This window comes from Phycisphaerae bacterium (genome assembly GCA_012729815.1).
Taxonomy (GTDB): domain Bacteria; phylum Planctomycetota; class Phycisphaerae; order JAAYCJ01; family JAAYCJ01; genus JAAYCJ01.
The window spans coordinates 1-51465 of record JAAYCJ010000298.1 but is presented as its reverse complement, the minus strand read 5'-3'; the positions used below and the strand labels follow the sequence as shown (position 1 = coordinate 51465).

Annotated in this window: 37 protein-coding genes and 1 riboswitch; of the genes, 20 read left to right on the top strand and 17 right to left on the bottom strand. The window is 63.8% G+C overall.

The features are described 5' to 3' along the window. Nucleotides 1-1046, bottom strand: a 1046-nt coding sequence (thiC, locus tag GXY33_19290) for a phosphomethylpyrimidine synthase ThiC (protein ID NLX07289.1), incomplete at its 3' end; no start/stop codon positions are given. 83 nt (nucleotides 1047-1129) lie between these two features. Further along, nucleotides 1130-1257: riboswitch (TPP riboswitch) on the bottom strand. Nucleotides 1258-1370: 113 nt separating this feature from the next. On the opposite strand from thiC, the gene GXY33_19285 reads away from it, so the two are divergent. Further along, complete coding sequence (locus GXY33_19285) at nucleotides 1371-1952, top strand: hypothetical protein (GenBank protein ID NLX07288.1); 582 nt, start codon at nucleotides 1371-1373, stop codon at nucleotides 1950-1952. A 174-nt stretch (nucleotides 1953-2126) separates the two neighbouring features. Further along, nucleotides 2127-3134 carry a hypothetical protein gene (locus GXY33_19280; GenBank protein NLX07287.1) on the top strand — a complete coding sequence of 336 codons (1008 nt, stop codon included), beginning with the start codon at nucleotides 2127-2129 and terminating at the stop codon, nucleotides 3132-3134. An 18-nt stretch (nucleotides 3135-3152) separates the two neighbouring features. On the opposite strand, the gene GXY33_19275 is transcribed toward GXY33_19280, so the two are convergent. The 5 genes from GXY33_19275 to GXY33_19255 all read right to left on the bottom strand — a co-directional run bounded on the left by GXY33_19275 (nucleotide 3153) and on the right by GXY33_19255 (nucleotide 10631). Further along, the gene (locus GXY33_19275; GenBank protein ID NLX07286.1) at nucleotides 3153-5624 is read right to left on the bottom strand and encodes a fused MFS/spermidine synthase; all 2472 of its coding nucleotides are present in this window, start codon (nucleotides 5622-5624) and stop codon (nucleotides 3153-3155) included. 135 nt (nucleotides 5625-5759) lie between these two features. Further along, on the bottom strand, nucleotides 5760-8156 hold the full coding sequence (locus tag GXY33_19270) for a hypothetical protein (protein ID NLX07285.1): 2397 nt from the start codon (nucleotides 8154-8156) through the stop codon (nucleotides 5760-5762). A gap of 172 nt (nucleotides 8157-8328) precedes the next feature. Beyond that, the gene (locus GXY33_19265) at nucleotides 8329-9009 is read right to left on the bottom strand and encodes a response regulator transcription factor (protein ID NLX07284.1); all 681 of its coding nucleotides are present in this window, start codon (nucleotides 9007-9009) and stop codon (nucleotides 8329-8331) included. 289 nt (nucleotides 9010-9298) lie between these two features. Then, on the bottom strand, nucleotides 9299-9895 hold the full coding sequence (locus GXY33_19260; GenBank protein NLX07283.1) for a response regulator transcription factor: 597 nt from the start codon (nucleotides 9893-9895) through the stop codon (nucleotides 9299-9301). Further along, nucleotides 9885-10631, bottom strand: a complete 747-nt coding sequence (locus tag GXY33_19255) for a hypothetical protein (GenBank protein NLX07282.1) — start codon at nucleotides 10629-10631, stop codon at nucleotides 9885-9887. The genes GXY33_19260 and GXY33_19255 overlap by 11 nt, the downstream gene beginning before the upstream one ends. Nucleotides 10632-10876: 245 nt before the next feature. Between GXY33_19255 and GXY33_19250 the strand changes: the two genes are divergently transcribed. The 3 genes from GXY33_19250 to GXY33_19240 are packed head-to-tail and all read left to right on the top strand — an operon-like array spanning nucleotide 10877 to nucleotide 17338. Next, entirely contained in the window at nucleotides 10877-13984 is a 3108-nt protein-coding gene (locus tag GXY33_19250; GenBank protein ID NLX07281.1) for a hypothetical protein, read from the top strand. A 23-nt stretch (nucleotides 13985-14007) separates the two neighbouring features. Then, nucleotides 14008-15273 (top strand): hypothetical protein, encoded by a 1266-nt coding sequence (locus tag GXY33_19245; GenBank protein NLX07280.1) that lies wholly within the window; start codon nucleotides 14008-14010, stop codon nucleotides 15271-15273. 10 nt (nucleotides 15274-15283) lie between these two features. Beyond that, nucleotides 15284-17338 (top strand): hypothetical protein, encoded by a 2055-nt coding sequence (locus GXY33_19240; protein NLX07279.1) that lies wholly within the window; start codon nucleotides 15284-15286, stop codon nucleotides 17336-17338. Between the two features lie 55 nt (nucleotides 17339-17393). Here the strand turns inward: GXY33_19240 and GXY33_19235 are convergent, their stop codons facing one another. Then, entirely contained in the window at nucleotides 17394-19562 is a 2169-nt protein-coding gene (locus tag GXY33_19235; GenBank protein NLX07278.1) for a hypothetical protein, read from the bottom strand. A 340-nt stretch (nucleotides 19563-19902) separates the two neighbouring features. On the opposite strand from GXY33_19235, the gene GXY33_19230 reads away from it, so the two are divergent. From GXY33_19230 to GXY33_19190, 9 genes are all read left to right on the top strand, one after another. After that, nucleotides 19903-21189: a sugar ABC transporter substrate-binding protein gene (locus GXY33_19230; GenBank protein ID NLX07277.1), complete on the top strand. Its 1287-nt coding sequence runs from the start codon at nucleotides 19903-19905 to the stop codon at nucleotides 21187-21189. Beyond that, complete coding sequence (locus tag GXY33_19225; GenBank protein ID NLX07276.1) at nucleotides 21186-22091, top strand: sugar ABC transporter permease; 906 nt, start codon at nucleotides 21186-21188, stop codon at nucleotides 22089-22091. Before GXY33_19230 ends, GXY33_19225 begins: the two co-directional genes overlap by 4 nt. Nucleotides 22092-22365: 274 nt before the next feature. Beyond that, complete coding sequence (locus GXY33_19220; GenBank protein ID NLX07275.1) at nucleotides 22366-23337, top strand: carbohydrate ABC transporter permease; 972 nt, start codon at nucleotides 22366-22368, stop codon at nucleotides 23335-23337. Between the two features lie 54 nt (nucleotides 23338-23391). Continuing rightward, nucleotides 23392-24075, top strand: coding sequence for a ThuA domain-containing protein (locus GXY33_19215; GenBank protein NLX07274.1), 684 nt, complete (start codon nucleotides 23392-23394; stop codon nucleotides 24073-24075). Between the two features lie 128 nt (nucleotides 24076-24203). Beyond that, nucleotides 24204-25208 (top strand): LacI family transcriptional regulator, encoded by a 1005-nt coding sequence (locus GXY33_19210; GenBank protein ID NLX07273.1) that lies wholly within the window; start codon nucleotides 24204-24206, stop codon nucleotides 25206-25208. Nucleotides 25209-25469: 261 nt separating this feature from the next. Next, nucleotides 25470-26225 (top strand): PEP-CTERM sorting domain-containing protein, encoded by a 756-nt coding sequence (locus GXY33_19205; GenBank protein NLX07272.1) that lies wholly within the window; start codon nucleotides 25470-25472, stop codon nucleotides 26223-26225. A 359-nt stretch (nucleotides 26226-26584) separates the two neighbouring features. Further along, nucleotides 26585-28786, top strand: coding sequence for a family 10 glycosylhydrolase (locus tag GXY33_19200; GenBank protein ID NLX07271.1), 2202 nt, complete (start codon nucleotides 26585-26587; stop codon nucleotides 28784-28786). Then, nucleotides 28783-30315, top strand: a complete 1533-nt coding sequence (locus GXY33_19195) for a hypothetical protein (GenBank protein NLX07270.1) — start codon at nucleotides 28783-28785, stop codon at nucleotides 30313-30315. Before GXY33_19200 ends, GXY33_19195 begins: the two co-directional genes overlap by 4 nt. 75 nt (nucleotides 30316-30390) lie before the next feature. Continuing rightward, nucleotides 30391-31230, top strand: coding sequence for a prepilin-type N-terminal cleavage/methylation domain-containing protein (locus tag GXY33_19190; protein ID NLX07269.1), 840 nt, complete (start codon nucleotides 30391-30393; stop codon nucleotides 31228-31230). 48 nt (nucleotides 31231-31278) lie between these two features. Here GXY33_19190 and GXY33_19185 read toward each other — a convergent pair whose 3' ends face one another. The 10 genes from GXY33_19185 to GXY33_19140 all read right to left on the bottom strand — a co-directional run bounded on the left by GXY33_19185 (nucleotide 31279) and on the right by GXY33_19140 (nucleotide 44748). Next, nucleotides 31279-32166, bottom strand: coding sequence for a polysaccharide deacetylase family protein (locus GXY33_19185; protein NLX07268.1), 888 nt, complete (start codon nucleotides 32164-32166; stop codon nucleotides 31279-31281). Between the two features lie 10 nt (nucleotides 32167-32176). Continuing rightward, the gene (locus GXY33_19180) at nucleotides 32177-34255 is read right to left on the bottom strand and encodes a family 10 glycosylhydrolase (protein NLX07267.1); all 2079 of its coding nucleotides are present in this window, start codon (nucleotides 34253-34255) and stop codon (nucleotides 32177-32179) included. 13 nt (nucleotides 34256-34268) lie between these two features. Beyond that, nucleotides 34269-36137, bottom strand: coding sequence for a hypothetical protein (locus tag GXY33_19175; GenBank protein ID NLX07266.1), 1869 nt, complete (start codon nucleotides 36135-36137; stop codon nucleotides 34269-34271). Nucleotides 36138-36167: 30 nt separating this feature from the next. Further along, the gene (locus tag GXY33_19170; GenBank protein NLX07265.1) at nucleotides 36168-37208 is read right to left on the bottom strand and encodes a hypothetical protein; all 1041 of its coding nucleotides are present in this window, start codon (nucleotides 37206-37208) and stop codon (nucleotides 36168-36170) included. 4 nt (nucleotides 37209-37212) lie between these two features. Further along, nucleotides 37213-39393 carry a hypothetical protein gene (locus tag GXY33_19165; GenBank protein ID NLX07264.1) on the bottom strand — a complete coding sequence of 727 codons (2181 nt, stop codon included), beginning with the start codon at nucleotides 39391-39393 and terminating at the stop codon, nucleotides 37213-37215. A gap of 32 nt (nucleotides 39394-39425) precedes the next feature. Further along, a complete protein-coding gene (locus GXY33_19160) occupies nucleotides 39426-40592 on the bottom strand; it encodes an aminopeptidase P family protein (GenBank protein NLX07263.1) in 1167 nt (388 codons plus the stop codon). 24 nt (nucleotides 40593-40616) lie between these two features. After that, nucleotides 40617-41681, bottom strand: a complete 1065-nt coding sequence (locus GXY33_19155; protein ID NLX07262.1) for a hypothetical protein — start codon at nucleotides 41679-41681, stop codon at nucleotides 40617-40619. Further along, nucleotides 41678-42739 carry a hypothetical protein gene (locus tag GXY33_19150; protein NLX07261.1) on the bottom strand — a complete coding sequence of 354 codons (1062 nt, stop codon included), beginning with the start codon at nucleotides 42737-42739 and terminating at the stop codon, nucleotides 41678-41680. Before GXY33_19150 ends, GXY33_19155 begins: the two co-directional genes overlap by 4 nt. Before the next feature lie 132 nt (nucleotides 42740-42871). Next, nucleotides 42872-43918 carry a LacI family transcriptional regulator gene (locus GXY33_19145; GenBank protein ID NLX07260.1) on the bottom strand — a complete coding sequence of 349 codons (1047 nt, stop codon included), beginning with the start codon at nucleotides 43916-43918 and terminating at the stop codon, nucleotides 42872-42874. Nucleotides 43919-44055: 137 nt separating this feature from the next. Beyond that, nucleotides 44056-44748 (bottom strand): PEP-CTERM sorting domain-containing protein, encoded by a 693-nt coding sequence (locus GXY33_19140; GenBank protein NLX07259.1) that lies wholly within the window; start codon nucleotides 44746-44748, stop codon nucleotides 44056-44058. Between the two features lie 610 nt (nucleotides 44749-45358). Between GXY33_19140 and GXY33_19135 the strand changes: the two genes are divergently transcribed. The 6 genes from GXY33_19135 to GXY33_19110 form a co-directional block, all read left to right on the top strand. Beyond that, nucleotides 45359-46162 carry a GntR family transcriptional regulator gene (locus tag GXY33_19135; protein NLX07258.1) on the top strand — a complete coding sequence of 268 codons (804 nt, stop codon included), beginning with the start codon at nucleotides 45359-45361 and terminating at the stop codon, nucleotides 46160-46162. Between the two features lie 84 nt (nucleotides 46163-46246). Beyond that, entirely contained in the window at nucleotides 46247-46942 is a 696-nt protein-coding gene (locus GXY33_19130) for a PEP-CTERM sorting domain-containing protein (protein ID NLX07257.1), read from the top strand. A 206-nt stretch (nucleotides 46943-47148) separates the two neighbouring features. Further along, nucleotides 47149-48924 (top strand): hypothetical protein, encoded by a 1776-nt coding sequence (locus GXY33_19125; protein ID NLX07256.1) that lies wholly within the window; start codon nucleotides 47149-47151, stop codon nucleotides 48922-48924. A 178-nt stretch (nucleotides 48925-49102) separates the two neighbouring features. Beyond that, the gene (locus GXY33_19120; GenBank protein ID NLX07255.1) at nucleotides 49103-50152 is read left to right on the top strand and encodes a LacI family transcriptional regulator; all 1050 of its coding nucleotides are present in this window, start codon (nucleotides 49103-49105) and stop codon (nucleotides 50150-50152) included. A 66-nt stretch (nucleotides 50153-50218) separates the two neighbouring features. Continuing rightward, nucleotides 50219-50767, top strand: a complete 549-nt coding sequence (locus GXY33_19115; protein NLX07254.1) for a PEP-CTERM sorting domain-containing protein — start codon at nucleotides 50219-50221, stop codon at nucleotides 50765-50767. Between the two features lie 332 nt (nucleotides 50768-51099). Next, nucleotides 51100-51465, top strand: a 366-nt coding sequence (locus GXY33_19110) for a GntR family transcriptional regulator (GenBank protein NLX07253.1), incomplete at its 3' end; no start/stop codon positions are given.

The following is a 51465-nucleotide window of genomic DNA, read 5'->3' as shown; positions in this document are numbered from 1 at the left end:
TGGGCCGCCAGCTTGAAAACCACCACGCCTTCCCGCACCGCCTCCTCGTCCGGCAGACCCAGATGCTCGCGCGGCGTCAGGTAGCACAGGAAGCTGGCTCCGTAGTATGCGGCCAGCGTCGCCCCGATCGCTCCGGCGATGTGGTCGTAGCCCGCTCCGATATCCGTCACCAGCGGGCCCAGCACGTAGAACGGCGCGCCCGCGCAGACTTCCTGCTGATACCGAATCTGCTCCTCGATCTGGTTCAGCGGCACGTGCCCGGGCCCCTCGATCATCACCTGGCAGCCCGCCTGCCTCGCCCGCTCAGCCAGTTCCGCCAGCGTCCGAAGCTCGCGATACTGCGCCTCGTCGCCCGCATCGGCCAGCGCGCCCGGCCGAAGCCCGTCGCCCAGGCTGAACGCCACGTCGTATTCCCGCATGATCGCACAGATCTCGTCGAAGTGTTCGTACAGCGGGTTCTGCCGGCTGTGATGGACCATCCATTTGGCCAGCAGCGCCCCGCCCCGCGAGACGATCCCGCCCACGCGGTTCACCGCGTGGGGCAGGTGCTCCCGCAGAATGCCGGCGTGAATCGTGAAGAAATCCACCCCCTGCTCGGCGTGCTTGGCGATCACCGCCAGCATGTCGGCCACCTTCAGGTCCTCCACGTCGCGATGGAGCACCATCTCGTACATCGGCACCGTGCCGACCGGGGCTGGGCTCTGGTCCACCACCATCTCGCGGATCGCGTCCAGATCGCCCGCCGTCGAAAGGTCCATTACCGCATCGGCCCCCGCGCGCAGCGCCAGCTCCAGCTTGGCCTTCTCCTGGGCCAGCGACGACTTGACCGCTGAGGCCCCCAGATTCGCGTTGATCTTGGTGCTCACGCACCGCCCGATGGCCAGCGGCGACAGCGACCCCCGGGCATGGACCCGGTTGGCGGGTACCACCGCCCGGCCCGCCGCCACCTCGCGGGCGAGCTCGGTTGCGTCCACGCCTTCCCGCCCGGCTGCGCGGACAATCGACTCCGGAACCTTCCCCCCTTGTGTCTCCTGCAATAGCGTCATGATCGATCCTTTCAACATACTGGTCGTCGGGGGCGGCGAAGGCGGGTGGGACCGGAAGGTAGGTGACGAAAAACTGCAGCAATAAAGCTACAGCGACGCTTTCCTACGCCGGCCTCATCCATCTCGGTCGGACTTATCCGGATCAGGTTCCAAGGGTCCCGCCTGCTGACCAGGCGTATCTCAGGCCGACGGGCCACCCCTAGCGCCGATTTTTCCATTCTGCGGAATATTTTGTATAATTATACACACCGCCAAGGGAGGTGCAATCGTAAATAACTTGTGCGGCGTCGAGTAGATTGTAACGATTCTTTGGGAGGTCTAGATATGAAGGGGAGAGTGTTGTGCGCGGTGGTTCTGCTGTCGGTGGGGCTGATGACTGTGGGGGGATGTGGGGGATTCGTGCTGCCCGGCACGAGCTTCAATGCCAGTGAACTGGCCAAACAGGTGCTCGCCGATACGGTCTGGGGCGACCCGGACGGCCGATTCCGGCTGGTTTTCGATGAGAACGCCAAGCTCGTCGAGTTCGAGGTGGAGGGCCTGCCGGCTGAGTTCGCCGACATCAACGTCAACGGCGACCCGTTCGAGATCATTCTGCCCGAGGATATGCCCGCCGGTCTGGGCGGACAGACCATCACGGCGTGGGTCCGGCCGGTGTCCACCGAGGTCACTCAGAACGACAGTGGCGGCTTCGACGTGACCATGAACTTCACCGGCGACGTCAGTGGCGTGGCCATAGCCGCCCTGGTCAACAGCCTGGGCGTCAGCTTCAACTGCACCGTCAGCCCCGACTGCACCGAGCTGAGCAACCTGAGCGGGGCGATCACCGTCTACGGACCGCTCAACATCGTGGTCTTCGAGCAGGAACTGGAGCTCAACGAGACCATTCCGCTCACGCAGTTGCAGTAAACCGAGCCTAGAAAAGAGGTTAGGATGAGGCCCGGCCGAACGGTCGGGCCTTCTTTGTTGGGTAAATATCCAAATTGAATAAAAATTTCATCCATTTTGGATAATTTACCTTTGGCCTCATTATATCCATTTTGTATAATACAGATCGACACAGGAAACCGCAAGGAGAGAACCATGCGTTTGGTCGATCTGGTGAGGAAAAGCGGCCGTCGGCTTGTGGTCCCGCTGGCCGGGTTCCCCGGCACCGCGTTGACGGGGAGCTCCATCAAGCAGAACGGTTTCAACGCCGAGCTGCAGTACCGTTCGCTCTACAAACTGGCTGAGCTGACCCAGCCGGATGCTCAGTTCGTCATGATGGATCTGTCGGTTGAGGCCAACGCGCTGGGTCTGCCCGTGCGGTTCCCCCTGCACGACAGCGCCACCGTCGAGTGGCACCCGGTTGAGAAGGCTGAAGACCTCGATCAGTATCGGGCCGTCGATCCGCTGGCCGACGGGCGGGTGTGGGTGTTCCTTGAGACCATCCGTCGGCTGGTCGACCGTCTGACGATCCCGGTCGGCGGGTACGCAATCGGCCCGTTCACGCTGGCCGGCCTGATGTTCGGCGCCCAGCGGATCGCTTTGGCCACGCTGGACACTCCGGAGCTGGTCAAGTCGGCTTTGGACTTTTGCGAGCAGATCATCGTCCGCTACGCCAAGGCCCAGGTCGAAGCCGGGGCCAAGATCATCATGATGCTCGAACCGACGGCGGTGCTGTTGGGACCGAACATGTTCTGGGAGTTTTCCGGCCGGTCCGTCCGGCAGATTTTCCGGCACCTCGACTGCATGACCGTCCTGCACATCTGCGGCGACACCACCGCGATGGTCGAGCCGATGTGCAAAACCGAGGTTCACGGTCTGAGCCTCGACAGCATGCTCGACATGCCCGCCGCCGCGGCGCGAATGCCGGGCGACGTCGTCTTGATGGGCAACGTGGATCCCGTCAACGTCCTGTTGCGGGGCGCGCCCGCCGACGTCGAGCGTGCCACGCGCGACCTGCTCGACCGCATGGCCGGCTGCGAGAACTTCATTCTTTCCAGCGGCTGCGACATCCCCGCTGAAGCTCCGCTAGCCAACCTCAAGACCTTCGTCCACACCGGCAAGCAGCACTGCCCCGCCCACAAACCTCTCGCCCAGGCGGGATAAGAGACGAAGGGCCTGAGGTTAGTTTTGCTGGTCGCCCTGCATGATCTGTTGGGCGTTATCGGCGAAGTTTCTGCTGTTTTCCTCTTCGGTGAACGCGATCAGGTTGAGCAGGCCGCCGAGGCTGCCGGCCAGGTCGGAAGGGCGGCGGAAGTCTCTGGCCACACGCTGGGTGAGCAGGAATCGCGGGGTCATGAATTCGACGACCGGGTAGTCATCCGAGTTTTCGGGCAGGTGGTCGGGAAGGCGGCTCAGGAACTGGGCGATGCCGTCTTGGGCGAACTTGAACGTGCGGGCCAGCAGGAGCGGCTCGTCCATGCCGATCCGGGCCAAGTCCTGCTTGATCCGCGGCCGGCCCAGGCGTTCGAGGAACAGCCGGTAGTCCAGTTCCACCTTCTCGTTCGAGCCGATCAGAAACAGGTCGCCGACCACCGAACTGCTCCACATCGACGCGCACGGAAACACGGCCGAGAAGGTCTTGGTGATCACCGCCAGCATTTCCTGCGACATGTGATAGGAGGGGATCCACTGACAGACCACGCCGCCGCGGTTGAGCCGCCGCGACATCGCCTGGTAGTATTCGCGGGTGAAGAGGTTTGATACGCCGGTGATCCACGGGTTCGACGGCTGCGAGATGATCACGTCGTAGCGTCGGCCGGTCCGCTGGAGATGGTGGCGGCCGTCGCCGACGATCAGGTTGACCCGCGGATCGTCCAGAGCGTCGTGATTGTATCGGCGGAAGAGTTCGGATGCCTCGACCACCGCTTCGGAGATCTCGACCACGTCCACCCGCTCGACCCGATGTTGCAGCAGCGATCCGAGGCTGACCCCACTGCCCAAACCGATCAGCAGGGCGTCGCGCGGCCGGTCCACGAACATCACCGGCAGGTGCGACAGGAGGATCTGGGTGGACATATCGGCGTGCTCGCCGGTGGAGGCGTCGGTCTTGCCGTCGATGGCCAGGGACATGGTGCCGCGCGGGTCGTGGAAGACCGAGACGGTGGCGGTGGGGCCTTCGCGGTAGTAGGCGATTCGGTAGGCGTTCATGGCCTGTCTGACGTCGTGCAGGTCGCGGTAGTCGTGGGCGTAGACGTAGGCTCCGCTGTTGAGGTGATGGATCCGCCACGGACGAATGCCCAGCACCGAGAGGAACAGGGCCGTTGCCGCCGCGGCGATCACCGCCGCCCGCCGCCTGGCTGTCAGTTCCGCCCCGATCGCCAGCAGTCCCAGGCCGGCGAACGCGTTGAGTCCCGCGGTCACCACCATGCCCTTCTGGAAGCCCAGATAGACCACGATCACGAAGCCTCCGGCAAACGCCCCGAGCACCGCGCCGATCGTGTTGAAGCTGTAGATCAGTCCGACCTTGCTGCCCGCCTCCTCCACCCGTCGCACCACGGTTCCGACCGCCAGCGGAAAGCAGATTCCGAACAGCGTTCCGGGAACCAGCAGCACGGCCAGCAGCATTAAGAACCGCACGAGTTGGAACAACGGCCAGCTGGACGAGGTCCAGTCGAAGACCCTCAGGAACACGAACGGCAGCTCGTCGAATCGCGGCATGGCCAGCGCCACCCACACCGCGATCAGGATCTGGGCCACACCGAGCCAGAGCACCGACCGGCGAGGCGGCCGCAGCGAGTAGATCAGGCTGCCCAGGACGATGCCGGTCAGGAACGCGGCGAGGATCGTCGTGAACGCGTAGACCGTGGTTCCGATCACCATCGAAAGCACCCGCGTCCAGATGGTCTGATAGACCATGGCGGTAAAACCGCACAGGGCGGTGGCGGCGACCACCGCGGCGATCACCGGCGAAGCCGGCGCGGCGGGCGCCATCGCCGCGCCGCGACCCGCGAGAGGAGTCTCCGGCGGCGAGGCGATCCACCGCCGCTGCAGCAGGATCGCGACCAGACCGATGGCGAGGTTCGTCGCCGCCGCGGTCAGCGTGGTGGCCGGCAGTCCATAGTGCGGTATCAGCAGAAACCCGGCGCACAGACATCCGGCCACGCCGCCCAACGTGTTGAGGGCGTAGAGCGCCGCGGTCCGTTTCGACGGGCAGCCCCGTTCGGCGGCCAGCATCGCGCAGAGGACCGGCAGCGTGCCGCCCATCGCGATGGTCGGCGCCAGCAGGATCGCCACCGAGAGGGCCAGCCGGATCAGGCTGATCGCGTAGAACCCCGGCTCGAAGTGCTGATAGACCAGCACGTAGAGGCCGCCGACCCACTCGAGGATCGTCGGAAACAGCAACGCGTAGATCCCGATCGCGATCTCGAGCAGCCCGTAGATCAGCAGATGCCGCTTGCGGCGGTCGGCCAGCCGGCCGAACAGAAACGCGCCCGCGCTCATCCCGCCCATGAACGCGATCAGCACCGCCGCCACGGCGAAGGTGGACGCGCCGAGCGTCAACGTCAGCCGCCGGGCCCAGACCACCTCGTAGACCAGGCCGGTGAACCCGGACAGCACGAACATCGCGTGGATCAGGGTGTGCCGGTGTCTCATGGCTCTACCTCCGTGTCGGTTGCGCACTCCGTTGTTCCGCGGACAGGGCGAAGAAGGGCGACGGCGGATCGCCCTTCTTCATCCCTCAGCCCTCTATGCGAGCCTGGTGAAAGCCGCACGCCGGCGGCATCGTTGTCAAAACTCCTTGAGGACGACGTCGGTCGCGCCGGCGTTCTGCGCTGCCGACGACGCGGTAAGGGCATTCTTCCGAAGCTTCCTGGGTTTGGCGGAGGCCATCTCGTGGCCCGCCTTGCCCGAAGGGGGGGCGGCGTTCGACGAGCCGCGGAACAAGGCTTCCAGTTCCACGATCATCGAGTTGAGCTCCTCGGCCTGGGCGTTGAGTTCCTCCGCGGTCGCGGCGTTGGACTGCGTCACCTTGTCCATCTCGCTGGTGGCGATATTCACCTGCGAGACACCCTGCGACTGCTGCTGCGAGGCGCTGGCGATCTGGCTGATCGACTCGCTGAGCTTGGTCGAGTTCTCCGCGATTTCTTCGAGGGCCTTGGCGACCTCGTCGTTGATCTGGACGCCGCGTTCAGAGTTCTTGATCGACTCTTCGATCATGTCTCCGGTGTTGCGGGCCGCTTCGGCCGACCGCTGGGCCAGGTTGCGGACCTCCTCAGCGACCACGGCGAAGCCCTTGCCCGCCTCGCCGGCCCGCGCGGCTTCGACCGCGGCGTTGAGGGCCAGCAGGTTGGTCTGGAAGGCGATCTCGTCAATGGTCTTGAGGATTTTGGCCGTCTCGTCGGAGGAGTTCTTGATGTCGGCCATGGCCTTGGACATCTGGCTCATCACGTCCTTTCCCTTCTGGGCGGCGTTGCGGGTGACCAGGGCCATCTCCTTGGCCTGCTCGGCGCCGGCGGCGTTCTGCTTGGTGGTCGCGGCGATCTCTTCCAGCGAGGCGGAGGTCTCTTCGAGGCTGGACGCCTGTTCGCTGGAGCCTTCGGCCAGTTGGGTCGAGGCCATGCTGACCTGGGCTGAGCCGCTGGTCATTCCGTCGATGATCTGATTGATCGCTTGGGCGGCCGATTCGAGCTCCGCGGTGCTGCACGTCCGCAGTCCGGCGAATACCCGTTTGAGCATGCCGACGACGCCCCGGATGATGGCCAGGCCCAAGGCGGCCGCGACCAGGATTCCCACCACGCTGACCGACAGCATCAGGAAGCGGGCGGAGGCGTAGTTGGCGTCACTGGTTTTTTTGTCCGCCTCCATGCCCTCGATGTTCTTGTCCACGAGCGCGGTCAGCACGGCCTCGCTGGCGTCGGCCAGTTCGCGGCCTTTGGTGGTGGCCAGTTCGAAGGCCCTGTTGTTGCCGTTTTCGCGGCTGATCGCCCGGACCTTTCGGCTGATCTCGGTGAATTCGGCCCACACGCCGCGGAACTGGCCGAGCCTGGCCTTGCCCTCAGCGTTTGTGATCTTATCCAGCGATCCGAGTTTTTCCTCGATGGCGGTCTGATACTGCTCGATGGCGTCGGCGTAGCGGTCCATGCCTTCCTGGCTGGTCTCGAGGATCAGGTTCTTCTCGGCCCGGTGCACGGCGAGCATGTCCTGGACGACCCGGGCGGTGGTCAGGGCGGTTTCGGCTGCCTCCTCCGCCGCCTTGGCCGCCTCGGCGTTCTGCTTGACGTTCAGCGCCACGAGCGTCTGGAGCGCCTCCTCCGCCTTGTCGTAGGCGGCCCGGCCATCACCGCAGGAGAGGGTCGTCGCCTCCGCGGACTTGGCCTCCAGCGCCAGTGCGCACACTTGGTCGCTATAGGTCTTGAAGCGCTCGTACTCGGCTGCGAAGGCTTCGAAGGCGGGGCGTCCCTGGTCGGTCACGCATTGGCGCAGTTCCTGCGCCGCCTGGTCGGCCGACGTCACGAGGCGCCGCCGCTCAGCGTCGTATTCCTTCATCCGTTCCGGCGATTGTTCGAGGATGACGTTCTTCTCGGCGCGATGGACGCGAAGCAGGTCCTGGACCAGGGCGTCTCCGAGCTTGACGCGGCCCGCCGACTCGCCGGCCAGGGCGATCTGCTTGGAGACGTTCTCGTCGCTGAGCGTGGCCAGGGCCTTGAGGATAGCCTCGGCGTTATCGTAGGCCTGGCGGCCCTCCTGGCCCGACATCATCCTGGCCCGCACGTTCGAGTTGAGCATGGCGTAAGCTCGCACCTGCTTGTGCGTTTCGAGATAGCCGTTCCAGATCGTGGTGAACTCGTCGAGTTTCGCCTTGCCCTCGGCGTCCGCCAGCGAGCGGAATCTGGTCAGACGGTCGCCCAGTTCCTTCTGCACCTGGTCGATCTCGTCGGCGTAGGCGGTCATCCGCTCCACCGAGTCGGCCAGGATCAGGTTTTTCTCGGCCCGTCCGATCCGCAGCACGTCCTGCTTGATCTGCCCGGCGATCTTGACCTTCTCGGCTGAGAGATCCACGATCGCGTTGAGCCGGTCGTTCATTCCGCCCAGTTTGCTGAGCCCGACGCACGCGACGGCGACCGCCACGCCCGCCAGCAGACCCAGCACCACCAACAGTTTCGCCTGTAGTCCGATGCCCTTCATGTCAGACCTCCCTACCCCCGTATGAGTGTCCGGTGTGAATGGGTGGAAAGGAGCGAAGTGGGGTAGCTTCGCTCCTTCCCGTGTTCAAGAACATGAGACTGGTTGGTAAGGTTGTGTCCCGATTCGTTGCTCATCGCTGCGTTTCGTTGTCGTTCCAGGTGTTCGATCGGTCTTAACTTCCGCTTCGGCCCTTTGCGGCGGCCGCATCATTGCCGTTTGCCTTGGTCGAGCCGGTGCATTCCTGGTGCCGCTGCAGGTCCAGACGGAGTCGCACCAGTTCGGTCACGCCGTCGGCTTCGGTTTTCTCCAGGATGTGCTGCTTGTGGAAGTCGACCGTCTTGGGGCTGATGCCCAGTTCGCGGGCGATCTGCTTGCTCGACCGGCCCTCCACCAGCCGGTCCGCCACCTTCCGCTCGATTGGGCTGAGCCGGCCGAAACGCTCCAGGAGTTCCCGGCGGCGGCGCTCGCGGCGTTGCAGCGCGACCGCCTTTTCCAGTCCGCGCTGGATGGCGTCCAGCAGCGCCTGGTCGCGGGAGGGTTTCTCCAGGAAATCAACCGCTCCCAGTTTCATCGCGTCGACGGCCAACGCCACGTCGGCATGCGCGGTCAGATAGATCACCGGCAGCAGGGCCCCTTGCGAGACGAGCCGCCGGTGCAACTCCAGGCCGCTCATCTCCGGCAGGCGAACGTCCAGCACCAGGCATCCGGGAACGGAGGGATCGTAGGCCTTCAGGAATTCGGTTGGAGCGGTAAAGCCTTCGCCGCGGATTCTCACGGAGGTCAGCAACTCCGCGAGCCTTTCCCTGACACTCGGATCGTCATCAAGCACAAACACCCTCGGCTCATCGACCATGAGGCTGCGTCTCCTGTGGTTCGTCAGAGGTCTCGAGCCCGTTGGCTGTCGAAAGGTTCTGCAACACGACATCGCCGGTATTCGTCGCCGTTTCGCGCTGGTTATAGGTTCGGATGACGGCTTGGCAAGGTTAATCCGGGAACTGGTGGGGGAGAGCAGGGAAATTACTGGGCTGAACCGGCATGTTGCCTGACGTGACTGGCAATCGGATGGCGGGATTGTAAAGATGGGTGCCCCGCCGTCCGGCAAAGTGGTGAGGAATGCCGCGCGGGGCTGGGGCGAAAGCGGCCTAGAGCAGCTCGGCCAGCACGATCAGACGCACCAGTTGGGGCACGGACTCGGCCTGCATCTTGGCCAGGAGGTTGGCGCGGTGAAAGTCCACCGTCTTCTGGCTGATCTTGAGTTCCAGAGCGATGGCTTTGTTGGACTTGCCCTCGGCCAACCGGCAGGCGACCTGGCGCTCCATGGGCGTCAGTTGCTCGAAGTTCTTTCTGATCTCAGCCTTCCGGGCCGCCGCCTGACGGATGGCCTGGTCCCGCTCCAGCGCCCGATACAGGCAGTCCAGCAGGGCCTGGTCGCGAAACGGCTTTTCGAGGAAGTCCACCGCCCCCATCTGCATGGCCTGCACCGCCATCGGCACGTCGGCATAGGCCGTAATGAAGATGATCGGGATCTGGGCTTTCCGGGCGATCAGCTTCCGCTGCAACTCCAGACCGCTCATGCCCAAAAGCCGGCAGCCCGGTTCGGATGGATCGTATTGATCGAGGAACTCGCGGGCCGACGCGAAGGCCCTGACCCGCAGTCCGACCGACTCGATCAGTTCGCGCAGCGCATGCAGCACGTGGCCGTCATCGTCGATCACGAACACCGTGGAGTCAGTGAACATCAGTCGCGCCGCCCTCGTGGGCGGGCAGGACAAAGGCGAACGTGCTGCCGCGGTCGGTATTCCGATGCGTCCATATCCTGCCGCCGTGAGTCTCAATGGTTGATCGACAGACCGCAAGGCCGATTCCCAGACCCTGCGGTTTGGTGGTGTAAAACGGCTGGAAGATCCTCTCCCTCGCCTCCGGATCGATGCCGCTTGCGGTGTCCTGCAACTCGACGTGCGCGCCGCCGTCGCTGGAGCGCCGGGTGGCGATGCGCAGCGTCCTGATCGGCGCCTGCTCCATCGCTTCAATGGCGTTCCTGGCCAGGTTGAACAGGACCCGCCGAATCTGGTCCGGATCGCCGGTTACCGACGGCAGCGGTTCGGTTAGCTCCAATTCAACCCGCACGCCCAGCGCCTCGAAGTCGCCGGCCAGACACGCCATCTCCTCGCGGATCAGACGATTCAGGTCCATCTTCTGCCGGACCGGGTTTTGCTTTCGCGAGAAGGCACGAACCGACTGCAGCATCCGGTCGGCCTGCTCGACCTGTCCGACGATCATCTCCAGGTTGTCCGCCAGCTTCTGATCGCGGACGCCGGCGTTCTCGAGCCGGCGGCGGCACGCCTCGGCCAACGTCCGAATCGCGCAGAGCGGCTGCTTCAGCTCATGGACCGCGGTGGCCGCCAGCTCTTCCAACGCCGCCAGACGCGACAGATGATCCCGATGTGACTGACCATTCGATCTCAGACTGTCCATCCGCTCCCACCCCCGCTTCTTTCTTCTTTCAGCACCGGCCAACAACAATCAGTATATATTCTTCACAGGCCGTAGAGAAGTCTCAATGGAGGATCGTCGGCGCGTTGTCCTCGTGCGGCCTCGGCCGTCCTTGCGGCAAGGGCTCTGCTGTCGCCGATGCGATTGATCGTTGACAGTCCGTCGCACAACGGCTAGAAGAGCGGGGTTCGCGGCGCTGGACCGCATGGCGACCCAGAGGCAAGAGTATGCGTACGCTGGCCGAATGGACGGTTACCGAGTATTTCGGATACGACTGGCCGGAGCAGATGGTCTGGCACGAGGTATCCGGTCTGCCGGAAGGCTTGCCGCTTGAGGTGGTGGACCAGGCAAACCGGAGCCGGCCTGCCCAGTTTGACGCCCGCCGGCAGGCCGTCTGTTACGTTACCGATCTGCCCGCCCGGGCGGCGATGCGGTATGTTCTTGGGCCGGCTGGGAACCCCCCGGAGCCGTCGCTGGGTTGTTGCGAGGAGGGCGGACGGCTGCGGATTGACAACAGCCGGATCGGGATTGAGTTGGCGTGGGGCGAGGCGGCGGGGTCGGCGGCGGGCGAGCCGCCGCTGTTTGGCGTCCGTGGTGTGGATGGGGTCTGGTTCGGCGGCTCAGGTTTGCGGACCGGTTCGGCGGTCGTTTCGCGGCGGACGCGGTTCGACGCCAAAGGGCCCGTGCTGATCGAAGCCGTCCAGAGCTATGTGTTGGGCGATGGTACGACGCTGGAAATCATGTACGCCATCGATGCGGCGAGTCCGGTCGTTCGCGTGACGATCCGACAGGAAGGGCCAGCCGGTGGGGAGTTGGTCTGGCATCTCGGCTGCAAGTTCAGGCCCGATCAGGCCTACTGGCGGCCGTTTCATCCCAGCGAGGGACGCGCCCAGCGTCCGTGGAATCCGGATGGCTTCGAACGCCAGTCATACCCGATGCGGTATCCGGTCGTGCCGGATGTGGTCAATATGCGTCTGCTGTACAACTGGCCGATCGACGGCTCGAATCTCTGGGCCGGCTGGCGGCTTGACGACCGGCGCGACCTGCTGATGATCGGACCGATCCGGCCGTCGCGGAACCATACGCCACCGGAGTATCTCGCCGCCGAGCTGCGGGCTGGGACCGCTGATGGATCGCGTTTTCTCGATTACGCGATCCCGCTGCAGAACGGCGTGAAGGTCTTCGCCCTCGGCGTCCTGGACCGCGACCAGACGGACGTTGCCTGCGAACCGTCAGTCGGCCCAGCCAACGACATCGACCGGACGTACGCGCGGGTCAATATGCCAGGTCTTGACGACTATCACCGCATGGCCCTCGACTGGGAAGGCATTGAAAGCCTCGCCTTCCCGCGGCTGTGGCTCGATCCAGCCGAGTTGCCCGCGATTCACGACAAGGCCAAACGATGGGAGTGGTTTCGCGAGCGGTTCGAGAAGCATGCCGACGACCGCCTGTACAATCCGTACCTGTTGCGGACGATGCACCTGCGCGACGGCGATCCGCCGCTTGGCTCTGACCCGGCTGGGGCGTTTCTGGCCGGCGGCGAGCTTCGCCATGCTCAGCAGGCCAAGTGCGACCTGATGCGAAAACTCGATGCCGAGATCGATCTGCTCCTGAACTACGGCCCAGCGGTCGAGTACGCCATCGGCATCCGGATTTCGCGGCGTTGGCGGACCATGGTCGAGCAGTTCGATTTCGTGCTCGGCAGCGAGGCGTTCACTACGGACGAACGACTCGATGTCCTCCGCAAGCTCGCCTTCATCGCGGAGGTGATGTGCTCAGCCGACGCCTGGCCCGCCAGCGACGCCGGTCTGCATCGGGCCAATCCCAACTTCCATCCCGACGTGATCAGCGCCCGCGGCGTGGCGGCGGCCATGCTCACCGGTCATCCGCGACAGGCGGTTTGGATGGACGAGGCGGTGGCCGAGATGGAGTGGACGCTTCGGCAATCGACCTTCGCCTCCGGCTGCTTTGATGAGGCGCCCACCTACCAGTTCTGTTTCGTCAGTTACGCTCTGCAGATGGACGCCGCCGTCGCCCGTCAGGGCTGTCGCAAGCTGCGGGAGAGCGCGATCTTCACAAAGGCTTTGGATTACCTGGCGTCGATCCTCACGCCCGTCGATCCGCGGGCCGGACACGCGATGATCCCGACGATCGGCCACGTGACGTCGCACGCCCACTGCCAGAGCATGAGCGCGTATTTTGCGTGGGCGGCGTTGGCTGCGGCCAGGAGCGATCCATCGTTCAGCCGCCGGATGATGGCGGCCTGGCGGCGCGGCGGGGGCTACCTGCTGCCGCTGCACGAGTTCTGGAACGGCATGATTTGGGCGTTGCCGCTGTGCCTGGTCGATCCGGAGTTGCCCGCCGACGAAACGGGCGCGACGACGAGTTCGGTGGTGCACGAGGGCCTCGGGCCGGTGCTGCGGACGCGTCATGGCGACGGGAGTGAGGGCTATCTGCTCTATAAGCTCGGCGAGTCGCGCGGCCACTACGACGCGGACGAGGGCAGCCTGATCTGGTATGCGTTCGGCAAGCCGATCCTCACCGACTACGGCACGCAGTACACGCCGCTGATGGATCAGCCGTGGATGAACAACCGCATCTCGGTCGATCACAAGGCCGATCACCGGTTGGGCGGCAAGGTGCTGGCCGCTGCGCTGACCGACGGGGTCGATTACGTGTGCGGGCAGATTCCGATCGAGGGGCTGCACCCGGTCAGTGAATGGCCGCTGCGGTTTACCGAGGAGCACACGGCGGCTGGCCATCCCGCTTTGCCTGATGCGACACATCACCTCTGGCGGCGGCGCGTACTCTACCTGCACGAGTTGGAGGCGATCGTTCTGCTCGACCAGATCGACGGCCCGCTGCCGACCGACTGGAGCATCCACGTGCTGGCCGACGGTGCCCGGGTGCACGGGGCCAGGGCGACCTTGCGCGGGCAGTTCGGTTTGGATATCGCAGTCGACTTCCTGGCCCCGCACAATCCGCGGATCGAGATCAGCGGCTATTCGCATCTGGGTTTCGACGAGCCGGGCCAGCGGCACTTTCATTGGCGCGACATCCGATGGACCGCGCCGCCCGGCTTGACCATCACCGCGATGGCTGAGCGGACCACCATTCTTCGCGCCCGCGCCGAATCCAATCAGCCGTACCTGGCGATCCTGACCGCGTATCCCAACGACGACCCGCGGCCGACCGTCGTCCGTGGCGAGCGCGAATGGTCGGCGACCCTCACCTCCGTCCGCGGCCAGGTCGAAATCGCCACCGAACCGCCGTTCGATACGTGGCGCGTGCGGATCGCGACTCCGCACAGCCGATACGAGCGCATCCTGAGTTAGCCGCTGCAAAGGAAGGTTGCGATATGCCGCGAGAATTGACGATCAAAGGACCGGCTCGGATGCCGCGGGAGACGACGGCGGCGATCCAGGCGGCGGTGGACGCGCTCGGCGGCGAGGGCGGCGGCGTCTGCCGGATCGGAGCCGGCGACTATGAGCTCGATAACGCGATCTATCTGCGCCATCGCGTGACGCTTCGCGGCGACGGCGAGCGAACGGTCCTTCGGCCGATCCCAGCGGTGCGGTCGCCGCTGGTGACGTACGTGGGTTACGGCCACTACGACGTGCGGATCGCCCAGCCGCACCTTTTCCACGTCGGAATGGGCGTTCATATCGGCGACGGCCACTCCGGCGGGTTCTACGACACCACCGCTTCGCTGACCTGGCGGGACGGCGATCGGTTCGGCCTCAGCGAGGACCTCAAGCACGACTATACGCCCGAGCACGGCGCGACGATCACCGCGGCGTTTCCCGTGGTCGCCGGTCTGCTGGTCGCCGACGCAGCCGTCGAAAATCTTCAAATCGCCGGTCCGCGATGCGATCCGTTTCACCTGAACGGCTGTCGCGGCGGCGGGGTGTATCTGCGGCGGGCCGATCGCGTGGCGATCCGCGGCGTCACCGTTCGCGGCTATCCGGGCGAAGGCATCTCGTTCCAGCAGTGCCGCAACACGCTGATCGAGGACTGCCGGTTGATCGAGAACCTCGGCCACGGCTTGCATCCGGGCAGCGGATCCGTCGGTCCGGTCATGCGTCGGCTCGAGTGCCGCGGCAACCGCTGGTGCGGCGTATTCTACTGCCTGCGGGTGAACTACTCTATCCTCGAAGACTGCATCGTCGAGGGCAACGGGCAGGCAGGGCTCTCAATCGGCGCGCACGACACCGACAATCTGATCCGCCGCTGCACCATCGCCAACAACGCGCGGCCGGGCGTGTTCTGGCGGCCGGAAGATCGCATCCGCGCCGGCCATCGAATCACGCTGATCGACAACACCATTCGCGAGAACGTCCGCGACGGCCAAGCCGCCGCGGAGATCGACGTGGACGCCGGCGCGGAGGATATCCGTCTGTGCGGCAACACGATTTGTCCGCGCGACGGCGTCGCCGCCCTGCACGTCGGCGATCGCACGGTCAGCGTCTTCGCCGCCGAAGGCGATGCGCTCGAACCGACGTCTGGCAATACCGCTACGCTCAAGCGGCTGCCGCGAGATGACGCCTCATTTGCACCGGCGTGGCTGGAAGGCATTCCGCCAACCGCGGATCGCCACCTGCCGCCGCCGATCACCGCCGATTAAGGAACCATTCGTGAACGCAGAACAGACTTCGTCCCGACGCATCGCCTATCAGCTTCGCACCCAGATCTACGCCGACAGCTTCGAGCCGCAGAAGCGCGCCCTGCTCGACTACGTCGATCGCGTGCCGATCGATGAGGTGATCGTCTTCGTGCCCGACGTCGGCTATCGCACGTGCGGTTTGGCCACCGTCGACGAGTGCCGCGAGCACGCCCAACTCATCGAAGGCCTCTTCGCCGAACTGCGCCGTCGCGGCGTGGCGGTCAGCGTCAATTTCTTCTGGACGATGGGCTTCAGCAACGTCGGTTGTCAGGAGCGTGACCGGCGCGGATGGTTCGATTTCCGGGCGGCGGTCAACGATCGCGGCGCGGTCAGTTGGAACATCGCGTGCCCGCGCGACCGCCGCTGGCTTGACCACATGGCCGGGCTCTACCGCATCTACGCCGCGTTGGAGCCGCGCGTCTTCTGGCTGGACGACGACGTGCACGTGACGCTGCGCGAGAAAGTCGACTCGGCCTGCTTCTGTGACGACTGCATCGCCGAGATGGGCCGCCGCACCGGCCGAAGCTTCGACCGGGAAGGACTCACCGCGGCGATCATGGCCGATCCGCCAAACGCCGTCCGCAACGCGTGGCTCGACTTGCAGCGGGAAATCATGTTGACGATCGCGCGGACCCTCACCGACGCGGTTCACCAGGTCAGCCCGCGGACTCGCATGGGGCAGATGCTCTCGCCGCCCGAGTTGCACTGGGCTGAGGGCCGCCGGTTCGGCGAGTACCTCGACGCCCTGGCCACGCCCGAAACTCGTCCGGTGGTCCGGCCGCATTTGGGGCCTTATTGCGACGAACCGCCCGGCGGCTTGATCTACGGTTTTAACTGCGCCCGCCTCTGCCAGTTCGCGTTGCCCGACGACGTCGAGCACCATCCCGAGATCGAGAACTGGCCGAGCACCCAGTACAACAAATCGGTGGCCCTGACCGCCCTGCAGATCGAGATGGCGTGTCTTCTCGGCTGGACCGGCATTACGCTGTCGATCCATCCGGGCAGCGGGCGCATCGACCACGACCGGACGGGCATGCCCGCGATGCTCTCACGCATCCGCCCGCGGCTGAGTGCCATCGCGGAATTGGGCCTGCATCGCGACCAGTTCCGCGGCGTCGGATTGCTCTGGCACGAGGACGAACCGCGCGTGGTTCGCGGCTCAGCCGGGGCGACCAATCCCGCCGCCCTCATGCGATCCCGGCCGTGGGACGCCATCTTGCCGCTGCTGGGCTTCGCCACCGTCCATCGCCAAGCCGACGTCAACGCCGTCTCCGGCGAAATGCTCGAACTGCTCGATGAGAATACGCTGCGGGAGTTGTTCTCAGGCGGCGTAATCCTCGAGCGCCGCGCCGCGGAGTCGCTCCTGCGGATCGGCAAGGGCCGATGGGCGGGCCTGATCGAGATTGCCGATCCCGCCCCTTGCGTGATCGAGATCGTCACCGACCCCGCGTTCGGCGGCATCGACGGCGAAGAACTCGGCGCCGGCGGAAGCTTCTTCGCCACCCAGCCGCCCGGCCAGTTCCAGCTCGATCCCGCCTGCCGCGAAATCTCCGAGCTGCGAAGCTACGCGAACGCCCGCACCGGCCACGGCATCATCCTCTTTGAGAACGAACTCGGCGGCCGCGTCGCCGTCCTGCCCTACGACGGTCAGACCGCCATGAGCCCGGTCTACTTCAACTCCTTCGGCCGCGAAGCCCAGTTCGACGCGATCATCCGATGGCTCAGCCGCGGCGCCGGTCCCTGCGCCCGCGTGATCGGCGCCGCCAACGCGGTGCCGCTGCTGGCGTGTCGGGAATACGACATCATCCTGGCGGTGCTGAATCTTGGAAGCGATCCGATCGAGCCGCTGACCGTCGCGCTGAGCGGGAATCTCACCGCCCCGCTCAGTGTCGAGCATCTCGATAACGCCGGCCGATGGCAGCCGCTTGAGATCACGCTCTGCGCCTCCAACGGCGCATTGACGCTGCGGGCTCCGCTTCGCGTCGAACACCTGGGCACCGCGGTCTTTCGCATCAAGCCGCGCTGACTCTCATCGCGGCCTCAGATTCGAAAATGCGCCGCGGCGTCGGACGTCCGCTGGGTTACTCCGCGGTCAGCAGGTACCACATGGTCTTGTATTCGGGCGAAAGCTTGAGGACCAGCGTGTCGCTCTTTTCGCTCTTGACCAGCGGAACCTCCGCAGTGGGCATTCCGTCGGGACCGAGGGCCTGGCACTTCCAGTTGCCGGCGAGGAAGGGCAGGTCGGCGATCGTGGCGGCGACGGGCTCGATCAGCACGGGCGCTGCACCCCAGTTGCCGCCCACCGAGTCCCGCTTCTCGTTGAACTTCATCTCGGTGTTTTCGCACCGCTTGATGGCGGCGACCAGAATCTTCCTGCTCTGGCCGAACGGCTTTTCATCCATCGCGGTCATGGTCACAACGGCGAAGTCGGGTTTTTCGAGGGCCAGATTCGCATCGCCGGTGAGCCGGTCGGCGTGGCCCATCCAGACCATCGCCCCGGCCCCGGTGGCGACGTAGCGGCCGTGACCGTTGTCGGCGACGTCCCAGGTCAACTTCGACGGCGCCGCTGAGCTTGGCGACGAGAACGTCCGGTCCTTCCCGTCAAACGAGGTGACGAGCCGGGTGTTCAGGAAATCCTTCCAGGTCACCTTGGCTTGGTCCTGGAGCATGCGGAAGGTGTCGTAGTTCCAGTTGACCTGATGCTTGATGATGTCGAGGATGGGGTTCTCCTCGCCCACGTAGCTGACCACGCGGGTGGCGGCCAGCGGCTGAACTCCTCCGTTGCGGAAGATGGCGGCGCCGGCGGCCATGAATCCCCACTTGGCGGGATTCGCGTCGAAGTCGAACCAGTGGATCGTGTTGCGGCTGGGGTTGGGGTTGTACATGAAGAACCAGATCCCGTCCCAGTCCTGCAGGGCCGCGAACGACGCCATCAGCGGGACGCACTCAGCCTGGTAGTCGTTGGGGGCGCAGTGATTGTACTCGCTGTTGGTGTAGGGCTTGTCCTTGAACTGCTGGCTCGCCATGTAGAACATCAGGCCCGAGATCTTGTCCAGGTCGGTGGCGGTCTCGTGGGGGCTGTCGGTCATCGCGGCGCAGGGAACGGTCCACCGCTCGCTGTGCCATCGTTCGCCGGCCGCCCAGCGGGGATGTCCCCAGTAGGCGTGGCAGTCGATGTAATCCATGTTCTGCTGGGCCCAGAGATTCGCCGTGCCGAAGATGATCGTCCCGGTCACGTTGCCCTTGTAGCCCAGTTCCTCCTTGACGAGATTGCGCATCTGCTCCCAATAGCTGCGTTCGAGCTCCATCATGCAGCGGAAGCGGTCGATCTTGCGGGCGTCGGCTTCGGTCTTGGTCGCCTTGACCGTGCCCTGCCCCACGTCGTGTGATCCGACGCCGGCGGTGGCGAGGTCGTCGGCGCCGAAGAGCTTGACCGTTCCCTGCTCGAGGTCCTCGCCCTCTTCCAGCACCTCGCCCCAGGCGGCGCGGAACTTTTCGGTGGTCTTGTACTCCCGCTTGAGGAACTCGTTGAAGAATCCCTGGAGGATGTTCAGGTAGAACGGATCGAGATGCGGCAGCCGTTCCTCAGCGTCCCAGAGGAACAGGCTGTCCTCGTTGTTGATCTCGACGAACCCGCAGGCGGCGTCATCGGCGTACCGGACCTTGCGGTAGGGGTTCACGTGGCTCAGGAATTTCCTGGCGAAGTCCTTCTGGGCGTCGATGAGTTGCGGAACGAAGACGTCGAGAATTTTATCGAAGAAGACCTTGGTGTCGGGCAGGCCCAGTTCCTGGCTGTAGGATCGCGAGACGTGGAGGTTCAGGTTCCAGTAGATCCCGTTCTCGGCGAGCTGATGGAGGAAATAGTCGAACTGATCGAGGGTCCTGGTCTGGTCTTCGTCGAGGTTCTCGCGGCCCCAGAGGTTCTGGCCTTCCACCCCGTGGAACCGGATGCTGTTGACCCCAGCCTGCGCCAGCCGCCGGGCGATGATGGCGGCGTCCTCGTGCGATGGCGCGGTGAACCCCATGCTCATGCCCCAGACGCGGAACCGCTGGTCGCCGACGTAGAAACGATCGCCCCGGGCGACGACGCGAGCCCCGTCCGGCGCGATCGGCGGGGACGACAGCGCGATCAGGGAGGCGGGGTTGGCCTCCGCCGGAATATAGAAGGGCACCATCCCTTCCTGGTCCGCCCGCGCCGCTGAGCATGCGACACACAAGATAGCTGCCGTAACTACTTTTCTCATTGTCATTTATGATCTCCATTTTCGGGGTACAACACGCCATTATCGCCAATCTGGACACCGGGTCAATGATTGTACCCTCACGTGCCGCCCGCGATGCAAGTCAACGAAGTTGGCGCCTGGCCGACCTTCACCAGGTCGCGACTGCCGCCCTCCGCCTCAAGGCGAGATGACGGCCACGGCCGCACCGACTTCCCTGAATCTTAATTTATAAATAGTAAAGTATAGTAGCGGGTCTTTCTCCTGCCCAGGTCGCGTAAAGGATCCGGCACCAGAAAACAGACCTTGACGGAAATGCCGAGGTGGCATTATTATCAACTTATTACCCAACTACAGGATCGTTTTTCGCATGCTGCAGTCGGCGATGTGCCAACGATGGCCTAAACTCGGAGCGTGGCTGGTACTCATTCTAGCCGGTGGCGCCGCCCTGGTCTGGACGGCGCGGGCCGCCGGGCCGGCGACGTCGCCGCGTCGGCAGATCGTTCTGGCGGTGCCCGCCGGCGGCCAAAGGATGATGATGCTCCGGCAGGTGGTCGACCAGTTCCACCGCACCTGCCCGGAGGTGGAGGTCAAACTCCGCGGCATTCCCGGCGGCAAATACTACCAGAAGGTGCTGGTCATGCTGGCCAGCCGCACCGGGCCGGACGTGATGTGGATGGGCCAGTCGTTCTCGGAATTCGCCGATCGGGAGGTGTTTCTGGACCTCTCGCCCTACATCGCCCGCGACCTGAACCTCGCTGAGTATCACCCGCAGGCGATGGGCTGGTACCGCTACGGCGACCGGCAGTTTGGGATTCCCACCGGTATCGACATCCGCATCATGGTCTACAACGAGGAACTCTTCGACGAGGAAGGTCTGGACTATCCGAAGAATGACTGGACCTTCGCCGAATTCCTCGAAAAGGCCAAGCGGCTGACCAAAGACCGCGACGGCGACGGGCGGATCGACCAGTACGGCTACATCGGCATCCTCGAGCAATTGCTGTTCGACGCGCAGTTCATCGCGGACGATGGCGCCCGCGCCACCTGTAACACGCCGGAAATGCTGGACTACCTTCAGACGAACGTGGACCTGGCCGAACGCTATCGCGTCTCGCCGACCCCGCGCCAGATGCAGCAGACGGCGGGCATCGACAAGTACGCCCTCTTTCGCCAGGGCCGGGCCGCGATCATGATGATGGCCTCGTGGGACCTGCCGGCCCTCAAAAAACAGTGCGCGGACCTGCGGTGGGACGTGGTGCTCAACCCCCAAGTCCGCCGGCAGGGCCAGTGGGCCTCGAGCCAGTCGTATACGATCTGGGCCCAGACGCCGGAGCCCGACGCCTGCTGGGAACTCTGCAAGCTCCTGTGCGGCCCGTCGTTACAGAAGCAGATGGCGTTTGCCGCCATTCCGACGCACCTGCCAACTCTGGCTCAGGCGGCGGCTGAGCACCGCGGCCGACCGGCCAACGTCGAGGCGTTTGTGCAAGCGACGCGGATGCTCGATCCGACGCCGCGCGTGCCGGACCTCCAGGAACTCCAGCAGTTGTTCCACGACGCCTGCCAGAGTGTCTTTGTCGGCCGGGCCGATGCCGCCGAGGCCATGGACCGTGCCCAACGCCGGATCGATCGGGCAATCAGGAAGGAATCGCGATGAATCAGCGGCAGAACATCGCAGCGGGCCTGTTTCTGGCCCCGAACTTCCTGGGTTTTCTGATCTTTACGCTCCTGCCGGTCGGCGCAGCGATGCTGCTGAGCCTGTTTCGCTGGGACATCTTCCACGCCCCGCAGTTCGTCGGCTTCCAGAACTTCGTAGATCTGCTCGGCGGCCACTGGCGAGACGGCCGGTTCGAGTGGAACGACCCGCACTTCTGGAAGTACCTGGGCAACACGGCGTTTCTGATGATGGCGATCCCGGTCTCGATGGCGTCGTCGCTGTTTCTGGCCATCATGCTCAACCAGCAGATCCGCGGCCGCAGCTTCTTCCGGACGATCTTCTATCTGCCGACGATCTGCGCGGGTGTGGCCCTGCTGATGCTCTGGAAGTACATGCTCAACGAGGAGTTCGGTCTGGTGAACCGATTCCTGGCGGTCATCGGCGTCGATGGGCCGGGCTGGCTGACCAGCTACCACTGGGCCAAGCCGGCGATCATGATGGTGACCATCTGGACGACCATGGGCGGCACCAACATGATCCTCTACCTGGCCGGACTGCAGTGCATCCCGCCCGAGCTCTACGAAGCGGCGGAGATCGACGGGGCCGGCTCGTGGCAGGCCTTCACGCAGGTCACCTGGCCCCTGCTGAGCCCGACCACGTTCTTTATCTTCATCACCTCGGTCATTCACGGTCTTCAAGGCGGCTTCGAGGCGGCCTACATCATGACCGAGGGCGGCCCGGACGGGGCGACGACCACGATGGGCTACTACATCTTCAACCACGCGTTCCAGTGGTTCAACATGGGCTACGCCGCGGCGATCGCGATGGTACTGTTCGTCATCATCCTGACCGTCACGCTGGTCAACTGGCGCTACGGCGGACGGAAGGTGGAATATGCCTGAGCGAACCCGCACAACCCGCCGCCGATGGCGACACGGAGCGACCTACGTGTTGCTCGCCGTGGTCGGCGTGGGCATGGTCGTCCCGTTCCTATGGATGATCCTGACCAGCCTCAAATCGCCCGAGGCCGACGTGATGGACCTGCGGGCCGTCTTCCCCGAACCCGCAGCGGTCCTGGCCGCCCGGCAGATCCGCCAGCCGGACGGGCTGGTTCGGCGCATCACCGATCCGCGGGTCCGCTCGCAGCCGGCGACCCCCGCCGGGCGGCTCTGGTCGATGCTCGAAGAGCCCGACCACCAGGCCCTGCTGAAGCTGGCCGAGACGCCCGGGCCGCTGGACCCCTTCCAGGTCGATCTGCTGGTCGAGGTGCTCAACACGCTCCTGGCCAAGCGCGAGCTCTACGAGCCGACGGTATTTCCCGTCGCCCAACTGCCCGCGGACGTGCCGGCCATCCTGCGCCATACCGACGGCCAAACCGGCCAGCCGCTTAACGGCCTCAAGCACGCCCAGGTCCTGCACCTGAACCGCCGCCTGCTGGAGTGGGCCCTGCCGGACTACATCGAGCCGGGTCGGCGGGTCACCCTGGTCAACTACCAGCGGGTTTTCCAGGAGACCAACTTCGGCCGGGCGCTGTTCAACAGCATCGTCGTCACGCTGATCGTCACGTTCGGCCAGGTATTCACCAGTTCGCTGGCGGCGTTCGCGTTCGCCCGGCTGCGGTTCACCGGGCGCGACAAGCTGTTCTTCGGCTACCTGGCCACGATGATGATTCCAGGCTCCGTGACGATGATCCCGGTGTTCATCCTGCTGCGCCATCTGGGTTGGATCGACAGCTATGCTGCACTGATCCTGCCCGTGATGTTCACCGCCTACGGCACGTTCATGCTCCGGCAGTTCTTCATGGGTCTGCCGACGGCGTTGGAGGAGGCGGCCGTCCTTGACGGCTGCGGCATGCTGCGGATCTACTGGCACGTGGCGCTACCGCTGAGCAAGCCGGCCCTGGCTGCGCTGGGCATCCTGACGTTCATGGGCGCGTGGCGGTCGTTCATGTGGCCGCTGATCGTCGCCCACAGCCCGGAGCACTACACGCTGCCGGTGGCCATCGCCCAGTTCCAGGGCATGTTCGGCACCGAGTGGACGCTGCTGATGGCCGGCGCGATGATCATGATCGTCCCGATGCTGATTGTCTTCGCCTTCGGCCAGCGGTATTTCGTCAGCGGGATCCGCGTCGGCGCGGTCAAGGAGTGAATTGGATGGTGACACTGATATGTCAATGACGGATATGCGAAGGTCTTGTGAATCATGACAAAAAACGCACTGGTGGTTTACGGCGGATTCGAGGGCCATCGGCCCGAACAATGCGCAGCGGTCTTCATTCCCTTTCTGGAGAAACAGGGCTATCGCGTCCATCCGCGAACGACGCTGGAGGTCTATGCGGACAAGGATTTCCTCGCGTCACTGGACCTGATCCTGCAGATCTGGACGCTGGGTGATTTCACCGCTGAGCAGGGCAAGGGGCTTTCCGACGCCGTCCGAAGCGGCGTGGGCCTGGCCGGTTTTCACGGCGGGATCGTCGATTCGTGGCGGTCGAATCCCAAGTACCAGTGGATGACCGGCGGCCAGTTCGTGGCCCATCCCGGCTGCGGCCCGGACACCAAAATCCCCAGCCACGCGGTCAACATCGTCGATCGCGACCATCCGATCACGCGCGGCCTGCCGGATTTCGAGCTGCAGGACACCGAACAGTACTACATGATCGTCGATCCGGGCGTACACGTGCTGGCCACGACGACCTTTTCCGGAGAATACGGCACGCCGGGCCTGTATCCGCCGGGCGTGGTCATGCCCTACGCCTGGACGCGGACGTGGGGCGACGGCCGCGTCTTTGTCGCCGGCTGGGGACATACGGAGAAGGACTTTGACGAGCCGACCGCCCTGGCCATCGTCGAGCGCGGCCTGCTGTGGGCCACGCGAACATCCGGATAAGCGCAGCCGAATGTCGCTGCGATCGCCTTTGCCTTTACCGGGCAAAATCAGATATAATAGTGATAAAATCATGCCCGCATTGTTTGCGATGCGGGCAACGTGACTGATATGAATTATGATGATGTAAAATGAAGACATCGCCCAGCCTCAAAGACATTGCCGATACGGCCAAGGTGTCCATCCGAACGGTGGCCCGGGTCATCAAGAACAACGGGTACGTCAGTCCCGAGACCCGCGACAGCGTCAACGAGGTCATTCGGCGGCTCGGATACCGGCCCAACCGCTACGCCAGGAGCCTCCGCGAGCAGCGGAGCTTCGAGATCACCGTGATCTCGTGGACGCACGACGAGATCCACATGGAGAAGCTTCGCGCCCTCGAGACGCTGGTCCGCAAGCACGACTACTGCATGACCCTTCTGTTCGACCCGATGCGAACGCCCGCGGACGTCGAGCACGTGGTGGAGGAACTGCGGAACCGCCGGCCCGCCGCGGTGGCCGTCATCTCCCGCCCGCCGCTCGATGACGCGTGCTGGGCGCGGCAACTCGAAGAGGCCCAGCTCCCGTTCCTGTTCATCGATTCGGAAGACCCGCGGATGGACTCGCCGCGGACCGACCGCGAGAGCGGGGTCTTCGACGCCGTCGAGTACCTGGTCTCCACGGGCCGACGGCGCGTGGCCTACGTCGGCCGCGTCGAGAGCTATCGGGGTGCCTCAGCCAGGCTTCGAGGCTATCAGCGGGCTGTGCGAAAGCATGAGTTGCCCGAGATGGTTGTCCCCATCGAAAGCGATCTGGACAAGTGGGAGGCGGGCCGGATGGCGGTTGAGAGCCTGGCCCGGCTGTGGCCTCTTCCCGACGCCGTCCAGGCCTATTCGGATGAATTGGCGATGTCGTTCATGTACTTCCTGCAGAAACAGGGCATCCGGGTTCCCGATGACATCGCGGTGATGGGCTTCGACGACCGCCGCGCCGCCCGGTTTGCCTCGCCGCCGCTCTCGACCGTCAAGCAGCCCAACGAGGAACTGGGGCAGGTGGTCGGCGAGCTCCTGCTGCGAAAAATCCACAACCAGGGACCGCCCGAGGGGGGATGGTCTCCGGCGGTCCGCCCCACGCTCGTCATCCGGGAGACCACGTAACTTCCTATGGTTTATGCGCTTGCGGCCGCGCCACCGGTCTTTGTCCATCCGCCCGGCGGACGGGCGGGGGAGCAGCGGAAAAAGATTTGCATCGCTAAGCACTTCTTGATACAATGCCATCGTTGGCATATGGAATACCTGTCTCTGGGCGTACTCATCGCGTGTGCAACGCAAGCCATATCGCGAGCTTTTTTTGGGTCTCTATGTGCCAACGATGGCAGTCTGGTAGTGGAGCACCTTTTAGTGCGGAAGGAGAGGACAATGAGCAGGGTTTCGATGCAGTTCTGGATGTCGGCGTGTCTGCTGGTGTCTTGCCTGGCGGTTCCGCGAGCGGCCGATGCCGCCTGGCCGGCCCCCGCAGCCGGGTGGGAAGGGCAGTACAGCGCCTCGGTGGGTCTGCCGACGGTCGCCACGCCGGCCTGGACCAACGGCGGCATGGCCGGGTCGATCGACGCCACGGGTGACGGCGGCAATCCAACGCTATGGATGGACATGGACGCCAGCAACAACGGCGGGATCTACTATGGTCCCGGCAGTGGGACGGCGGCCGATCAGGTCACAATCGACTTCCGCCTGAACACGATGGACACCACGTTGACTTCGGACGTCTTGCAGTTCCACCTTCGCGTCTATCGGCCGCTGGCCACCGGTGGAAGCCAGATGTGGACCTACCAGTTCAGCAAGGACACGATCAAGCTGGAGGGTAACAACGACCTGGTCGCGACGTTTGACGAGGGCTGGCACGACTGGCGGATCACCATTGACGCCGCCACGTTGGAGAGCAACGTCTACCTGGACGGCGGCACGGAGGTCCTGCTCACCCACTCGGGCAAACGCTACAGCACCACCACGGTCCGCAACCGGATGGAGTTCGGCCGCAATAACGAGGCCGTGCTGGGTGAGGCGGAACTGACCCATCTCCGCTGGACCAACAGCGAGATCGTTGTTCCCGAACCGGCGACCCTTTCGCTCCTGGGAGTCGCTGGGCTCGCCTTGCTTCGCAGGCGACGCCGATAGGGCCGGTTGGACGGAACAGCCACGGGAGGGCAGGAGACACCCAGGCCAGCCGTCGGCGCAACTCGCCCAAACGGCTGGCCTTTCTACGCCAGCACCGACATTGTGGCCGATTCTGCATGGGTTCGGCCTCGCCGGCGGTTCAGCAATGTCGCTCATGTGTTTCCCTCGATGCCGGTCCCGCGGGAAAGTATTTGCATTGTTGGGCTCCTTTTGCTACAATGCCATCGTTGGCACAAAGGGTTTTCCGCTTCCGAACCGGCCGCCTCGCGCGTCTGGCGGATCATTGATGGCTTCCGCTTTCGTATGCCATCGATGGCGGTTGGTTCAGCGACGGCTGTCCGGAGTGGCAGGAGAGGACGATGAGTAGGGTTTGGATGCGGTCTTGGACGTCGACGTGTCTGCTCATGTCTTGTCTTGCGCTTTCGGGCGCGGCCGATGCCGCCTGGCCGGATCCCACAGCCGGGTGGGAAGGGCAGTACAGCGCTTCGTCGGGTCTGCCGACGGCGGCCAAGCCCGCCTGGACCAACGGCGGCATGGTCGGATCGATCGACGCCGTCGGCGACGGCGGGAATCCGACCCTGAAGATGGACATGGGCGCCAGCAGCAGCGGCGGGATCTACTACGGTCCCGGCAGCGGGACGGCCTCCGATCGGGTCACGATCGACTTTCGTCTGAACACGACGGACGCTGCGCCGGCGTCGGATGTCATGCAGTTTCACCTTCGCGTCTACCGGCCCCTGGCGAAGGGCGGGGGCCAGATGTGGACCTACCAGTTCAGCAAGGACACGATCAAGCTGGAGGGTAACAACGACTTTGTCGCCAGGTTCGATGAGGGCTGGCACGACTGGCGGATCACGATCGACGCGGCCACGCGGGAGAGCAAAGTGTATCTCGACGGGAGTTCCGAGGCCCTGATCGGCCACTCGGGCAAGCGCTACAGCGCCACCAAGGTCCGCAACCGCTTGGAATTCGGCCGCAACAATGAAGGCGTCTTGGGCGAGACGAGGCTGTCTTATCTTCGCTGGACCAATAGTGAGATCGTCGTTCCCGAACCGGCCTCCCTTTCCCCTTCGGGAAGCGCCAGCGCGGGCGTCCCGACCGTCGATTGGTCGCCGGAGACGTTTGTCGTCTGGCCGCTGAGGACCGACGGTCCCGATCAGCAGGCGGTGGTTTCGCTGGGCGACTGGTTCCGCGTGAACGCCATGTTCGGCCGGCCCGGCGTCAGGTTCATCGTCAACAACATGGCCCTTTGCGGCCTTCGAACCATCTGGTTCCGCTGCGGTGCGGGCGGATGGCTCATCTATCCCAGCCAAGTTCCCGGTGCTGTGATTTCCCGCTACGCCGACACGTCCTACGACAACAGCGCCTTTGACGCCCTCGAGGAGACCGTGACCTTCGGCCACCGCCTGGGCATGTCGGTCTTTGCCTGGTTCCCGGTGCTGGAAGAGACGCACGGCTCGCAGGAGAACGACCGGAGCCGCTACGTGGACCTTCACGCCGACCAATGGGGTCGGACGCACGAGAATCTCCCTTCCGGCCTGCCGAGTTTTGCCGAGCCGGCGTATCGCGAGTACAAACTCCAGATCATCCGCGAACTTGTCAGCCGGTACGACGTGGACGGCTTGGTGCTGGATTTCGAACGCAACAGCGGGCGGCTTCGCACGAACGATTCCGACTATCATTCCGCCATTGTCGAAGCTTTTCGCAAGCAAACCGGCAAGGACGCCTTCTCGCTGCCGACCGACGATCCGCAGTGGATGGCCTTTCGGGCCCAGTACGTGGGGATGGTGATCAAGGAGGCTTCCGACCTGATCCGGAAGCTCGATCGGCCGGTGAAGCTGATCGTGATGTTTCCCGCCGGCGAGCCGCTGAGCGCCTTCTGGGACGCGAAGGCGTGGGAAGAATGGGTGGATGGGTTCGCCTTGGCTGCGCACGGCGAGCCAGGCGAATCGTGGGAGAGCCCGACTGCCCAGGCCGACCGGTGGTTCGAGGAGGCCAGCCGGTTCGACAAGCCGTCCAGCCTGATCTTCTACTGCGGCGGGGCGACGGACGAGCAGTTCGCCGAGCGGGTCGCCAAGGGCGTCGAGGCGGGCTTCCGGTCGATCGTTTACTTTGAGACGACGCATTTGTACTGGCACAAGCGGTGGAGCGTTCCGCTGTCGCTGGCCTGTCCCAGCGAGGCGACGCTGGTTGGTCCGGCGGCAGACCTGACCGGCGGCGGCGAACTGCAGGTGCTGGCTGTGGGCGACTGGCGGATGACGATCGGGTCGTCTATCGAAGCGGCGGCTGAGGGAAAGGCGATGGAACCGGCAACGGTCCAACTGCCGGCGCGAGCGGGTTCGCACCGATTGGCGTTCCACGTGCGGTTAGGCCGCGGGCCGCTTGCCGGCGGCTTGGCCGTGCAGGGCAAGACCGTCGACGGGACGGGCGTCGAGCACCCGTTCCGCACGGACCGGACGTGGACGGTCGAAGGCAGCGGCTTGGAACTGAGGACGATCGGTCAGCCGGGCATTCCGCCGTTTCTGGTTGAAGGGCCGATCCGTGCAGGAGCCGAGCGATGAATCCGATGCGAGTCCAACTCGTTTTGATATTTGTGTTGCTGGCGTCAGCGTCTTCGCCGGCGGAGTCCGACCGGATGTACCTGGCCCACGACCCGCCGTGGTCCGGGGGTTGGCTGTGGGGCCCGGCCGAGAAGGCGCCGCCGTTGGAGGTGGATTTCGCCCGTTGGCTGAAGGCTTGCCCGGCAAGCTGGGGCGAGCCGATGGTGCGGCGGGTGCTCGGAAACGCCTGCGCAGCGGGCATCCGCGAGGTCTGCCTGCGGATGCAGGACGAGCGGGGCCGGCTGCTGTATCCTTCGGCCCGCCCCGAGAAGGTGCTTGGCTGGACCAACTACGGCGTGGACTTCGGCTCCGACGATCTGGCGGCGTTGGCCATCCAGGTCGCCGGACGGCTCGATATGGACATCAAGCTCGTGGCCGATGAGTCGATCGGCCCGGAGGTTCGCCGGCGCTATCCTAAAACGCCGGTCGTTGCGCCCGAAGCGTTGCCGAAGTCGGCGTTGAAGGAAGTCCAGGTCCACAGCGACGCCGTCGAGGGCTTGGCCCGCAAGCATCAGAACCCCGAGCCGCAGTGCTTCCGCAAGACGTTCGAGATCGAGCACACCGCCAAGGACGCGAAACTGACGATAACCGCGATGCAGACCTACCGCGGGTACCTCGACGGCAAGTTGATCGGCACGGACAGCTCGTGGCAAAACGGTGAGACGTACGATCTGACGAAGCGGCTGGGTCCGGGTCGGCACGTGCTGGCGGTGGCGGTGGACGCTCCGCCGCACGGGACCTGGATGGTGGGCATGATCGCCAATCTGCGGTGGACCGACGCATCCGGGCAACAACACGAGCTGGTCACCGACACGACCTGGCGGCGGATGGCGCATCCAACCGGCGAATGGACCGCGGTGAACTACGACGATGCGGACTGGCAGCGGCCGGTCGTGGTGGGATTCGAAGGGACGGGCCCGCGGTTCCTGCGGCTGCGCGAGCCGTGGCGAAATCCGCGTCCGCTGCTGTCGGACGAGGCCCGCGACGATCTGCTGATCCGGCCGACAGAGGTCACCGCCTCGCACGAGCAGGACAAGGCCCGCGCCGCGGCGGACCTGGCCATTTGCGACAGCTTCGCTCCGTGCTGGGCCTCGCGCGGTATGCCGGCGACGTTGACCTTCACGTTCGACAAGGAAGAGACCGTCGCGGCGGTGCGGATCCACAGCGGCCAGCTCGCGTTCGACGCCTATCCCTCCGGCGCCTGCGAGATCAAACGCTTCAAGCTCGAGGCCCGCAGAGAGGGCCAGTGGATCGACCTGACCGGGGAGTTGACCGCGGAACGTTACCAGCGGCAGTTCCCTTCCTCGTCGTTTTTCACCGAGGCAACCTTCGATCCGGTCTCTACGGATGCGATCCGATTGTCGATATACGAGTCGTACGACACCGGGCTGCGGTTCACCAGTCCAAGCGGTCCGGCGCTGCCGCTCGAGAAGCGGGTCTGCAAGATCCGCGAAGTCGAGCTGTTCCGCGGTCCGCCGCCGCAAAGGTGAGGAAGGTGACGTGGTCGAGAGATGCACGTGCGGAATCGGAGACCAGAGAATTACCGCTGTCAAAGGAGCGTCGCGATGCACGCGCCACGGCAAGTGAATAACCGAAGACTCCGGCCCGGCCTCGACGGCCGAGCCTTCACGTTGATCGAACTGCTGGTGGTGGTGGCGATCGTCGCGGTGCTGGTGGCGATCCTGCTGCCGGCCCTTCAGCAGGCACGGGACTTGTCCCGGCGGGTTGTCTGCGCATCGAACCTCCGCGGCAACATTCAGGCTGCGGTAACCTACGCGGGCGATTTCGCCGGCGTCCTGCCCTCGATGGCGCACTTCAACTACGGCGTCAACAGCGCGGGAGCGAGCATGTACTTCTGGCTGACCGGCATGCGGCCGGGCGCTAACCTCAACGAGGTGCTGGCGCCCTATTGCGGCGATCTGGCGACGTGGATCTGCCCGTCGGTCGGCGGACCGCCGCCGGACCACGGCCCAGCGGGGGAGGCGGCGAATACCCGCAGCACGTGCTACATGTCCTACAACTACTATCCCGGCCGGATTCGGCCGCAGTTTTCGCCGGACGGTGAACGGGTGGTGGACGATCCGATCGCCGTCAAACCCGAAGCGGCCCCGCCCAGTCAGGTGATGATCCAGGATAAGTGCCGCGACTACTTCAGCGCCTGGCCCGCCGAAGACTACATGGGCTGGAACGTCAACCACGGACGCGGCGGGATTCGCTTCGGGTCCGCCGGCAATCCGTCCGGGGATTCGTTTTACGGCGTGGAGACCGCCCAGGTTTACGGCGCCAATCTCGGCTTCTACGACACCAGCGTCCGCTGGCACAACTTCAGCCAACTCGTGGACGTGGGCGACGACCAGCTCTGGAGCGGCGCCGCCTTCGCCCGAACCTATTCGGTCTTTCCGTAAGGCACAGGCGACGGTGAGGAAGAATCGAGTCGCCGTCTTTCAATGCGGTCAGTCCAGCCGAAGATCCTTCATCATCGCAAAGGCGGCGCCTTCCCGCTTCATGATTTCGATGAAAGCATCGAGCCCTTCGAGGGCAGGACGTCCGGTGTTTTTGTGCAAAAACGGTTTGAAGCGGATCGTCGCCTCGTCGGTGGTCAGTTCCTCGGGGATCGTCACGAACTCCCACGGATGCAAGTAGACGCACAGGACCGACCAGCCCTGGGCGTTTCGCGCCCGAGGGAACATCCGGCGACACAGGTCGGCGAAGGCGTTTGGACCGTGGAGCCGGAGCTGAGGCCACTGATCGCCGCTGCGGCGCAGCGGATCGTCGGTCACGGCGTCGGTGTCGTAGAACAGCGGCAATTCGACGATGCGCATGTTTCCGGGTCTGGCCCAGTCGTCGGCGTCCGGATGGTACGGCCGGAAGTCGCTGCCGTGGAAGTAGGCGGGATATGAGGAGTCGATCCGATAGCCCAGATCCTCCAGCGCGTTGACCATCGTCGTCGAGCCGAATAGCCGCGGCGCGCGGAACGAGACCGGCCGAACGCCCGCGATACGTTCGACCGTATCGGTGGCCAGCGCCAGGCGGCCGGGAATCTCAGCGTCGAGGACGGGGCTGTCGCCGGGCATCTGGAAGACCGCGTTGCCCAGCGTCTCGTGGAACATGGTGTGACAGCCGATCTCGTGGCCGTCCGAGAGGACCCGCGCGACGATATCCGGGTTATGCTCGGCTTCGCGCCCGGTGAACAGGAACGTGGCTGGCACGCCCTGGCGGCGAAGCACGTTCAGTATCTCCGGCGTCCCTTCGCGGATGCCGCGCTGGCCGGACGTCCAGGAACCCAGATCGGGCTCCATGTCGAAGCTGAGGATGATGGTGTTGGCGTCGTGGGCGTTCATGGCCGGTCTCCTACTCCTGAAGCTCGATCTGGTACATCAGGAAGACGTCCAATTGGGTTGTGGCAAAGCGCACCGCATCGGCCCGCTGCTCGAAGGCTACCGTTTGGCGCTCGGGCATCTTGAGCACCTGCGCGACACGCTGCGCGCCGACACACAGCGTCACGTGAATCGGTGCGACGGGAACCGCCGGCAGGGTTTCCTGCTGGTTCACCAGGCAGACGGTGTAGCGCCTTCTGGCTGGGTTGTGCAGGGCGGTCAGTTCGACGGCCCGCGGCGCGTCGGTCTCGAACGTCGCGGGTCGCCCGAGCAACGACCGCACCAGGCGGATGAGCGTGCGCCGCTGCGGTTCGAAGCGGGCGCGTTCGAGTTGGCCGGAGACGAACACGGCCGTCCCGTTTCCGCATCGGGCCCTGACGATGGCCGGCAGGTCGGTCGGGACGCCCGGCGGATTGCTGATGGCTGAGGCGAACCTGTTGCGATCCGAGAGGTCGGTATACGGCAGGACGATCGTTGCCAGCGTTTCGGCGTCGCCGGTGAGGTGTATCTTGCTGTGCGGGCCGTTGACGGCGAGCGGATAATCGGCGCTCTGCTCGGCCAGCAGCGGCCGGCCGGCTTCGGTCGGCGCGACGTACGTGGCGCAGTCGGCGGTTTCGCCCAGGTGCTCGACGCCGAGCATGTCCGTCAGAATCTGGCGGGTCTGCGGATCGGCGCCGGGTCCGAGGTTGCGGCGCCCGCGGAAGACGACGACCGCGCCGCCGGCGTGTGTGAAGTCGCGCAAGGCTTTGGCTTCGCGGCTGGTGAGCTCGACGAAGTCCGGCACCAGGATGACCCGGTGGCGGTCCAGTTCGCCAAGGTTCCTGTCGGTAATCCAGCCGAAGGGGACATGGCCTTCGGTGAGGGCCCGGCCCAGCAGGCGGATATCCTCGAGCTGCGGCGCGGGCGCGATCCACTCCGTCACTGTCTTCCCGCTTGCCGCCCAATCGGTCAGCGACTCGAAGTTCAGGTAGACGGCGATGTCCTGACACAGTTCATTGTCGCGGTCGAGGAATGGCTCATAGCTTTCGACTTCGGCGAAGAGCGTGCCCAGCATCTCGTAGACCCGCCGGTCGAGCGTGCCGCGCGGGTCGATGGCGTCGATGGCGAAGAACGCGCCGTTGTGGGCCAGCGTGATGGCGATCTCGGTGCGGAGCTGCTCGACGGGTTTGAGCGTGGTGTGCTCGGAGAGGTCCGGACAGCGCGAGGTCATGTACTCGAATGGCTTGTTCGGCGTCAGGTTGGCCAGGAGCTTGCAGGCCATCGAATGGTCGGCGAAGGTTCCGTAGAAGTCGCCGCCCGCATAGTCGCCGGCGGCGAAGTAGCCCTGGCAGGTTCCGGTCACCCAGCCCTGGGTCCATCCGGCGCCCTGGTGGGCGACGGAGAGGGCTGGGTTGCATGCCTTGACCGTGTCGGTCAGGAGCTGCGTGTACTCGGCCAGCCACCCGTTGCGTTGCTCGACGAACCGCCGCCAGCGCGGATCGCTCCAGTCCTGGACGCGCGGCAGGGGTCCGTCGCCGGCTTCCTTTTCGTATCGGGCCTGGCAGTGCGGACAGTAGCAGACCGAGAAGGGCCACATGCCCATGTCGAACCACATGCCGACGAATTCGTACCGGCTGCACAGGTCGCGGATCTGGGCGACGACGAAGTCGCGGTAGGGCGAGTTGGGGCAGCAGGCGCCGTAGTGGCCTTTGTCCAGGTATTCGAGCGTGCTTCGGCCGTCGACGGAAACAAACCGCCAGTCGGGGTGGTTCTCGACGGCCCAGCGCGACCAGTTATTGTAGTAGGCGACGGCTTGGATGCCGCGCTGCTTGCAGAGGGCAAACAGTTCGGCCAGGATGTCGCGGCCCTTGAGTCCGGCGTGCATTTTGCCGACCTTCGTCGGCCAATAGCAGAGGCCCAGGCACGAGGTGCAGTAGATGTACGCCGTATCGACCCGCCCAAGCTCCAGCATGTCGACGTAGGTCTTCGGGTCAAACCGCGAGAGGAACTCCTCGTTCCAGTCGGGAATGTGCATGTCGATCAGGTTTCGGCGATAGCTGGTGTGGTACCACATGCGGTGCTCCTGGTTACCAGTGAAGGATTGTTTTCTCAGGAACGAAGCGTCTCTTCTTCTTCATGGGCGTTTTGTCGTTTCGGAGAAGGTCGCGTTGATACAGAGGATAGCTCGTGGGCGAGTCGTCGCGGGGTGAGATGTCCACGAGCGTGCCGCCGCGGAATCTGCAGGCGTATGTCTGTTCCATCGGTGTCCGGCAGTTGGCGGTGTAGCTCGCGACGGTTTCGCGGATCGGGAAATCGATGCAAATCTCATTCCCTGGCTTCAGATCGTCAAAGACGAGGAAATTTCCCACCCAGTCCTCGGAAGGACGCGGCCTTCCAGAGACATGCGTGCGTATCTCCTTACGGTCCACCCACGAAGGGATGCGGATCGATATTCTTCGGTTGGTCTTGTTCCGAATGACGACTTTTCCTTCATGCGGAAGGTAGCTGTCGATGTCCAGGGATGGATCAGCCCGGTTGAGCAGCAGATTCACCTGGGCCGAGTCGCCGGAGCGGCGGACGATCCCTTCCCACGCGTAGTAGAGCCCTTGGGAGGCGTTTCCGGTGCAGCACTGCATGATCCACGGCCCGGGAATGGACACGGGCGTCGAGAGCCCCGCGAAGACGCCCAGGCTTCTTTGGATGACGTTGTCGGTCGTCTCCTGTCCCGGATACCGGCTGTGGTCTTCGGGCGGCCGCTCGGAGCTATGAGCCGCCACCCGCTCCAGAAGACTCGCGTCGATCAGTTGTTGTTCGACCAGATGATTGCGGACCACCGCGTCCACGTCGTCCCAGAAATCGCCGAGGCCGGCATCGGTGAGGCGTATGGCCAGGGCCACCATATCGCCCAGTGCGCAGCCTTCGCAGACGTTGAGCCGTCCGGGAAAGCAGTTGAACCATCCGATCCGCGGGATGGCGAAGGTCAGGGTGTACTCGTACGCCCGGCGGACGAATTCCAGGATGCGCTGATCGCCGACGGCCATGGCGTACTCGAGGACGCCGCGGAGCGTGATCGCACGGGCATGGAAATGGCTGAACCAGTGGCCCTGCTCGTGGCCGGCCACGCCGACCGGGTCGGGCCTATGCGGAATGGCCTGTCCGGCGAGGCCTTCGCGGTTCCCCTCCGGATCGGGAAGGCCGCCCCAGAACTTCGGCAACATGCAGAATCGGGTCAATCGCCCGGCCAGGTCCAGTGCCTTCTGGTCGCCGCTGGCGGCGTACCAGCGGCAGAGGCCCTGGATCTGATGGGCCTGAAAGGCGGTGACCGCGCCCTCGCCGCCCTCGGTTTCGCTCTTGGGTTCGTCGGTCCGGATCCATCCGGAGCGGGGATAATTGAAGGGCTCGCCGAACCCGCCGTCGGGATAGTAGCTGTAGGCGTTGCGGTGGACGGCGATGCGGAACAGCCCATCCACCAGTTCACGGATGTACCTGTCCCGGCCCGTGTTGCCATCGAGCTCGCGCCAGGTCGCCAGGGTGCGGACCATTCGTCCCGCGGCGCCCGGCATGGCCAGGTCTTCGTTCTTGCGCACGCCGTCGAAGTCCGGGTTGTACGAGTTGTACCACGGCCGCGAGGGCTCGTATCGGTTCCAGTACAGGCCGTCGTCGATGCGCGAGAGCAGATCGTCCATCTGGGCGGATTCGACGTCGCGGTACAGGCTGCTTCCGCACATGACCCGCATCATCGGAAAGGACTCGGCGAACTTTGGATCGCAAGTGGTGTCCGCGCCGTGATGCCGCATGTACGGCTCTCGGCACGTGTAAAAGACGTGGAAGAACATCATGTGATGCAGTTGGGGATCGATGCAGCCGCCGATCCCGTTGAGGGCCAACTCGGCCCGGTCGGCCAGGTCCAGCGTGTCGGGAACGGTTCGCTTGTCGAAACTGCCTTGGTACGGCATGGGTATTCCCCTCGGCCCTGTTCCGGTTGATCAGCCTCGCCCCGCGAGCGCCTCCGCAACGGCGAAGATGCTGGAGTCCGGGGTTCCGTCTTCCACGTCGCAGACGGTAAACGATGTACGGGCAAGATCGCCGCCCGCGGCGTCCACCAGTCCGCGAACCCGGTCGGCGATGGCGCGGGGATCGGCATCGTGCAGAAACGTCGGGCTGATGATATAATCCACCTTGGCCTCGGGAAACGTGTCGAGAGCCAGGCGCAAATCCGACCCCCAGCCGACCTGGATCGAATCCAGCGGCCCGATTTGCCGGTATAATTCCGCGAACGCATCGAATACTCCGCAGTGGTGGATGTTGTACTTCCACCCCAATCTCGCAGCGGTACGATACAGCCTCAGATCGTAGGCGAGCAGAAACTCCCGGTATACCTTTGGGCCGCACAACTCCACCGTGCAGTTCTGGTGACTGAAGAGCATCAGCTCCTGGCCTCTTGATTTCTGGTACTCCAGTATCGCGATAATCAAATCGCAGGACACGTCGAGAAGGCGTCCGGCCCATTCGGGGTTTTCGTAATATTCCGTATAGAAATCTGATCCCTGAGTCAATAATGCAATATTCTGAACTCCCTGGGTCGGCCAGATCAAGTCCACCCGGCTGCCGGTTTTTTGAGCGATTTGCCGTTCCTGCCCGAGAATATCGTTTAAAGGAAACGATTGGGTGATATCTTTCGGTACGGCCAGTCGCCGCAAGACGTCCATCGGCAGCGGGTTATTCACCGGGTACTGGTCGTCGGCAAATCTCACCTCGCATCCCAGCATCGCGGGCATGGTGGCATTGCCCAAATGATCGGCACAATACACCAGCGGAGGGTCCTCCTGACCGAACCCCAGGTCCTTGAACCGGTCATAGACCAACCGGTGCATTTCCCGCTGCGTGGCGGCTCGAAATTCAGGGTCCCGAAAGACGCGTTCGCCGTGAGAGATCCCGTATTGCCGATACCACCAGGACGGCAGGAAATTCAGCGTTAGGGGTGCTGCCAACGGTTCGCCGAACGTCTTGCTCCAGCCCATCCACATGGCTTCAATCCTTGCCGAGCCCGTCAAGAAGGGCTTCGCAACTGACGACCTTTTCCTTCAGGTCGTTCAGCGTATAGGCGTAGTGGTTGGTGGCCTCAAACCCGATCCGGGCGTCCGTCATCGCCAAACGGTGAAGCACCTTGGCGACCTCGATCTCCTCATCGAGGGCCGCCAGCATTTTCCGTCTTCTGTCCGTAAGATTGCCGTCGCGGAGCCGGACGAAGGCCGTTTGAAGGTATGCGCTGCGAAAATGGCAGTAGACTCCGGTCGCGACGCGGATTAACTCAGACAGGTTGTCCCGGTGCTCCGGGTCGATGATCCGGTTGGCCTGATCCAACTCGTCCAGACCCTTCTTCCACGTCTCGCTGAGTTGGCGAAGCTGGTTCTCGAAGATGTCTTCCGGATAGGGTCCGCGCCAGCCGGTCAGATCGTCATAGGGAAATCCGACCATCGTGGATCCATAGCCGGTCGGTTCGGCCCACAGCAGGTTCATCGGACCAGCGTTCTGCGGTCCGCGATAGAGTACGCCGCAATCGAAGGGGAACTCCGTGAACGCCCGGCTCAAGAGCGACCACGCCTTGCGGACCAACGGCGCCGCCTCCGGGCCGAACTTCAGGACCGCCAGTTCTTCCGACGAGTGCGAGAGCAGTTCGAGATTGCCGCCCGGATACCCGCCGAGCGTCCAACTGGCCATCAGCCCGGTTACGCCGCACTCGGTCAGGCGGTCCAGGTGCGTCTCAACCAGGTCGACGGCGGGAATGTACGGGATGGCTGAGCACTCCCACGAGTTGTTTACCTGGACCTTGGCGACCGCTTTGAGGCCTCGGCCGATCGCGTGCCGCCAGAGGTCTCTGGCGTACTCGCCCGGCCCGACCTGCGAAATCGAATAGTCAACAATCGAGCCGTCCACGCCGCCGACGTGGGTGGGCATGGCCTCTTCGCTGGTGCACATCAGTTCCACCGTCGCGGGCAGCCGGTCCACGATCCGCTTGGCGCCCTCAACGCCGACGAACGGATGCCAGCCCCAGTTCCAGACGATCACCCGGGCCTCGGGTTTGGCCCGATGAACGCCTTCCTCGATGGCGCCATTCACCTCGGCTACGACCTCTTCCGGCGACCGTTTGGCGCAGCGGGGACATTCGTTGCCTCGCATCTGGGCGTAGCAGTTGGTCGGGTTCTCGGACATCGTGATCGTAAAGACGCCCGCCAGCTCCGGAACCGCGCGGAACAGCGCCTCGGTGTTTCGGGCAAGCAGCTCCAGCACCGGCGGATGCGAGGTGCACGTGGTCGCCACGCCGGCTTGGCCGTATTCCACGCCTTTCCACTCCGGATGGCGGTCGAAGAACTTCAACGGCATCGCCCGCGGTTCGTTCAGATAGAGGTATAAGCCGATTCCGTACTTCTCAGCCCGCTTGGCGAGGGCGCGAAGAGTCTTGATGCGTTTTTCATGTCCAGCCGACATCTCCGGCGCCGGCGACCACTCGATCAGCGTGTACAACACGCCCTGCATCCAGACGCCGTTGATTCCCATCGCCGCCAGCGACTCCAGCAACCCGTCCGGAAACGGATCGAGCCGCGGGTCCAGCAGCGGATCGCCGTAAAGGGCGAACCACGGATAGATCAGCCGCAGGTCGAAACGGCTGGAAGCCTTCGTCGCGGTGAGTCCGCCAGACGCGGTCTGGTAGCGGTCGACGAAGGCGAACGGCGGTTCTTCGGACCCCTCGCTCTGGGGAAAGTGCTTTTCGACCCGCGACCGCAGTTCCGCCGTCCGCGCCTGCTGGTCAGCCGTCAGCGACGAATAGCGAACCGGCTCGCACCGCGGCTTGAGGCCGCCGAGCTTGCAGAACAAAAAGTCATCTTCCCGCAGCGAGAAGTCCATCTTCTCCGCTGACCATCCGAGGAGCTCAAGCAACTGATCGTACGGCAGCAGATGCCAGTTGTTGCGGATGATCGTCACGTACCCGCGTTCCAGCCAGCGCGGATTCACCTTCGGCGGCGTCCGCAGGCCCATGCCCGCCGCCAGCGCCAGGACGTTATCCTCGCTCGCGCCGAGCAGCGCCGCCAGCCGGCCAAGCGGAACCATCTCCCAGTTCCGCCAGACCACCGCCTGCTGGCGGGTTGGAAAGTGATCGAACTCCAGTGCCGCCGGATGGCTCCCCACCGGCAGATCGGATTGGGTTGTCATCGAACCGTCTCCTTGCGCCGCCGACGGCTGTGCTACGCGGTGAAGTATCGATCCATCTTCGGACTCATCGCCACCGCGCCGGTGTCGGTGATCTCGTAGCCGGTCTCGATCCGCGTGCCGTTGAATTCCGGGTGGCCGAAGAAGCTGACGTCCACGCACACCGTCATGCCCGGCTTCAGCACGTCGGTGCTGTTGGGGCCGAAGAAGGGGGCCTCCGCCTCGTGCAGTCCGATCGTGTGGACGAACGGGCACACCAGGTACTTCGACAGGTCGTGCTTGGCGAAATACGCCCGGGCCGGCGCGTCGATCTCCTTGCCCACCTTGCCCGCGGCAAGCTGCTGTCTGGTCAGCCGGAACGCTTCCTTCAGGTGCCGGATGCATTCCTTCTGCTTGGCGGTGTACTCGCCGCTGATGGGCAGCACGTCGCCGACCACGCCGGCGTAGCCCTGGACCTTCGGGGCGATCCCGATCATCACCAGTTCGCCCGCCGCCAGCTTCTTCGAGCTTGCCGTCGGCACCACAGCGTTGGAGCGGGCGCCGCTGCCGACGATCGCGCTGAATCCAAAGCCGCTGGCCCCGCGGCTGCGGGCGGCGAACTCACCCGCCGCGGCCACCTCGATCTCCGAGACGCCCGCTGCGATCTTCGCCTTCATCGCCTCGTAACACTGATCAGCCAGGGCGAACGCCGCCCGGATCTGCTCGCGCTCCCACGCGGACTTGGCGTACCGCAGCTCGACGAATGCCTGCGTGATGTCGATCATCTCCACGCCCGCAAACCCCTCGACGATCTGCTTGTGGCAGTCCGCGGGCATCCGGCCCGCTCCGACCAGCCCGATCCGCCGGACGGCCCCCAGCTTCGACTTGAGCTCCGCGAACAAAGCCGGAAAATCGGTGATCGTCGCGTTCGGGTACTCTTCATCGGGAACCATGAACACCGGGAAGTTGCGGGTCTCGGTGATCGCGCTGTCGAGCTTGGCGAACGGCTCGCTCTCCGGGCCGCCCAGAATCATCGGCTCGCCGTTCCGGCCGACCAGCACCATCCCGCTCTCGAACTGCGGGCACCAGCCGGTCAGGTACCAGCCGTTGCCGATGTTGAACTCGTCGTAGTACACCAGCGCCGCATCAAGGTCCCCGGCCTTCATGATCGCCTTGACCTTCTCCAGCCGCGCGTCACGTTCCTGCCTGTTCAGATACGCCACAACCTGTCTCCTTGCATCAGAATGCTAAAAGGTCTCGTCCAATCGTTTCAACGTCGAATGGTAGAAATCGTAGTTCTCAACCGGAATGTCCGAATCGATCGAATGCGTCCCGATAATCACGCCGCCGTCGCGGGCCGCCTCGACAATCTCCGCCGCCTGGCGCGCGATCTGGTCGCGGCTTCCCTGCGTCAGCACGTGGATATTGCACATCCCGCCGATCAGCACCAGCCGGTCGCCGTACCTGGCCTTGACCGCCGGGACGGTCATCCCCGCTGAGGGATTCACGCCCTGAATCCCCGTAAACCCGGCTTCGATCAGCAGGTCGATCAGCGGCAGGCAGTTGCCGTCGCAGTGGAGGATCACGTTCCTCAGGCCGCGCGATTTCCACCGCCCGATCATCGCCTGGTACGCCCGAAGATAGACCCGCTCAAACGTTTGCGGCGAGATGAGCGACGACTGGTTGTTGCCCAGCTCGTCGTACACCCAGATCGCCGTCTCGCCCGTGTTCGTCACCTCCAGCGCCTTCTCGCCCGCCGCGGCCAGGAACCTGGCGACCCGCTCAGCCAGCGACCGGCAGAACGCCTCGTCTTCCTTCAGGTCAACCAGCAGCTCGAACTCGCCGCGAAGGTAGTACGACGACATGAACAGGCCCATCACTCCGCTGACCGGGCAGAACCGCTCGGAGGCCCGGCGCTCCCACTCCCGGTACATCGCCGTACGATCGGCCGTCCATGGGTCTTCGAACCGCAGGGCGTCCAGGTCGGACTTCTCCGCGATCGCCGACTCGAGCACCTCGAAAAACGTGCCGCTGCGGCTGCACTTCTGATACCGGCCCCAACTGTCGCGCTGATAGTAAGTATCGCCGTCCGTTTCCCGCCTCTCCACGCGGCTGCCCAGCGGCCCTTCCTGCATCGCCAGCACGGTTCCGATGTCGATCCGGTCGTACGCGTCGTAGACGTCGGCGTCCGGGCCTTTGCCCTTGGATCGCCGCCACCGGTCCACGTAACCCGGCAGGAAGATCTCGTATCGCGGCACACGATCGGGCCTGCGGTGGCTCATGGCCTCGATGATCCGTTGACGCGGTGTCACTTCGTTGCCGCTCCCAGCATCTTCATCGTCAATCGTTCCAGGTCCGCCGCCTGCTCGAAGATCGCGAATGTCGTGACCGAAACCAGTTGCGAGCCGGTCAGCCGTCCGCCGTCCACGCGGGCCGAGCCGATCGTCTCGAGCTCAAACGCCCGCATGTCCGGATCCGAGTTGAAGATGCTGTAGTTGTCCACCGCCGACCAGGGCCCGTCCGGTTGATCGTTGTCGGCGATGTTGAAGAACACGCCTTCCCGCGGATCGCTCCGGTTCTCTCGCAGGCACAGCAGGCGACGGGAAAGATCGTAGAAGCCCACGCAACTGGTGCCGGCCGATCTGTTGATGCCGATCTGGCCTCGGCATTGGCCGTCGGTCCGGTAGACGAACCCGCGTCGGTGGAATCGAATCCGCTCGCGCGGATGGTCGTAGTAGTCGAAGTTGATCGCGGCCCGCGGCTGATCGACGACCGCGAAGCTGACCGTCTCGGGCGACGCGTCGAACTGCTCGAGCGTCCAGGCGGCGATCAGGGCGTCCTCGGCTGAGACCTCGCCGCGCACCTCGAACGAATCGACCGTCCGGTACGACAGCACCTGGCAAGCCGCTCCGCGAAGGAGCGCCGGGGCATCCGGCAGCACGGCCAGCTCCCGCCGCATCGCGACGTCGAGCACCGTCTCGCCGCGGTTGACCAGGGCGATCTCCTTGACGATCGTGGCGGCGGTCCGGTCGCGGGCCGCCACGCCAAACGGCTGACAGTTGATCACCGGCTGAACGTACCACGCATCGCCCCGGTAGTTGAACGCGAACCGGCCGCCTTCCGGCGCGGGCCAGAAGTTCCCGCCGCCGAAGTTGTTGAAGGCATGGCGGGGATCGGCGACGGTCTCCAGGTCGATCCGGTGCATCGACCGCCCGGCCAACTCAGCGAACACGCGGCCGCCCATATCGGGGCACAAGGCCACCTGCCCGACGCCATGGTCGAACGTCAGAACCGCCTCGCCCTTTGCCTTCAAGTCCAGAAGCCGGCGATACCGGTTCTCCGTCTCGGGATGATTGCTCGATTGCGACATGGATCACATTCTCCGTCAGCACAGCCGGAACAGCCAGGATCGCTCCGGTTGCGTCTCATGAGGTCTGATGCAGATTTGAGTGTGTTCTGTTGAAACCGTCACGCCCCGGTCATCACCGGAAAATGAACGGCACTAGTCCGCCGTCCTCTTTTCGCTGGTCGACTCGCGAACGATCAGTTTGGGGAACAACGATATCTTCTCGTAAGGGGCCGTTACCGCCGAGTCCTCCTCGAACGACAGCAGCCGATGAACGGCCAGCCGGCCCATCTTCTCCCGATCCACCGCCACCGTCGTCAGACGCGGCGTGACCATCCGGGTCGCCGGAAGCCCGTCGAAACCCACGATCGACACCTCGTCGGGCACCGACCGTCCCGCCTCGCACAGCGCCCGCATGGCCCCGCAGGCCATTTCGTCGTTGGAAAAAATCGCGTCAAATGACAGACCCTCAGCCAGCGCGTCAGCCACCTGACGGTATCCGCTGTCGGTATGGAAGTCGCCATGCCGCACGAGGCCCGGATCGAACGCCATGCCGTATTCCGCCAGCGTCTCCTGATAGGCCCGCAGCAGATCGTTCGTGAAGTAATGGCCCTGCCGCCCGGCCAGCAGCAAAATGCGCCGACGCCGCAGGTCCAGCAGGTGCCGAACCGCCTGATGGCCGCCGTAGACGTTATCCGTCGTGATCGCGTTGTACGGGTAGTCGAGCGTCGAACCGCCCGGATAATCGATGAAAATAATGTCCGAAAAACTCCCCAGAAGCATGTTGGCGTCGCGCGCGGGAATCTCGCCGATCACGAACACCCCGCTGACCTCGCGGCCCTTCATGAGCGCGTTGAGCTTGACGAAATCGCCGTACTCCTCGGTGATGATGCCGAACGAGCAGCCGCAGCCGTGGTCGAACAGGGCGTTCTGAATGCTCAGAATGATCCCGCTGAAATACGCGTCGTTGACCGAATAGCTCTGCTGAAAGAGGATGTAGTAGTGGCCCAGGTCCGACCGCGGCCGACGGGGGCGCGATGGGACAAAACCCATCCGCTCAGCGACCTGTAAAACCGCCCGCCGCGTCTCCGGCGAGACGTTGCTCTCGCTGCGAAGCACGCGGCTGACCGTCATCTTGCTGACCCCCGACTCCCGGGCGATCAACGACAAATTCAACTTGCCAGCCGATTCCGATTTCGCCACGTCTACCGATCACCCTTCACGGCTTGTCCTTTGGCCGAAGCCCTTGAAGCCCTTTCCCGTTGCCCATCCTACCATCCGTGTTGAAAAATGGCGAGGACGAAGCCCTCGTCCTCGCCACGTCTCATTCCTGTCCGCCGTCATTTCCGCCGCCGAAGAACCAGTCCGCCGATCCCGCTGATCAGCAGGGTCGCCGTCATCGGCTCGGGAATCGGGGAGACGTCGAGGGCGACATCGTCGAACTGCACCTGAGCGCCTGGACCTGGGGGGAAGCTCCTGGAGTCATTGCTGCCCAGAACGATGGCAAGGTCCTGGCCCGCCAATTCCGCGGAAATATCGAAAACCTGCGTCCAGGTGACCATCTCGCCGTCCGCCGGTGTGGGGGTGCTCGAAAGAGCAGCCACGGGTGTGAGGGCCCAACCGGAGGCCGTGTGGAGTTCAACACGGACCTGTTCGGGGAGGGTCGTGTTCCAGAGGGAAATGCTCCGGTCGCCGACCTGGACCGACAGTGTATACCGGGTGTCAGCCAGGGCCGTCACTCCCAACCACTGATAGAACATGCTGCCGGCGTCCGGCGTCGGTCCGCTGTACGCCGCGTTCAGGTCACTGTAGCCGCCCAGCGGGTAATCGGGGTCCGCGCCCGTGGTCACGCGAATGATACCGGCCGCCCCGGAGGCAATGTTCCAGCCGGGAAGGGCCGAGGTAAATCCGCCCACGTCCAGGGCCGGGTCTTCAAACCCCGGGTTCAGGACCGAAACCGGCACCGCCTGGGCCGCACCGACGGCAAGGCACACGCCTAGCACCGTCAACAACAGACATCGTGATCGTTCCATGTTCACCTCTCCTTCTAGTATAAAAACAAAACCACTCTTTCCGGCCCCGCCGTGTCCGCACCGCAAGGCCCGGACCAATCCCGGACCGATCCGCCTCGGTCCCGGGTCGCCGATCGCCCCGCATCCGACGACCGCGTGTCCGCATCTCAACGTAACATTATGTACCATAACCATATGATCATGTCAATGGGTAAAACTGGACAGCAAGTCAAAATACCATCGTAAGACACTGGAATACGTAACAGGATAGATATCGATAGCGTGTTATACGCCTGTCAATCGTCCACTTCCGGTAACGCCCCCGCTTGGTTTTCCTCCTTCTCTCTGCCCGCGGCGTTCGCCAAAAGGCATCAATGGCGCGCTTAGTGTTTCCGTGTTTCCTGGCCCGGGGGGATGGCCTCCGAAAGCTCGTGCGTTTGGCGACGCACCATCCTGCCGGTACCTGCGCTCCGGCAATCGGTGCACAGGGCATCCCGGAATTCTCCGGGACGCTGCCAAACCAACCCGGTGAGTAACGTGCCTATTGACAAAAGAGTGCCAGTTAGTATATTGGCACATATATGACCCACTATAGAGGGTTATATTAGAGCTTGAAGGGCAGGGAAAAACGATGGCGACGCGATTGAAGAGCAAGGCCTACCGACACATCCGGGACGGGCTGCTGTCGGGGCGATGGTCGGATGGGGCGTACCTGTCGATGGGCAAGATCGCCAAGACCATCGGCATGAGCCATATTCCCGTCCGCGAAGCGGTCAGCCAGCTTGAAAATGAGGGATTGCTCGAAACCATTCCCAAAGTCGGGGTTCGGCTGCGAAAGCTGAGCCGCAAGGAACTGGAACAGATCTACCAGTCCCGCATCATCCTCGAAAGCGGCGCCGCCAAACTTGCCGCTCGGATGATTTCCCCTCAAACGCTGCGGGACCTTCGCAACAACCTTCGAAGCCATCTGCGCCAGGTGAAAGTGGCTCGGAGCATTGAAAGGCAGATCGCCGAGGATCCCCTGGAGCGTCATCAGAAACGGCTTCTGGCGCCGGTGGGGCAGGAGATCTTCCGGCTGAACACCGTCTTCCACACCACGATCATCCAAGCCACGGAAAACCCTCACCTGACCAAGGCCATCGAGGATTTGCACATCATCACGCAGACGCTGCAGAAGGTCCTCTATTTCCCGGGCGTAAAGGCCTTTGTGCGCCACCTGATCCAGGACTTCGAGCATCACTACGCCATCCACCGGGCCATGGAGCGCCGCGACGGTTTTGCGGCATGGCAACAGATGGAAGAGCACATCACCAACACCATGGCATTCCACCTGGAAGCCTATGACTTCATCCGGGATTACCTATGGGATGGCGCCGGTGTGGTGGACGATTCACCTCAGAACGCGGGATTCGGCGGCGGCGAATCGAGACCTTGACGTTGACAGATGAAACGACCGGCTTCGGAGTCGGCGGGTGGTCCGTCGAGTCCGCGCCTGTTCTTTTTCCAGAGGAGACGTCGTATGGTTGGGAGATGGTTGGTGATGGCGGTTGGGGTATGTCTGGGTTGTCTGGGTCCGGCTTGGGCGGTGGTGTACGATCTGAACGCGGATGTATCCGCCAACGGCGGCTGGCCGGCCGCCGCTCCGTCGGTGGGAACCTGGTCGGCGGGCAGTTCGCAGGCGTTGGGGAGCTTTGCTCCCTACGACGTGTATCTCGGCACCGAGGCCACCGTCTGGCACACGGAAGCCTATCTGGGGCAGTCCTACAACACGGCCAATGCCAACGTCGGACACATTACCCCTCACACGTACTTCAACAACGGAACGGTCAAGCAGGTCGCCGAGAACACCTGGGACGGCTCGAACTACACGGTCTACAGCATCATCCGATGGACCGCTCCCGAAGCCGGACCCGCGACGGTGGATGTGACCTTCGGAGACCTCGGGGCGACCAAGGTCGATGCCTGGGTCCTGGTGAACGGCTCCACCCTGTTCAGCCAGGGCGCCGCCGAGCCCGAGACCGACATCGTGACCGGAATCCTCAACACCTCCGTCGCGGTCGGCGACACCATTGACCTGGTCATCAAGCGAGCGGCGGGACAGGACGGTTCGCACGCGGGAGATACGTTGATGGACGCCGAAATCAACGTCGTTCCCGAACCGGCTTCGCTGGCGATCCTGGCGTTGGGTGGTCTTTTCCTCAGACGCAGATCGTAGCGTGTCGGAATGAGAGGATGGCTTCTCTGTCCATAAGCAACGTGTGAAAGGCGTCGATGGACCAGGCACAGAAAAACGCCTTTCACACGTTCATTATTCGCCATTATGGACGTCAGCCGCGGGAATGCAACACGGAACAATGCTGATCTCCACCCGAGATGGCGCACCGAGTTTCATGAGTACCTATTGTCGAGGCGTGAAGACCAATGCAGACCAAAACAGCTGTGTGGTTCGTGTGGGGTTGCCCGATTGTCCTCGCCGCGGCAGCGCCGTCGATGGCCCAGGTCGCCACGGGGCGGGAAGCGGGCATCTGGCTGCAACAGCGGGCCCAGCAGTTGGTGCGCGGTTCGGCGCGACCGATGGCCGACGGAACGATGGCCTTCATCCCCCAAGCCGGAGGCGGCTATGACTTCTTCGTCCTGCGCGACTACGCCTACCTGCTCGAAGGCTGCCCCGAGGTCTTCAGCCACCAGGAACTCAAAGACGCCTGCATGACGTTCATCGACGCCCTTCGAAGCGACGGGGCCGCGGTCGACCTGGTCACCTTCGACGGGACCCCATACTACATGAACGGAATGGGCACAATGGGCGAAAATCCCGTCGCCGACGGCTCGCCGTTCATGATCGACGTCGGCTGGCGAACCTATCAGCAGGTCCAGGATCCCGCATTCCTGCAGCAGATCATCGATCCGCTGGTCAAAACGATGAACGCCGCGCCGCGCGATCCCGCCAACGGCCTGATCTACATCGACCCAGCCAAGGACTGGGACCGCGTCCCTTACGGCTTTACCGACTGCATCAAGAAGTCCGGCGACGAGCTGTTCTGCTCGCTTCTGGATATCCGCGCCAGCCGGCAACTGGCCGACCTGCTGACCGCCGCCGGCCGAACGAGCGAAGCCGCAACCTGGCGGGCCGCTGCGGACTCCAAAGCCGCCGCTGTGCGCAGCGTCTTCTGGGACGCCTCCACCGGCCTCTTCAAGGCCGCCACCGTCCGATGCGATCAGCCTGATATCTGGGGCTCCGCCTTCGCCGTCCACCTCGGAGTCGCCTCCGAAGAACAATCCCTGGCCGTCGCCCAATACCTCAAGGATCACTACGACCAGGTCGTCGCGGCCGGGCAGGTCCGCCATCTCCCAGCGGGAATGGCCTGGGAGGCCATGGTCCCCTGGACGCCCGCGGGCTACCAGAACGGCGGATACTGGGGCGTTCCCACCGGTTGGGTCGCCGAAACGCTGCACCGAATCGATCCGGAACTGGCCGAACAAACCGTGGTCGATATGGTCAACAACTTCCAGCAGGCCGGCGTCAGCGAGTGGGTCTGGGACAACGGCGCCGCCGCCGGCGTTCCCAACTACGGCGCCAGCGCCACCGTGCCGCTGCAGACCATCAAGGCCCTCTACGACGTCCCGGACCCGACGCTTGTCCTCAAGGAGGTCGGTGGAACGTTTCGCCAAGATCAAACCAACGTCGCCTCCCAGACCCAGGGGGCAACGGCCTTTGCCAAGGACCTGATCCCCGGATACGACATCCACCAGATCGACCACCTCAACGACGAGACGTACGGCAACTCCAATAGCTGGATCGCCGGCAGCGACTCCAGCTTCTTCGGCGTCGCCTTCGATCAGCCGTACACCATCTTCTCCCTCGCCTTCGGACGCGACAACCGCGACGCTGCCATCGCCTACAAAGACCGCTACACCGGATACTACACCATCCAGTTCACGCTGGCCGAAAATCCCGATGCCGCCACGCCGGATTCCGAGTGGATGACGCTCGGAATTATCGATGAACGTTACGTCGATCCCATGGGATACATGAGGCATCTCTACGAGTTCTCCCCGATCGCGGGCGTCACCGGCCTTCGAATCCTGGTGGAAGGCGCGGGGATCGGCATCGATGAACTCGAAGTCTACAGCGTCCCCGAACCCGCGACGTGCGTACTCCTGGCCACCGGTGGCCTCCTGCTTCGACGCCGCAGATAGTCAGCCCACGTGATCCACGACAACCTGTTTGTCCTTCCCGTTCCTTCCGACTATGGGAATCCTGTTCCCATGGCCCAGATGGCACGCGTGGTGGTCCCGACTCTATCGCGCTCACTTAGTTCTTATTAATAATAGACGGCCTGCAAATCTCTTGACGGCAATGCGCGAAAATGCTAAGATGAAGGCCACACGTGTGCGGTACAACGTGTGCGGTGGAGCGGAAAAGATGCAGATCACCATCGTGGACATAGCGAAAGAGCTGAACGTCTCCCATTCGACGGTCTCCAGGGTTATCAACAACCGGACCGATCGGTTCATTTCCGAAAGAACGCGTCAGCGGGTCCTGGATGCCTGTCGCAAGATGGGATATCAACCCAACACCAGCGCCCGGGCCCTGGTTACCGGGAAAACCCATCGGATCGGTTTCTGGGCGCCGTCCCTGGACATCGCCTTTTTCCAGGAAGTCGCCAATACGTTTCGCCGCTTGGTCAGGCAGTCGAACTATGACCTGGTGACGATGGAAATGGGTTTCGAGTTTACCGATTCCTTCCGAAAAGGCCTGTCGCGAAGCAACGTCGACGGAACCCTGATGTACGGAAGCGAATTGGGCGGCCTGCAGGATATCCTTGAGACGGGTTTTCCTGGAATGGCTCCGGTCGTGAACCTCGGCCCCCTGTGCAAGGGCAGGATCGATTCGGTGACGATCGACCTCTACGACGCCTCGCGCCACGCCATGGAGCACCTGGTCCAAATGGGCCGCCAACGGATCGCCCACGTGCTGACGGATTTCACCCGCAACGACCAGGACGACCGATACCGAGCCTACGGCGAGGTGGTCGGGCAAGCGGGTCGCGAACCCGAGTATATCGTCGTTCCCCACTGGTCCAAACCGGTCGTCCGGCAGGCCCTTTGCGATTACATCCGCCGCAATGGATGTCCCGACGCCCTGTTCTGCGCCAACGACACCATCGCCATCGGCGCCTATCGAGGCCTGCTCGACCTGGGACTTCGGGTTCCCGCGGACGTGGCTCTGGTCGGCTGTGACGGGATCGAGGACATCGAGTTCCTCGAAATCCCGCTCTCGACGATCGCCCAGCCGCTGGATGCAATGTGCCGGCAGGCCTGGCAGTTTCTCCTTCGGCGAATGGAAAAGAGGGACCAGGCACCTCAAACCGCCGTTCTGACGGCGAATTTCATCGCCCGAAGATCATCCCCGCTTGTCCTGTAGCACGCAAGCGGGCGGAACGCGTCGTTCCGCCCCTGATGAACTTTTCTCTATGAAAGGAGAGTTGAGATGGGTTCGGCAAAACAAAGGGCACTGGGAATCGCATGTCTGCTCGTCGTGTTTTCGGCGCTGGCGCAGGGCGGGCTATCGAACGGAACGTTCAATGGGCTCGAGCCCTGGACGACGATCGGTTCGGCCGGTCTCAACGAGGCCGTTTCCCATACAGCCGACGGGAGTGGTTCGGCCTATGTCTACATGACCCAAGGAGAAGCACTCCAGCAATCCGTAGCCGTCGTCCCCAACACCGACTATACCCTTTCCTGGTACTCAACGGTCGATGCATGTGCGAACAGCTTTGGGGTCATCAGTATCTACGGCATTCTGGACGGCAGCGATCTCCAGATCGACAGCGAGGCCTTCTATCCCGGTGTTTCCTGGACCCCGCATTCGTTCGATTTCAATACCGCAAACTATGATCAGGTCAAGATCAGTTACGAGCCCGGAACCAATGTGCCGAACGAGTACTATCGCATTGACGACGTGACGCTGGTGCCCGAACCGGCGAGCCTGGGTCTGCTGGCGCTGGGCCTGCTTGGATTGATGCGCAGGCGAAGCTAAGGACTCGTTTACGGATTCGATTATCGACAGAACGGCCCGTGACGCCACGGGCCGTTCTGTTTGTATAGATGAGGCGCGGGTCATGAAGAGGGGACGAGTTCTGGATCTTCGTCCACGCGCCGGGCGGTTTCTCTCCGTCTACCGAAGGCGTGTCATAGCACGCGGATCTCGGATCCATACGCCATATCCTTCGCCTTGACAAGACTTTACGCCATTACCGCTCGGCCGCGGCCGACCGGCCCAGAGAATCCTCTTGAAGTTCATTCATGAATGCGTTATCCTGTGCGCATACGATCGTATACAAAAGTATACATAACGAAAGGGACCCGTTCATGAGACAAGGATTTGAATCCCCCCAGCCGCCGTTGCGGGAAAAGGTCTATCGGCAGATCAAATCCATGATCTTCTCCGGCCAGATCGAGGCTGGCAATCCCTTGTCGGAACTGGAGATATCGCGAATGATTAACGTGGGGAGGACGCCGATCCGCGAATCGCTGCTCCAACTGACGGGAGAAGGGCTGGTTCAATACACGCACAATCGCGGTTTCTCGGTTGCCCCCGTTACGTTGCAGGACCTGCGCGACAGCTATGAGCTTCGGGAACTGATCGAGACGCGTTCGGTCGAACTGATCTGTCAGCAGGCTACGGAGGACCAGCTTGCCGAACTCGACCGGATTTGCGAACAATTTGATGCCCGA

Coding starts and splice junctions, on each gene's coding strand:
- GXY33_19280 (NLX07287.1), top strand. CDS start 2,127: ATGCGTTTGGTCGATCTGGTGAGGAAAAGCGGCCGTCGGCTTGTGGTC.
- GXY33_19245 (NLX07280.1), top strand. CDS start 14,008: ATGCCGCGAGAATTGACGATCAAAGGACCGGCTCGGATGCCGCGGGAG.
- GXY33_19140 (NLX07259.1), bottom strand. CDS start 44,748: ATGGAACGATCACGATGTCTGTTGTTGACGGTGCTAGGCGTGTGCCTT.
- GXY33_19170 (NLX07265.1), bottom strand. CDS start 37,208: ATGTGGATGGGCTGGAGCAAGACGTTCGGCGAACCGTTGGCAGCACCC.
- GXY33_19195 (NLX07270.1), top strand. CDS start 28,783: ATGAATCCGATGCGAGTCCAACTCGTTTTGATATTTGTGTTGCTGGCG.
- GXY33_19135 (NLX07258.1), top strand. CDS start 45,359: ATGGCGACGCGATTGAAGAGCAAGGCCTACCGACACATCCGGGACGGG.
- GXY33_19210 (NLX07273.1), top strand. CDS start 24,204: ATGAAGACATCGCCCAGCCTCAAAGACATTGCCGATACGGCCAAGGTG.
- GXY33_19200 (NLX07271.1), top strand. CDS start 26,585: ATGAGTAGGGTTTGGATGCGGTCTTGGACGTCGACGTGTCTGCTCATG.
- GXY33_19165 (NLX07264.1), bottom strand. CDS start 39,393: ATGACAACCCAATCCGATCTGCCGGTGGGGAGCCATCCGGCGGCACTG.
- GXY33_19190 (NLX07269.1), top strand. CDS start 30,391: ATGCACGCGCCACGGCAAGTGAATAACCGAAGACTCCGGCCCGGCCTC.
- GXY33_19230 (NLX07277.1), top strand. CDS start 19,903: ATGCTGCAGTCGGCGATGTGCCAACGATGGCCTAAACTCGGAGCGTGG.
- GXY33_19215 (NLX07274.1), top strand. CDS start 23,392: ATGACAAAAAACGCACTGGTGGTTTACGGCGGATTCGAGGGCCATCGG.
- GXY33_19115 (NLX07254.1), top strand. CDS start 50,219: ATGGGTTCGGCAAAACAAAGGGCACTGGGAATCGCATGTCTGCTCGTC.
- GXY33_19260 (NLX07283.1), bottom strand. CDS start 9,895: ATGTTCACTGACTCCACGGTGTTCGTGATCGACGATGACGGCCACGTG.
- GXY33_19180 (NLX07267.1), bottom strand. CDS start 34,255: ATGTGGTACCACACCAGCTATCGCCGAAACCTGATCGACATGCACATT.
- GXY33_19275 (NLX07286.1), bottom strand. CDS start 5,624: ATGAGACACCGGCACACCCTGATCCACGCGATGTTCGTGCTGTCCGGG.
- GXY33_19285 (NLX07288.1), top strand. CDS start 1,371: ATGAAGGGGAGAGTGTTGTGCGCGGTGGTTCTGCTGTCGGTGGGGCTG.
- GXY33_19125 (NLX07256.1), top strand. CDS start 47,149: ATGCAGACCAAAACAGCTGTGTGGTTCGTGTGGGGTTGCCCGATTGTC.
- GXY33_19270 (NLX07285.1), bottom strand. CDS start 8,156: ATGAAGGGCATCGGACTACAGGCGAAACTGTTGGTGGTGCTGGGTCTG.
- GXY33_19250 (NLX07281.1), top strand. CDS start 10,877: ATGCGTACGCTGGCCGAATGGACGGTTACCGAGTATTTCGGATACGAC.
- GXY33_19185 (NLX07268.1), bottom strand. CDS start 32,166: ATGAACGCCCACGACGCCAACACCATCATCCTCAGCTTCGACATGGAG.
- GXY33_19150 (NLX07261.1), bottom strand. CDS start 42,739: ATGTCGCAATCGAGCAATCATCCCGAGACGGAGAACCGGTATCGCCGG.
- GXY33_19120 (NLX07255.1), top strand. CDS start 49,103: ATGAAGGCCACACGTGTGCGGTACAACGTGTGCGGTGGAGCGGAAAAG.
- GXY33_19175 (NLX07266.1), bottom strand. CDS start 36,137: ATGCCGTACCAAGGCAGTTTCGACAAGCGAACCGTTCCCGACACGCTG.
- GXY33_19225 (NLX07276.1), top strand. CDS start 21,186: ATGAATCAGCGGCAGAACATCGCAGCGGGCCTGTTTCTGGCCCCGAAC.
- GXY33_19220 (NLX07275.1), top strand. CDS start 22,366: ATGCTCGAAGAGCCCGACCACCAGGCCCTGCTGAAGCTGGCCGAGACG.
- GXY33_19205 (NLX07272.1), top strand. CDS start 25,470: ATGAGCAGGGTTTCGATGCAGTTCTGGATGTCGGCGTGTCTGCTGGTG.
- GXY33_19130 (NLX07257.1), top strand. CDS start 46,247: ATGGTTGGGAGATGGTTGGTGATGGCGGTTGGGGTATGTCTGGGTTGT.
- GXY33_19235 (NLX07278.1), bottom strand. CDS start 19,562: ATGACAATGAGAAAAGTAGTTACGGCAGCTATCTTGTGTGTCGCATGC.
- GXY33_19255 (NLX07282.1), bottom strand. CDS start 10,631: ATGGACAGTCTGAGATCGAATGGTCAGTCACATCGGGATCATCTGTCG.
- GXY33_19265 (NLX07284.1), bottom strand. CDS start 9,009: ATGGTCGATGAGCCGAGGGTGTTTGTGCTTGATGACGATCCGAGTGTC.